Source organism: Cupriavidus sp. 05T41, from assembly GCF_056396525.1.
The window spans coordinates 1-57,671 of record NZ_JBFTLQ010000052.1 but is presented as its reverse complement, the minus strand read 5'-3'; the positions used below and the strand labels follow the sequence as shown (position 1 = coordinate 57,671).

General features: G+C 67.4%; 50 protein-coding genes and 1 tRNA gene (1 of these 51 running past the window's edge). 33 read left to right on the top strand and 18 right to left on the bottom strand.

The features are described 5' to 3' along the window. The 3 genes in view from AC1DKV_RS26500 to AC1DKV_RS26490 are tightly spaced (at most 51 nt apart) and all read right to left on the bottom strand, a layout consistent with a single transcriptional unit that may run on beyond the window. Positions 1-1,178, bottom strand: partial view of a branched-chain amino acid ABC transporter substrate-binding protein gene (locus AC1DKV_RS26500; RefSeq protein ID WP_441617909.1) — the 5' portion only. It extends 157 nt beyond the left edge of the window; the window shows 1,178 of its 1,335 coding nt (coding positions 1-1,178); it begins with the start codon at positions 1,176-1,178; its stop codon lies beyond the left edge, outside the window. A 44-nt stretch (positions 1,179-1,222) separates the two neighbouring features. Beyond that, positions 1,223-4,546 (bottom strand): acetyl-CoA carboxylase family protein, encoded by a 3,324-nt coding sequence (locus tag AC1DKV_RS26495; RefSeq protein WP_477138353.1) that lies wholly within the window; start codon positions 4,544-4,546, stop codon positions 1,223-1,225. Positions 4,547-4,597: 51 nt separating this feature from the next. Continuing rightward, positions 4,598-6,328: an AMP-binding protein gene (locus AC1DKV_RS26490; protein ID WP_477138352.1), complete on the bottom strand. Its 1,731-nt coding sequence runs from the start codon at positions 6,326-6,328 to the stop codon at positions 4,598-4,600. A gap of 215 nt (positions 6,329-6,543) precedes the next feature. Between AC1DKV_RS26490 and AC1DKV_RS26485 the strand changes: the two genes are divergently transcribed. Beyond that, the gene (locus tag AC1DKV_RS26485) at positions 6,544-7,206 is read left to right on the top strand and encodes a TetR/AcrR family transcriptional regulator (RefSeq protein ID WP_441617903.1); all 663 of its coding nucleotides are present in this window, start codon (positions 6,544-6,546) and stop codon (positions 7,204-7,206) included. Between the two features lie 160 nt (positions 7,207-7,366). Beyond that, a complete protein-coding gene (locus AC1DKV_RS26480; protein ID WP_441617901.1) occupies positions 7,367-9,049 on the top strand; it encodes a long-chain fatty acid--CoA ligase in 1,683 nt (560 codons plus the stop codon). Between the two features lie 89 nt (positions 9,050-9,138). Here AC1DKV_RS26480 and AC1DKV_RS26475 read toward each other — a convergent pair whose 3' ends face one another. The 4 genes from AC1DKV_RS26475 to AC1DKV_RS26460 form a co-directional block, all read right to left on the bottom strand. Beyond that, a complete protein-coding gene (locus tag AC1DKV_RS26475) occupies positions 9,139-9,612 on the bottom strand; it encodes a hypothetical protein (RefSeq protein WP_441617899.1) in 474 nt (157 codons plus the stop codon). Beyond that, positions 9,609-10,127 (bottom strand): MarR family winged helix-turn-helix transcriptional regulator, encoded by a 519-nt coding sequence (locus tag AC1DKV_RS26470; RefSeq protein WP_441617897.1) that lies wholly within the window; start codon positions 10,125-10,127, stop codon positions 9,609-9,611. The genes AC1DKV_RS26475 and AC1DKV_RS26470 overlap by 4 nt, the downstream gene beginning before the upstream one ends. A gap of 69 nt (positions 10,128-10,196) precedes the next feature. Beyond that, positions 10,197-11,213: a Bug family tripartite tricarboxylate transporter substrate binding protein gene (locus AC1DKV_RS26465; protein WP_477138351.1), complete on the bottom strand. Its 1,017-nt coding sequence runs from the start codon at positions 11,211-11,213 to the stop codon at positions 10,197-10,199. 158 nt (positions 11,214-11,371) lie between these two features. Further along, positions 11,372-12,487 carry a porin gene (locus AC1DKV_RS26460; protein ID WP_477138350.1) on the bottom strand — a complete coding sequence of 372 codons (1,116 nt, stop codon included), beginning with the start codon at positions 12,485-12,487 and terminating at the stop codon, positions 11,372-11,374. A 342-nt stretch (positions 12,488-12,829) separates the two neighbouring features. Here AC1DKV_RS26460 and coq7 point away from each other — a divergent pair, with 342 nt between their 5' ends. From coq7 to lpxC, 18 genes are all read left to right on the top strand, one after another. Then, a complete protein-coding gene (gene coq7 / locus AC1DKV_RS26455) occupies positions 12,830-13,453 on the top strand; it encodes a 2-polyprenyl-3-methyl-6-methoxy-1,4-benzoquinone monooxygenase (RefSeq protein WP_477138349.1) in 624 nt (207 codons plus the stop codon). 442 nt (positions 13,454-13,895) lie between these two features. Beyond that, entirely contained in the window at positions 13,896-14,324 is a 429-nt protein-coding gene (mraZ, locus tag AC1DKV_RS26450; protein WP_477138348.1) for a division/cell wall cluster transcriptional repressor MraZ, read from the top strand. 7 nt (positions 14,325-14,331) lie between these two features. Continuing rightward, positions 14,332-15,327 (top strand): 16S rRNA (cytosine(1402)-N(4))-methyltransferase RsmH, encoded by a 996-nt coding sequence (rsmH, locus tag AC1DKV_RS26445; RefSeq protein WP_477138347.1) that lies wholly within the window; start codon positions 14,332-14,334, stop codon positions 15,325-15,327. After that, positions 15,324-15,656: a cell division protein FtsL gene (ftsL, locus tag AC1DKV_RS26440; protein ID WP_441617885.1), complete on the top strand. Its 333-nt coding sequence runs from the start codon at positions 15,324-15,326 to the stop codon at positions 15,654-15,656. The genes rsmH and ftsL overlap by 4 nt, the downstream gene beginning before the upstream one ends. Next, positions 15,653-17,464, top strand: a complete 1,812-nt coding sequence (locus AC1DKV_RS26435; protein WP_477138346.1) for a peptidoglycan D,D-transpeptidase FtsI family protein — start codon at positions 15,653-15,655, stop codon at positions 17,462-17,464. Before ftsL ends, AC1DKV_RS26435 begins: the two co-directional genes overlap by 4 nt. Next, positions 17,461-18,999: a UDP-N-acetylmuramoyl-L-alanyl-D-glutamate--2,6-diaminopimelate ligase gene (locus tag AC1DKV_RS26430; protein WP_477138354.1), complete on the top strand. Its 1,539-nt coding sequence runs from the start codon at positions 17,461-17,463 to the stop codon at positions 18,997-18,999. The genes AC1DKV_RS26435 and AC1DKV_RS26430 overlap by 4 nt, the downstream gene beginning before the upstream one ends. Continuing rightward, complete coding sequence (locus AC1DKV_RS26425) at positions 18,996-20,429, top strand: UDP-N-acetylmuramoyl-tripeptide--D-alanyl-D-alanine ligase (RefSeq protein ID WP_477138345.1); 1,434 nt, start codon at positions 18,996-18,998, stop codon at positions 20,427-20,429. The genes AC1DKV_RS26430 and AC1DKV_RS26425 overlap by 4 nt, the downstream gene beginning before the upstream one ends. 109 nt (positions 20,430-20,538) lie before the next feature. Then, positions 20,539-21,708 carry a phospho-N-acetylmuramoyl-pentapeptide-transferase gene (gene mraY, locus AC1DKV_RS26420; RefSeq protein WP_441617879.1) on the top strand — a complete coding sequence of 390 codons (1,170 nt, stop codon included), beginning with the start codon at positions 20,539-20,541 and terminating at the stop codon, positions 21,706-21,708. Positions 21,709-21,764: 56 nt separating this feature from the next. Further along, positions 21,765-23,291, top strand: a complete 1,527-nt coding sequence (gene murD, locus AC1DKV_RS26415) for a UDP-N-acetylmuramoyl-L-alanine--D-glutamate ligase (protein WP_477138344.1) — start codon at positions 21,765-21,767, stop codon at positions 23,289-23,291. Further along, the gene (gene ftsW / locus AC1DKV_RS26410; protein WP_477138343.1) at positions 23,288-24,529 is read left to right on the top strand and encodes a putative lipid II flippase FtsW; all 1,242 of its coding nucleotides are present in this window, start codon (positions 23,288-23,290) and stop codon (positions 24,527-24,529) included. Before murD ends, ftsW begins: the two co-directional genes overlap by 4 nt. Before the next feature lie 109 nt (positions 24,530-24,638). Beyond that, positions 24,639-25,709, top strand: a complete 1,071-nt coding sequence (gene murG, locus AC1DKV_RS26405) for an undecaprenyldiphospho-muramoylpentapeptide beta-N-acetylglucosaminyltransferase (protein WP_477138342.1) — start codon at positions 24,639-24,641, stop codon at positions 25,707-25,709. Between the two features lie 13 nt (positions 25,710-25,722). After that, positions 25,723-27,171 carry a UDP-N-acetylmuramate--L-alanine ligase gene (gene murC, locus AC1DKV_RS26400; protein ID WP_477138341.1) on the top strand — a complete coding sequence of 483 codons (1,449 nt, stop codon included), beginning with the start codon at positions 25,723-25,725 and terminating at the stop codon, positions 27,169-27,171. Next, complete coding sequence (locus tag AC1DKV_RS26395; RefSeq protein WP_477138340.1) at positions 27,168-28,151, top strand: D-alanine--D-alanine ligase; 984 nt, start codon at positions 27,168-27,170, stop codon at positions 28,149-28,151. Before murC ends, AC1DKV_RS26395 begins: the two co-directional genes overlap by 4 nt. A 55-nt stretch (positions 28,152-28,206) precedes the next feature. Then, positions 28,207-29,079 (top strand): cell division protein FtsQ/DivIB, encoded by an 873-nt coding sequence (locus tag AC1DKV_RS26390; RefSeq protein ID WP_441617867.1) that lies wholly within the window; start codon positions 28,207-28,209, stop codon positions 29,077-29,079. Then, positions 29,076-30,308 carry a cell division protein FtsA gene (gene ftsA, locus AC1DKV_RS26385; RefSeq protein WP_477138339.1) on the top strand — a complete coding sequence of 411 codons (1,233 nt, stop codon included), beginning with the start codon at positions 29,076-29,078 and terminating at the stop codon, positions 30,306-30,308. Before AC1DKV_RS26390 ends, ftsA begins: the two co-directional genes overlap by 4 nt. Positions 30,309-30,472: 164 nt before the next feature. Further along, positions 30,473-31,672: a cell division protein FtsZ gene (gene ftsZ / locus AC1DKV_RS26380; protein WP_477138338.1), complete on the top strand. Its 1,200-nt coding sequence runs from the start codon at positions 30,473-30,475 to the stop codon at positions 31,670-31,672. Between the two features lie 554 nt (positions 31,673-32,226). Then, on the top strand, positions 32,227-32,733 hold the full coding sequence (locus AC1DKV_RS26375) for a redoxin family protein (RefSeq protein ID WP_477138337.1): 507 nt from the start codon (positions 32,227-32,229) through the stop codon (positions 32,731-32,733). Positions 32,734-32,907: 174 nt separating this feature from the next. Then, entirely contained in the window at positions 32,908-33,825 is a 918-nt protein-coding gene (gene lpxC / locus AC1DKV_RS26370) for a UDP-3-O-acyl-N-acetylglucosamine deacetylase (protein ID WP_477138336.1), read from the top strand. Positions 33,826-33,897: 72 nt separating this feature from the next. Here lpxC and AC1DKV_RS26365 read toward each other — a convergent pair whose 3' ends face one another. Continuing rightward, a complete protein-coding gene (locus tag AC1DKV_RS26365; protein WP_477138335.1) occupies positions 33,898-34,425 on the bottom strand; it encodes a hypothetical protein in 528 nt (175 codons plus the stop codon). Positions 34,426-34,490: 65 nt separating this feature from the next. Here AC1DKV_RS26365 and AC1DKV_RS26360 point away from each other — a divergent pair, with 65 nt between their 5' ends. From AC1DKV_RS26360 to AC1DKV_RS26340, 5 genes are all read left to right on the top strand, one after another. Next, positions 34,491-35,435, top strand: coding sequence for a M23 family metallopeptidase (locus AC1DKV_RS26360; RefSeq protein ID WP_441617857.1), 945 nt, complete (start codon positions 34,491-34,493; stop codon positions 35,433-35,435). A 359-nt stretch (positions 35,436-35,794) separates the two neighbouring features. Beyond that, positions 35,795-38,572, top strand: a complete 2,778-nt coding sequence (gene secA, locus AC1DKV_RS26355; RefSeq protein WP_477138334.1) for a preprotein translocase subunit SecA — start codon at positions 35,795-35,797, stop codon at positions 38,570-38,572. Positions 38,573-38,715: 143 nt separating this feature from the next. After that, positions 38,716-39,945: a bifunctional glutamate N-acetyltransferase/amino-acid acetyltransferase ArgJ gene (gene argJ / locus AC1DKV_RS26350; protein ID WP_477138333.1), complete on the top strand. Its 1,230-nt coding sequence runs from the start codon at positions 38,716-38,718 to the stop codon at positions 39,943-39,945. Between the two features lie 79 nt (positions 39,946-40,024). Further along, positions 40,025-40,924 (top strand): ATP-binding protein, encoded by a 900-nt coding sequence (locus AC1DKV_RS26345; protein ID WP_477138332.1) that lies wholly within the window; start codon positions 40,025-40,027, stop codon positions 40,922-40,924. Beyond that, entirely contained in the window at positions 40,921-41,358 is a 438-nt protein-coding gene (locus AC1DKV_RS26340; RefSeq protein ID WP_441617849.1) for an NUDIX domain-containing protein, read from the top strand. Before AC1DKV_RS26345 ends, AC1DKV_RS26340 begins: the two co-directional genes overlap by 4 nt. Positions 41,359-41,396: 38 nt before the next feature. Here the strand turns inward: AC1DKV_RS26340 and AC1DKV_RS26335 are convergent, their stop codons facing one another. The 8 genes from AC1DKV_RS26335 to ispB all read right to left on the bottom strand — a co-directional run bounded on the left by AC1DKV_RS26335 (position 41,397) and on the right by ispB (position 48,527). After that, on the bottom strand, positions 41,397-41,582 hold the full coding sequence (locus AC1DKV_RS26335) for a DNA gyrase inhibitor YacG (protein ID WP_477138331.1): 186 nt from the start codon (positions 41,580-41,582) through the stop codon (positions 41,397-41,399). Between the two features lie 4 nt (positions 41,583-41,586). Beyond that, positions 41,587-42,345, bottom strand: a complete 759-nt coding sequence (gene zapD / locus AC1DKV_RS26330) for a cell division protein ZapD (RefSeq protein WP_477138330.1) — start codon at positions 42,343-42,345, stop codon at positions 41,587-41,589. 187 nt (positions 42,346-42,532) lie between these two features. Next, positions 42,533-43,144 (bottom strand): dephospho-CoA kinase, encoded by a 612-nt coding sequence (coaE, locus tag AC1DKV_RS26325; RefSeq protein ID WP_441617843.1) that lies wholly within the window; start codon positions 43,142-43,144, stop codon positions 42,533-42,535. A gap of 38 nt (positions 43,145-43,182) precedes the next feature. Beyond that, positions 43,183-44,103: a prepilin peptidase gene (locus AC1DKV_RS26320; protein WP_477138329.1), complete on the bottom strand. Its 921-nt coding sequence runs from the start codon at positions 44,101-44,103 to the stop codon at positions 43,183-43,185. A gap of 3 nt (positions 44,104-44,106) precedes the next feature. Next, complete coding sequence (locus AC1DKV_RS26315) at positions 44,107-45,372, bottom strand: type II secretion system F family protein (protein WP_477138328.1); 1,266 nt, start codon at positions 45,370-45,372, stop codon at positions 44,107-44,109. Positions 45,373-45,402: 30 nt separating this feature from the next. Next, positions 45,403-47,148: a type IV-A pilus assembly ATPase PilB gene (pilB, locus tag AC1DKV_RS26310; protein ID WP_477138327.1), complete on the bottom strand. Its 1,746-nt coding sequence runs from the start codon at positions 47,146-47,148 to the stop codon at positions 45,403-45,405. A 261-nt stretch (positions 47,149-47,409) separates the two neighbouring features. Next, positions 47,410-47,486, bottom strand: a tRNA-Pro gene (locus AC1DKV_RS26305). Between the two features lie 111 nt (positions 47,487-47,597). Continuing rightward, positions 47,598-48,527 (bottom strand): octaprenyl diphosphate synthase, encoded by a 930-nt coding sequence (gene ispB / locus AC1DKV_RS26300; protein ID WP_441617925.1) that lies wholly within the window; start codon positions 48,525-48,527, stop codon positions 47,598-47,600. Positions 48,528-49,097: 570 nt separating this feature from the next. On the opposite strand from ispB, the gene rplU reads away from it, so the two are divergent. The 4 genes from rplU to proB all read left to right on the top strand — a co-directional run bounded on the left by rplU (position 49,098) and on the right by proB (position 52,172). Then, the gene (rplU, locus tag AC1DKV_RS26295; protein ID WP_006576525.1) at positions 49,098-49,409 is read left to right on the top strand and encodes a 50S ribosomal protein L21; all 312 of its coding nucleotides are present in this window, start codon (positions 49,098-49,100) and stop codon (positions 49,407-49,409) included. A gap of 64 nt (positions 49,410-49,473) precedes the next feature. After that, positions 49,474-49,734 (top strand): 50S ribosomal protein L27, encoded by a 261-nt coding sequence (gene rpmA / locus AC1DKV_RS26290; RefSeq protein WP_441617834.1) that lies wholly within the window; start codon positions 49,474-49,476, stop codon positions 49,732-49,734. 150 nt (positions 49,735-49,884) lie between these two features. Then, positions 49,885-50,985 carry a GTPase ObgE gene (obgE, locus tag AC1DKV_RS26285; protein WP_441617832.1) on the top strand — a complete coding sequence of 367 codons (1,101 nt, stop codon included), beginning with the start codon at positions 49,885-49,887 and terminating at the stop codon, positions 50,983-50,985. Positions 50,986-51,053: 68 nt separating this feature from the next. Next, entirely contained in the window at positions 51,054-52,172 is a 1,119-nt protein-coding gene (gene proB, locus AC1DKV_RS26280; protein ID WP_477138326.1) for a glutamate 5-kinase, read from the top strand. A 79-nt stretch (positions 52,173-52,251) separates the two neighbouring features. Here the strand turns inward: proB and AC1DKV_RS26275 are convergent, their stop codons facing one another. Both AC1DKV_RS26275 and AC1DKV_RS26270 read right to left on the bottom strand, forming a co-directional pair. After that, complete coding sequence (locus tag AC1DKV_RS26275; RefSeq protein ID WP_477138325.1) at positions 52,252-52,881, bottom strand: CNP1-like family protein; 630 nt, start codon at positions 52,879-52,881, stop codon at positions 52,252-52,254. Continuing rightward, positions 52,874-53,554, bottom strand: a complete 681-nt coding sequence (locus AC1DKV_RS26270; protein WP_477138324.1) for an RNA pyrophosphohydrolase — start codon at positions 53,552-53,554, stop codon at positions 52,874-52,876. Before AC1DKV_RS26270 ends, AC1DKV_RS26275 begins: the two co-directional genes overlap by 8 nt. Positions 53,555-53,740: 186 nt before the next feature. On the opposite strand from AC1DKV_RS26270, the gene AC1DKV_RS26265 reads away from it, so the two are divergent. The 4 genes from AC1DKV_RS26265 to AC1DKV_RS26250 form a co-directional block, all read left to right on the top strand. Further along, a complete protein-coding gene (locus AC1DKV_RS26265) occupies positions 53,741-55,462 on the top strand; it encodes a proline--tRNA ligase (protein WP_477138323.1) in 1,722 nt (573 codons plus the stop codon). A gap of 4 nt (positions 55,463-55,466) precedes the next feature. Beyond that, complete coding sequence (locus AC1DKV_RS26260; protein WP_477138322.1) at positions 55,467-56,225, top strand: lytic transglycosylase domain-containing protein; 759 nt, start codon at positions 55,467-55,469, stop codon at positions 56,223-56,225. Next, on the top strand, positions 56,222-57,169 hold the full coding sequence (locus AC1DKV_RS26255; protein WP_477138321.1) for a 2OG-Fe(II) oxygenase: 948 nt from the start codon (positions 56,222-56,224) through the stop codon (positions 57,167-57,169). The genes AC1DKV_RS26260 and AC1DKV_RS26255 overlap by 4 nt, the downstream gene beginning before the upstream one ends. Then, positions 57,169-57,671: AraC family ligand binding domain-containing protein (locus AC1DKV_RS26250; RefSeq protein WP_477138320.1), on the top strand; the 503-nt coding region annotated here is incomplete at its 3' end. The genes AC1DKV_RS26255 and AC1DKV_RS26250, both read left to right, overlap by 1 nt.

The following is a 57,671-nucleotide window of genomic DNA, read 5'->3' as shown; positions in this document are numbered from 1 at the left end:
AGCAGCAACTGGTGATCGCTCTTGCGCATCATCACTTCGCCGACCGCAGAGCGATACTGCATGCCTTCCAGCGCCAGCGCGATGCTGGCCGCTTCGTCGGACTGCGCGCGGCGCATCGCTTCGGTGAGCATCTGCACGGCGATCAGCACGCGCGGCGCGAAATACTCGCCGGCGGAGGTTTGCCGCACGCGCGCGGCAAGCGCGTTGAGCGCGGGGTCGTCGCCGTTGGGCAAGTATTCAGCCACCCAGGTCAGGTGTGCGTTCTTCGCCTGTGCCACCGCCGTGACCGTGCCCGGCGCGCCGCCGCCGCTGTGGTTGATGTAGTTCAGCTCATAGCCGGCGTCGCCGGCCGCCTTGACCAGCAGGCTCAGGTCCTGGCCCCAGTTGCCCGTGATCACGGTGTCGGCGCCGCTGGCCTTGATCATGCTGACATAGGGCGAGAAGTCCTTGACCCTGGCCATCGGGTGCAGCGCCTCGCCKACGAACTCCACGTCGGGCCGGACATTCGAGATCATCTGCCGGCCCAGTGCCGCCCACACGCGGCCCTGCGTGTAGTCCTGGTTCAGCAGGAAGACCTTGTGCATGGACTTGTCGCCGCGCGCGAAATTGGCMAGCGCGCGCATCTTCATGGCCGTGTTCGCCTCGGTGGAGAACAGCCAGAAACTGCAGCGCATGCCGGTCAGGTCGGGATCGAGCGAGGCGTAGTTGATGATCAGGACCCGCTGGCCGGGGTTGCGCTCGTTGTGGCGGTTGGCGGCTTCGGCCAGGGCGCTCACCACCGGCGAGCCCGAGGCGCCGGTGAAGATGATGCGTGCGCCGGCATCGATGGCGGCTTGCAGCGCGGTCAGGCTGGCTTGCGGAGACAGCTTGTTGTCAAAGGTGAGCAACTCGTAGTTGCGCCCCAGCGCGCCGCCCTGGGCATTGGCGTCGTCGAGCGCGAACTTCAGGTTGGCCAGGAAGATCTCGCCGACATTGGCCAGCGGGCCGGAGAGCTGGTCGATGAACGCGACCTTGATGGGTCCCGTGCCGGCCGCCGGCGCCTGCCGGACGTCCGGCTGCGCTGCCTGGGCATGTGCCTGCAGCGGCAGCGCGCCGGCCAGTGCGAATGCCGCCAACGCGGCCACGCGCCGCGCGATCCTGGCGGCTGCGCCGGCCAGGCGCATCAAATCATGAAGCATTGCCGATCCCCTCTCCCATTGCTTACCAGCGATATTACCGCTGCTCACCAGGTATCGATGAAACGGCGTGCCGGCGCCGCCTCCGCGCCGCGTACGGCCGGCACCGAAGCCAGGCCGCGCAGCAGCCACTGGCGCGTATCGGCGGGGTCKATCACCGCGTCGATTTCCAGGTGGCTCGCCATGTTGAGCGCGCGCCCGCGCTGGTACGCCGCATCCACCATGCGTGCGAACAGGGCTTCGCGCTCGGCCGGATCGGCCACCGCCTCCAGCTCCTTGCGAAAGCCCAGCCGGATCGACCCTTCGATTCCCATCGCGCCGAACTCGCCGCTGGGCCAGGCGGCGGTGAAGAACGGCGCGGCGAAGCTGCCGCCMGCCATGGCCTGCGCGCCCAGGCCGTAGCCCTTGCGCAGCACCACCGTGAAAAACGGCACGCGCAACGCGCCGGCCGTCACGAACAGGCGCGACACGTGGCGCACGGTGGCGGTCTTCTCGGCCTCCGGGCCCACCATGAAGCCGGGCGTATCGCACAGCGAGACGATGGGCAGGCCGTGCGCGTCGCACAGCTGCATGAAGCGGGCGGCCTTGTCGGCGGCCGCCGCATCGATGGCGCCGCCAAGGTGGCGCGGGTTGTTGGCGATGCAGCCGAAGGCCCGTCCTTCGATGCGGATCAGCGCGGTGATCATGCCGGTACCGAAGGCGGCGCGCAGCTCCAGCACCGAACCCTGGTCCGCAAGGGTTGCCAGCACGTGGCGCATGTCGTAGCTGCGCAGCCGGTTCTCGGGGATCGCGTGGCGCAGCGCGCGCGCGTCGCCCGCCTCCCACGCCGCCAGGTCGCCCTGGAAGTAGGACAGGTAGCGCTGCGCGGCTGCCACCGCGGCCGGCTCGTCGTCGACCAGGACATCGATCACGCCGTTGGGCGCCTGCACGCTGACCGGCCCGACCTCCTCCGGCGCGAACACGCCCAGGCCGCCGCCCTCGATCATGGCCGGGCCGCCCATGCCAATGGTGGCGTCGCGGGTGGCGATGATGACATCGGCGCAGCCGAGCAGCGCGGCGTTGCCGGCAAAGCAGCGGCCGGAGACGATGCCCACCAGCGGCACCTGGCCGGACAGCCGCGCGAACTGGATGAACGAGGTGCAGTCCAGCCCGGCCACCACCGGCATGTCGGTGTCGCCGGGGCGGCCGCCGCCGCCTTCGGCGAACAGCACCACCGGCAGCTGCCACTGGCGGGCCAGCCCCAGCATGCGGTCCAGCTTCTTGTGGCCGTAGAAGCCCTGCGTGCCGGCCAGCACCGTGTAGTCGTAGGCCAGCACCATGCAGCGGGCGTCCCCGGCTGGGACGTGCGCGGCATTGACGGTGCCGATGCCGGTGACGATGCCGTCGGCCGGCGTGGCGCGTTCCAGGTCTGCCACGCTGCGGCGCTGCCGCTGCGCGGCGATGGCCAGCGCGCCGTACTCGATGAAGGAGCCTTCGTCGCACAGCTGCGCGATATTCTCGCGCGCGGTGCGTGCGCCGCGGGCATGGCGCCTGGCCACTGCTTCGGGGCGCGCGGCATCGAGCGTCAGCGCCTGGCGCGCCAGCGCGTCGCGCAGGTCGGCGCGGATGTGGCCGGGGTCCAGCGCGGCGTCGGCTTCGTGCGCATGGTCTGCGCCCGCGTCGGCCGCCAGCACGATCACCGGCGCGCCGGCGCGCAGCACGTCGCCGGGCGCGGCCAGCACGCGCAGCACCTGGCCGGCCACCGGCGCCTCGAGCGGGTGCTCCATCTTCATCGCCTCGATGATGGCCAGCGTCTGGCCCCGCCGCACGATGTCGCCGGGCTGCACCTGCAGCGCGGCCAGGGCGCCGTCCATGGGTGCGCTGACGCGTTCGGCATCCTCGGGCAGGTCGTCGGGCAGGTCGTCGGGCGGTACGCTGTGCKCGGCCGGCGCGCCGCCGGCRTCGCCGAGCGCATGCAGCGCGGGATGGGTATCGCCGCCGGCCAGGGCCTGGACCGCCATGGCCGGGAGCGCGGCGTCGAGGTACTGGGTGTGGATGGCATTGCGGCGCACGTCGTCGCGCTGCAGCAGGTCCTGCAGCAGGCGGCGGTTGGTGTCGATGCCCTCGATGCGGAATTCGCACAAGGCACGGTAGGCCTGCGCCAGCGCGCGTTCGTAGTTGCMGCCGGGCTCGTGCACKATCAGCTTGGCCAGCAGCGAGTCGAAGCGCGGATTGACGCGCATGCCGGCGTGGCCGGCGCCATCCACCCGCACGCCCGGACCGCTGGGCGGCTCGTAGGCGCTGATGCGGCCGCTGGCGGGGCGCAGCTGGCCCCGCGCGTCGAGATGCTCGGCATTGATGCGCAGCTGCACGGCGATGCCGCGCGGCGCCGGGGGCCGGTCCAGCCCGAGCTGGGCCAGGCTCTGCCCGGCGGCGATGCCCAGCTGCACCTGGACCAGGTCCACGCCAGTGACCATTTCGGTGACGGTGTGCTCCACCTGCAGGCGCGGGTTGGCTTCCATGAACCAGAATTCGCCATGCTCGCCGAGCAGGAATTCGAAGGTGCCGATGCCGCGGTAGGCACTGGCGCGCGCGAGCGTGATCGCGGCCTGCGCCAGGCGCGCGCGCATGGCATCGTCCAGCGAGGGGCTGGGCGCCACCTCCAGCAGTTTCTGGTGGCGCMGCTGCAGGCTGCACTCGCGCTCGCCCAGCGCGATCACGCCGCCGGCCGCATCGGCCACCACCTGGATCTCGATATGGCGGGGCGCGTCCACGATGCGCTCCACATAGACCGCGCCATTGCCGAAGGCGGCCGTGGCTTCGGAGACGCAGCGGGCATAGGCTTGGCCGATMTCCTGCGCGGCGTGCACCGCGCGCATGCCGCGCCCGCCACCGCCCGCCAGCGCCTTGATCATCATGCCGGGCCGGGCGTCCTGCGCCTGCAGCGTGGCGAAGAACGCGTGCGCTGCCTCCTGCGTGGTCGGCCCCGTGGTGCCCGGCACGACCGGCACGCCGCATTCGCGGGCCAGCGCGCGTGCGCGTGCCTTGTCGCCAAACAGGCGCAGCACGTCCGGCGCCGGGCCCGTGAAGGCCAGGCCGGCATCCAGGCAGGCCTGGGCAAACTCCGCGTTCTCCGAGAGCAAGCCGTAGCCCGGATGGACCAGGTCGCAGTCGCTGCGGCGCGCGGCGGCCACCACCTGCCCGATATCGAGATAGGCGCGCGGGCCCGTGCCGGCCAGTGCGACTGCCTCGTCGGCCTTGCGCACATGGAGGGCGTCGCGGTCGTCCTCGCTGAACAGGGCCACGCTCTGCAGGCCGGCGCTGGCAGCCGCGCGCGCGATGCGGATGGCGATTTCGCCGCGATTGGCGATCAGTAGCTTGCGGAACGTCATGATGCGAAGGACCAGTTCGGGGGCGGGGAAGACGGGATGGGCATGGCAGTGTCAGCCGGGTTGCTCGAGCAACGGTGCCAGGTCCTGCTTGCGCACCTTGCCCGTGGCGGTGAGGGGCAGGGCGTCGACGATGCGTACCAGCGGCACCTTGTACACAGCCATATTGCTGCGGCACCACTGCACCAGCGCGGCTGCGTCGACGGTGCCGGCGGCTTCCGGCTTGAGCATGACGAAGGCGACCGGCAGCTGGCCACGGTCCTCGTCGGCGCGCCCCACCACGGCGGCGCCGAGGATGGCCGGGTGCTGGCCGAGCAGCGCCTCGATCTCGGCGGGGAACACGCTCATGCCATTGACCTTGAGCATCTCCTTGCGCCGGCCCAGGTAATGCAGGTAGCCGTGCGCGTCGATCAGGCCGATGTCGCCGGTGTGGAGCCAGCCGTTGCGCAGCGATTCGCGCGTGGCCCCGGGTTTGTTCCAGTATCCCTTGAGCAGGGTCGGCGTGCGCACGCACAGCTCGCCCTCGGCGCCGAGCGGCAGCAGCTCGCCGCTATCGAAGTCGCAGACCTTGAACTCGGTCCCGGGCACGGGCAGGCCGACGAAGATGGGCTGGGCGCGCAGGTCCAGGTCATCGTCCTGCATGCCATGGGTGAAGGTGTTGCAGGTCTGCGTCTCCGTCATGCCCCAGGCGCTTTCCGCAATGACCGAGCCGGTCAGCGCGTGCCAGGCGCGGCGGTAGGGCAGGTTGAGCTTCTTGACGAAGGAGGACACGCCCACATGGCGCAGCGAGCGCAGCTGGTATTGCGCCACGCGCGGGTGTTCCATCACCTCCACCGCGTTGTCGACCAGCATCGATGCGTTGGTGACGCGATAGCGCTGCACCGCCGCCATGAAGGTTTCGGGATCCCAGCGCGCCAGCAGCACCAGGGGGATGCCGAAGAAGGCGGGGAAGATCAGGCAGAGGTTTTCGCCGGCGATCCAGAATTCCGGGAAGAAGCCGAGCATCACAGTGTCGTCGGCGATCTCCAGCGAAACCGCGCCGAAGGCGGCCGCCATGTCCACCATATCGCCTTGCGTATGGATGCAGCCCTTGGGCAGGCCGGTGGTGCCGCCGGTGTAGTTGAGCGCGGCCGGCGCGTCGAGCGCGACCGGCGTGGTGGGCGCCGGATGCGTGCAGGCCGCCATCGCGGACAGCAAGGCGATGGCCCGGTCGCCGGGCTCGCACGGGCAGGGCGGCGCCTGCGCCATCGGCGGCAKCGGCAGCGTGGGCTCGGCCGGCAGCACTTCAGCGAAGCTGGTCGTGAACAGCAGCGAGAKCGGATCGTCCGCGCCCAGGGCCTCGCGCGTTTCGCGCACCAGCGGCACCAGCTGGTCGAGCGCKACCAGGGCGCTCGGCGTGCTGTCCGCGAGTGCGTGCCGCAGTTCGGCGTGCTGCGAGAGCGGGCTGACCGGCACGTAGACCGCGCCGAGCTTGAGGATGCCGAAGAAGACGACGTGGAACTGCGGGCAATTCGGCAGCAGCACCGCCACGCGGTMGCCGGCGCCGATGCCGTGCGAGGCCAGCAGCGCCGCGCAGCGGTCGCTTTGCGCGTCGAGTTCGGCGTAGCTGGTTTCGTGGCCGTAGAAGAGCACCGCCGGATGGCCGGGCCGCGTGCGGCCCCAGTGCCGCAGCATCTCCGTGAGCGGCCGCCGTCCCAGCGGGTACTGCGGGGCGCGCGGCAGGCGGGCGGGCCAGGCGCGCTGCCAGCGCGCGTGCAGGTCTGCCAGGTACGCGGTTTCGTCCATCGGCGGTGTCTCCTTATTGGGGCGCCAGGCCGGCCGGTCCTGGCGAAATCTACTCTTTGGTATATTTATGTACCCTTGGGTATGATGCTATTGGCATTGCCATCGTGCGTCAAGCGCGTACGCCAGCCGCGTACTCCCGTCGCGCGCGGCCGCGCCGGCCTTGTCCAAACCGATCGCGGGCCTTCCCGCCCGGCCCGCCATGCGAGAATCGCATCATGCCGACTGCACAGAAAACCGCTCCCGCCGAAGCCGTGCCGGACATCGCTCCGGACGCCATGCCCGCGCGCTCGCATATCGCCGAGCGCCAGGAGGCGCGCCGCCGCCAGATCCTCGATGCCGCCGCCCAGTTGTTCTATACCAAGGGCTACCCCGGCATGACCATGAACGACCTGTGCCGCGCGCTGGGCGTGACCAAGCCGGCGGTCTATTACTACTTCACAGACAAGTACGAAATCTTCGACATCCTGTGCCGCGAGTCGGCGCAGACCTGCCTGCCGGTCATCCGCGAGACCGCCGACCCCGCCCTGCCGGTGCGCGAGCGCCTGCGCGCATGCCTGCTGGAAATGGCGCGTCGCTGCATCGACTGCCATGTGCCCGCCACGCTGAGCTTTCGCGACAACCAGTACCTGCGCCCCGAAACGGTGGCGTGGCTGGGCAGCATGGCGCGCGCCTTCTACCGCGACCTCTATGCACTGCTGGAGGAGGGCAAGCGCGACGGCGTCTTCCACTACGGCGATGCGCGCGTGACCGCGCACGCGATCGGCAGCGTGGTCGGCTTCATGTACACCTGGCACGAGCCCGGGCGCATGAAGCCGCGGGCGCTGGCCGAGGAACTGGCCACCAATATGATGAAGATGGTCCTGCCGGTAAAAGCGTGACTAGGGAATTCCCGCGAGTGGCCCTGAACTGTGCGCTAGACTTCACGTCTTATGGTGTGCTACTTCCAGAGGACTTCATCTAACGTGTTGTCTTAACAGGGTCGCGCGTTTAGCATCTGTMGAAAATCGAACGACCATTCAGAAAACCAGGAGACGGTGCATGGAAAGAATTTGGCTGAAGAACTACCCGGCTGGCGTGCCTGCCGAGATCGATAGCAGCCAGTTCCGCTCGCTGGCCGCACTGCTGGAGGAGTCTTTCCGTACCTACGCCGGTCGCCGCGCCTTCGTCTGCATGGACAAGGCGATCACCTACGGCGACGTMGACCGTCTCTCGCGGCAGTTCGCCGCCTGGCTGCAGTCGCGCGGGCTCAAGCCCGGCGCGCGCGTGGCCATCATGATGCCGAACGTGCTGCAATACCCCGTGGTGCTGGCCGCGGTGCTGCGCGCCGGCTTCGTGGTGGTCAACGTCAATCCGCTCTACACGCCGCGCGAGCTCGAGCACCAGCTCAAGGACAGCGGCGCAGAGGCCATCGTCATCCTGGAGAACTTCGCCACCACGCTGGAGCAGGTGCTGCCCGCCACGCCKGTCAAGCATGTGGTGGTGGCCAGCATGGGCGACATGCTGGGAGGAGTGAAGGGCGCCATCGTCAATTTCGTGGTGCGCAACGTCAAGAAGATGGTGCCGGCCTGGGAGCTGCCCAACTGCGTGCGCTTCAACACCGTGCTGGAAGAGGGGAGCCGCATGCAGTTGCTGCCCGCCACCACCGGCCCCGACGACATCGCCTTCCTGCAGTACACCGGCGGCACCACCGGCATTTCCAAGGGCGCCGTGCTRCTGCACCGGAACATCGTTTCCAATGTGCTGCAGTCCGAGGCCTGGATGCAGCCGGCGCTGGCCAAGGGCGCGCCGATCGACCAGGTGGTGACCATCACCGCGCTGCCGCTGTATCACATCTTCGCGCTGACGGTCTGCTGCCTGCTGGGCATGCGCAGCGGCGGCCTGAGCGTGCTGATCCCCAATCCGCGCGACATCCCCGGCTTCATCAAGGAGCTGCAGAAGTACAAGTTCAATATGTTCCCGGCGGTCAACACGCTGTACAACGCCCTGATCAACAACCCGGAGATCGACAAGGTCGATTTCTCCGGCCTGCGGGTGGCCAACGGCGGCGGCATGGCGGTGCAGGAGGCGGTGGCCAAGAAATGGCTGGCCCGGACCGGCTGCCCGATCATCGAAGGCTACGGCCTGTCCGAGACGTCGCCCTCGGCGACCTGCAACCCGACCGACACCGACGCCTTCTCCGGCACCATCGGCCTGCCGCTGCCGTCGACCGACATTGCCATCCGCGACGACGACGGCCGCGACGTGCCGCTCGGCCAGGCCGGCGAGATCTGTCTGCGCGGCCCGCAGGTCATGGCAGGCTACTGGAACCGCCCCGACGAGACCGCCAAGGTCATGACGCCGGACGGCTTCTTCAAGACCGGCGACATCGGCGTGATGGACGCGCGCGGCTATACCAAGATCGTCGACCGCAAGAAGGACATGATCCTGGTGTCCGGTTTCAATGTGTACCCGAACGAGATCGAAGGCGTGGTCGCCGAGTGCCCGGGCGTGCTGGAAGTGGCCGCCGTGGGCGTGCCCGACGAGCACTCCGGCGAAGTGGTCAAGCTGTTCGTGGTCAGGAAGGATCCGGCGCTCACCGAAGCCGAGCTGATCTCTTTCTGCAAGGAGCGGCTGACCGGCTACAAGCGGCCCAAGTACGTGGAGTTCCGCGGCGAGCTGCCCAAGACCAATGTGGGCAAGATCCTGCGCCGCGAGCTGCGCGACAGCCGCCAGGCGGCGTAAGCCAGGCACAGCAACGCGCAACGGCCTCCCGCAAGGGAGGCCGTTGCGCGTTTGGGGGCGCAGGCCCGGGACGCGGGCTGCGCCCGCGCTCAGCATTCGGACGAAGGCACCATCCGCGGGACCGGCGTGCCGTCGGGATAGATCAGGCGCACGCACGCGCCAGGATCGAGCCCCGGTGCGGCCGGGCCGTTGACGGTGTCGACCGTGCCATCCTCGGTCGTTACCTTGTACTGGTAAAGGTCGACCTGCTGCCTCGGCTGCGGGTGGAAGAGCTGGTTCAGGTTGACCGCGACGCCGACGCTGGCGGCGCCACCGTTCCAGCCCCCGCCATTCGCCGCCGCCACGCTCACGGACGAATCGAAGGCGCCGGGGCCCGGGGCGTCCATGGTGCCCACCGCGGTCTTGGCGCTGATATGCCCCAGCTTGATGGTGTAGGCGAGCGCCTCGATCTTCGGCTGCGCGGGCGTGCCCTGGCAGGCGGCCACCAGCAGCAACGGCATCAGGCATGCCGCCAGCGGCACGCAAAGGCGGCGCGCTTGCGGCCCGCAGCGCGGCGTGCTCATGCGCTTGCCAGCCCGGTCTTGAGGCGGCCCAGCAGGCGGAACAGGGCGCGCCGGTCGGCCTGCGGCAGGCCGCCGAACAACTGCTCGATCCAGTCTTCGTGCGCACGCGCCATCTTGGAGAACGCCGCGCGCCCGGCCGGCGTGAGGCGGATCAGGTAGGCCCGGCGGTCGCTCGGCAACGCCTCGCGCGATACCAGGCCTTCTTGCTGGAGCTGGTCTGTGATGCCGGTGACATTGCCGCCGGTGACCATCATGCGGCGCGACAGCTCGCCCATCTTGAGGCCTTCGGGGTGGCGGTCCAGTTGCGCCATCAGGTCGAAGCGCGGCAGCGTGCAGGCGAAATCCTGCCGCAGCCGCGAACGGATATCGGCCTCCACCAGGTTGGTGCAGGTCAGCAGCCGCAGCCACAGGCGCAGGCCATCGTGGCTGGCATCGTCGGCTCGGGTTTCGAGATCGACCGGCGGCTCATCGGCGCCGGCCTTGACGGCGATCTCGGCGGCAGTAGTGGTGGGCATCGCGGCAGGCAGGTTGTTTGATGCCTCAAGTATATGCGCTCGCGCGCCGGGCGGGTCCGGACTGAGGGTTCAGTCCACCTTGGCGCCCGAGTCCTTGACGACCTTGGCCCACTTTGTGTGCTCGGCGCGGATGAATGCCGCGAACTGCTCCGGCGTATTGCCGACCGGGTCCGCACCCTGCGCCTGAAGTTTGTCGCGCACGGCCGGCGTGGCCAGCGAGCGCGCCACTTCCTGCTGGATGCGCGCGACGATCTCGTGCGGCGTGCCGGCCGGCGCCAGCAGGCCGAACCAGGAGCTGGCTTCGTAGCCCGGCAGCTTGGCCGCTTCGGCCACGGTGGGCACGCCGGGCAGCGCCGGCGACGGCCTGGCACTCGTCACCGCCAGCGCCTTGAGCTTGCCGGCCTTGATCAGCGACATCGACGACGGCAGGTTGTCGAACATGAGCTGCATGGTGCCGCCGGCCAGGTCGGTCAGCGCCGGGCCGCTGCCCTTGTACGGGAAATGCACCATGAAGGTTTTCGTCTGCGTCTTGAACAGCTCGCCGGCGAGGTGGATGGAGGTGCCATTGCCGCTCGATGCCATGTTGAGCTTGCCGGGATTGGCGCGCGCGTAAGCGATCAGGTCAGGGACGCTGTTGATGCGGTTCTGCTGCGCGAAGGCCGGGTTGACCACCAGCACATTGGGGACCGATGCCACCTCGGTGATCGGCGCGAAATCCTTGATCGGGTCGAACGGCAGCTTGCCGTACAGGGACTGGTTGATGCCGTGCGTGCCCACCGTGCCCATCAGCAGCGTGTAGCCGTCGGGCGCGGCCTTGGCGACGATGTCCGCGCCGATATTGCCGCCGGCGCCGGGGCGGTTGTCCACCACCACGTTCCAGCCTTGCAGCTTGGACAGTTCGGCCGCCACCGCGCGCGCCAGGATGTCCGTGGTGCCGCCGGCCGAGAACGGCACCACGAGGCGGATCGGCTTGTTGGGATAAGGGTCGGCGGCATGCGCGGGCGCGACGCCGGCAAGCAGCGCAAGGCATGCGCTGGCGGCGCTGGCAAGCAGCATATRGGTCGCGCGGCGGCGGGGGCGGTGCATGGTGTCTCCTGGTTGGTCGGGCTGCGGCCGCGCGGTGGCTGCCGAAGGCTTGTGCATTCTAGTGCCCGCCGGCGGAGGTGCCGATGAGGTGATGCCCTAGTCCGCCGCCATGAAAAAAGGCACCCGAAGGTGCCTTTGCAAAAGCCGCGTGGATGCGTTTAGAACTTGTGGCGGATGCCCAKGCCCACGCCCACCATGGTGGTCTTGCCGTTGCCCGGGAAGTAGCCGTTGGCAAAGCTGATGGCCGAGGTGTCGAAGTTCAGGCCGGCATTCTTCGAGAATGCGGTCGTCAGGTAGACGTCCGTGCGCTTGGACAGGTTGTAGTCGGCGATGAAGGAGACCTGCCACGGGTTCTTCACGTTGACGCCGGCGAGGTTCTTCACGTCGTCGTAGTTGTACTGCAGCGTCAGGCCCAGGGCCGGCAGGACCTGGTAGTTGGCGCCGATCCAGTAGTAGTCGTCGCGCAGGACCGTGGCGCCGGTCGGTGCCTTGGACTGACCCCAGCGATAACCGCCCATGATCTTGGCCGGGCCGAAGGCGTAGCTGCCGGCCACCGCGGCCTTCTTGAACGTGCCGGTGTTGCCAGTCGCGTCCAGGGTCGGGTTGTACTGGTCGTAGGCGATGGTCGCGCCGAACGGGCCGGCGGCATAGGCCACGCCGGCACCGTAGCCGGAGTCACGGCGGAATTGCCCCGGCACTTCGCCGCCACCGGCCACGCCGTTGCCGAAGGTCCAGTGCGCGATCGCGGTCACCGGGCCGAACACGCCCGTGTACTTGGCGGTGTTGTCCGAGCGGAAGTTCAGGCCGAGCTGGGCCACCACCGGTTCATACTGGGTTGCGTAGCCGCTGGGCGAGAAGTTGGCCAGCAGGTCGAACAGGGTGGTGTACTGGCGGCCGAAGGTGAAGCGGCCGACCTGGGCGCTTTCGATACCCACGTAAGCCTGGCGACCGAACAGGCGGCTGCCTTGCTGCKACTTGCCGTCATCGAGGCCGAAACCGCTTTCGAGCACGAACAGCGCCTTCAGGCCACCGCCCAGGTCTTCCACGCCGCGCAGACCCCAGCGCGAGCCGGACAGGCCGCCGGACGTCAGGCGGTATGCGTTGTCGCCCGGGCCGGCATTGAAGCCATTGGCAGCCGTAGGCACTTGCGTACCCAGGTGGCTGACGTATTCGAGGTTCATGTCGACAACGCCGTACAGTGTCACGCTCGACTGGGCCTGCGCCGCGCCAGCAAGAAGGCCAAGGGCCGMCAACGCKAAAAGCGATTTTTTCATGCTCGATGATCTCCACGTAAGAATTATTGGTGTGGTCAGCGGAGAAACCTCCTGAGTCTCCATTCGCCCGCTTACCCAACTTCGTCAGAAGTTGCCAAGTACTGTAACAAACCACCTCCGTTTCACAATCGGGTTCGCTGCCCTTGTCAGCTTTTCACAACTCAGGGTTTTGGAGTATCGGATCCGCGACAGGCGAGGCACCTGCAGGCCCAGGCGCGGCGCGGCCTGCAGGGCGGTCACGGTACAATGCGGGAAATCCCGAGGGTGAATCCACGCAGGTCCGKACCTTGTKCCGGCAGCGTCGAAGGACACGCCCGGAAGCCATCACGAGTGCATGCATCCATGGATAACTTGATTCGCGAATTCGATGTGGCCCTGCGCGCGATCGCGGGCGTGACCCGGGCCAGCCGGGACAATCCCGCGGCGGGCCTGGCGCCGGAAGGCGACCCGCTCGACKAGAAAGAGCGCCGCCACGTGGCCGGGCTCATGCGCATCAACCATGTCGGCGAGGTTTGCGCGCAGGCTCTCTACCAGGCGCAGAAGCTGACCGCCCGGACCCCGCAGGTGCGCGCGCAGATGGACGAGGCCGCGCGCGAGGAAGAAGACCACCTCGGCTGGTGCGCCGAGCGCCTGCGCGAACTGGGCTCGCGCACCAGCCTGCTCAACCCGCTCTGGTACGCCGGCGCGTTCGCCATCGGCTGGGCCGCCGGCCGCGCGGGCGACCGCGTCAGCCTCGGCTTTGTGTCCGAGACCGAGAACCAGGTCGAGCAGCACCTCAATGGCCATCTCGGGCAGATCCCTCCCGCCGACCTGCGCTCGCGCGCGATCCTGGAGCAGATGCGCGACGACGAAGCGCGCCACGGCGCCGCCGCCCGGGATGCCGGCGGCATGCCGCTGCCTGCGCCGGTGCGCGCGATGATGCGGGCCGCGTCCCGCGTCATGACCACGGCCGCCTACCGCATCTGACCGGCCGGCAGGGCGAGAGGCGCCCGGCGATGTCGCCCGCCCCCGGCGTCGGGCCCCCGCTTACGCAGGGTAGACGACAAAACGTTGTATCCTTCCATCGGTCCCGCGAGGCTGATTTTCGTGCTGCAGGCAGTTCCTTCCCCGGTTGTTCTCAGGTGGTTTCTCTGCTTTCCTCCATAAGATCTTCATTTCATTAGGGATTCACTTTTTCGGTGCGTGAAGAGTGCGTGCTAAGTCATTGTTMTGATTAAAAAAACCCGGTTTGTTGCCTTGCGGCGAGCCTTGACCCGCCAAATCGCTTCCTCTAAAGTGGGAAATAGTGTGAGGAAGTGTATTTTTGTGTGAAAAAGCGGGCTGGCCGTGGGATCATCCCCCAAACGTCGGCTTTACGGGGTTTACACGCCAGCCGGCGTAGATCGGTTGGCGCGGATCGGGAGCAAGCTTGTTTCAGGGCGCATCGGCGCTGTCACTGGATGCCAAGGGCCGGATGTCCATCCCGGCGCGGCACCGTGAAGCGCTGCAACAGCAGGMCGAGGGCCGGGTAACGCTGACAAAGCACCCGGACGGCTGCCTGCTGCTGTTTCCACGCCCTGAATGGGAAAACTTCCGTGCCCGCATCGCTGCCTTGCCGATGGACGCGCACTGGTGGAAGCGCATCTTCCTGGGCAACGCGGCGGATGTCGACATGGACGGCGCGGGCCGGGTGCTGATCGCGCCCGAGCTGCGTGGCGCCGCCCTGCTCGACAAGGAAGTCATGCTGCTTGGAATGGGCAGCCATTTCGAAGTCTGGGATGCCGCAACCTACGCCGCCAAGGAACAGCAGGCGATGGCGCAGGGCATGCCGGATGCATTGAAGAACTTCTCTTTCTGACGAGGTCATGAGCTCAACCCAATCGCCGGGGACCACCGCCCTGCGCCATCGCACCGTGTTGCTGGACGAGGCTGTCGAAGCCCTGGTCTGGCGGCCGGATGGCGTCTATGTGGACGGCACCTTCGGCAGAGGGGGGCACAGCCGGGCAATACTGGCCCGGCTGGGGCCGGCCGGGGCACTGGTGGCCTTCGACAAGGATCCGGCAGCAATCGCAGAGGCGGGCACCATCGAGGATGCCCGCTTCTCCATTGAGCACACCAGCTTCGCCGACATGGCCGAGCGGCTGGCGGGCCGCGGCAAGGTGACCGGGATATTGCTCGACCTGGGGATCAGCTCGCCCCAGATCGACGACGCGCAGCGGGGGTTCTCCTTCCKCTTCGAGGGACCGCTGGACATGCGCATGGACACCACGCGCGGCATCACCGCCGCGCAGTGGCTGGCGCAGGCGGAAGAGCACGACATCGCGAGGGTGATACGGGACTATGGGGAAGAACGGTTTGCTGTACAGATTGCAAAGGCGGTTGTTGCTCGCAGGAGCGAACCMGGCCATGGCGGACCGCTCACCACTACTGCCGAGCTTGCCGCGCTCGTGGCGAAAGCCGTCAAAACACGCGAGAAGGGTCAGGACCCTGCGACCCGCACCTTTCAGGCTCTACGGATTCACGTCAATCAAGAGCTTGCGGACCTCGAAAGCKGGCTGAGCGCGGCGTACGACTTGCTGCAGACCGGGGGGCGGCTGGTGGTGATCAGCTTTCATTCGCTCGAGGACCGCATCGTCAAGCGGTTCATGCAGGCACACGCCCGTCCGCAGCAGGATGCCGATCCGGCCCTGCGCCGCGCGCCGCTGCGCGCTGACYAGTTGCCGCAGCCCACGCTGAAGCTGCTTGGCCGGGTCAAGCCGGGCGCCGAGGAAATCGCCGCCAACCCGCGCGCGCGCTCCGCCGTGATGCGCGTGGCCGAGAAGCTGCCGGCGAGCGCGCCCGCACAGGCTGGCCGCGCATGAACCGCCTGACCTTCTTCCTGCTCGCCGCGTTGATGCTGTGCGCGCTCTCGCTGGTGAGCGCGCAGCACCAGGCGCGCACGCTGTTCGTCGCCTTCGAGCGCGCCCAGGCGGAAGAAAAGCAGCTCGACATCGACTGGTCGCGCCTGCAGTACCAGCAAAGCGCGCTCGGCAAGAGCGCGCGCATTGCCGATGCGGCCCGCGCCCAGCTCAAGATGACGCCGGTCCTTCCCGGCAGGACCCAATACCTGGCCGGCGTGGTGCTCGAGCCTCAGCCGGCCGCAACCGCGGCCGCGACGGCGGCCTCGGCGCCCGAGGGGAGCAAGCCATGACCATCGCCCGGCCTTCGCAGCACGCCCAGCGCGGCCAGCCCCGCGGCAATGCCTCGCGTCCGCGCAGCGGCCAGTTCGCGGCCAGCCCCGTGCTCGGCCTGCGCTTGCCGATGTGGCGCTCGAAGATGGTGGTGTTCATGATGTTCGCCGCCTTCGTCGCGCTGGCTGCGCGCGCGCTGTGGATCCAGGGGCCGGGCAACCAGTTCTACGAAGCCGAAGGCAAGAAGCGCTTCCAGCGCACGCTGGAGCTGCCCGCCACGCGCGGCAAGGTCCTCGACCGCAACGGCCTGGTGCTGGCMACCAGCCTGCCGGTCAAGGCCATCTGGGCGGTCCCCGAAGACGTGCCCGACGAGATCGACGCGGACAAGATCCGCCAGCTGGGCAAGCTGCTCGACATGAGCGACAAGGAACTGCGCCGCAAGTTTACGGAAGACAAGAGCTTCGTCTACCTGAAGCGCCAGGTGCTGCCCGATGCCGCGGACAAGATCGCCKAACTCAAGATCGACGGCATCCACCAGACCCGCGAGTACAAGCGCTTCTACCCAGAAGGCGAGGCGATGGCGCACATCGTCGGCTTCACCAACGTGGAGGACCGCGGCCAGGAAGGCGTGGAGCTCGCGCGCGAGCCCGTGCTGGCCGGCAGGTCCGGCGCGCGCCAGGTGATCAAGGACCGCCTTGGACGCGTGGTGGAGGACGTCGGCATCCTCAAGACGCCGCGCGATGGCGAGGACCAGCAGCTCTCCATCGACGCCAAGATCCAGTACCTGGCCTTCAACGAGGTCAAGGCCATCGTCGAGCGCAGCAAGGCCAAGGCGGCCAGCGCGGTGGTGCTCGACGCGCAGACCGGCGAGGTGCTGGCGCTGGCCAACTGGCCGACCTACAACCCCAACGACCGCACCCGCCTGTCCGGCGAGCAGCTGCGCAACCGCGTGCTGACCGATACCTTCGAGCCGGGGTCGATGATGAAGCCGATCACGATCGGGCTGGCCCTGCAGCTCAAGCGGGTGACGCCGTCGACGGTATTCGCCACCACCGGCAAGTTCAACTATGAAGGCGCCACCATCAGCGACACCCACAACTACGGGGCGCTGACCGTGGCCGGCATCATCCAGAAATCCAGCAACATCGGCACGACCAAGATCTCGATGCTGCTCAAGCCGCAGGAGATGTGGGACATGTTTACCAGCGTGGGCCTGGGCCAGGCGCCCAAGCTCGGCTTTCCCGGCGCGGTCGCCGGCCGGGTGCGTCCGTTCAAGAGCTGGAGGCCGATCGAACAGGCCACCATGTCCTACGGCTACGGCCTGTCGGTGTCGCTGTTCCAGATGGCGCACGCCTATACGGTGTTCGCCCATGACGGCGAGCTGATCCCGGTCACCATGTTCCGCAACAACGGCCCGGTCACCGGCGAACGCGTGCTGTCTCCCGAAGTGGCCCGCCAGGTGCGTGGCATGCTCGAGACCGTGACCGCGCCCGGCGGCACCGCGCCCGAGGCCCAGGTGATGGGCTACCGGGTCGGCGGCAAGACCGGCACCGCCTACAAGCACGTCGGCCGCGGCTACGACCGCAGCAAGTACCGCGCCTCGTTCATCGGCCTGGCGCCGATGTCCAACCCGCGCATCATCGTGGCCGTGAGCGTGGACGAGCCCACCTCGGGCAGCCACTATGGCGGCGCCGTCGCGGGTCCGGCATTCGCCGCCATCACCGGCGGCACGCTGCGGGCGCTCAATGTGCAGCCCGATTCGCCGATCCGCCAGCTGGTGGTGAGCGACAAGGTCCAGGAAAGCGAGCCGTGGAGCGCGACACAATGAGCCGGCAACTGCTTCCCCTCGAAATCGCCGCCCAGGCTGCCGATGCGCTGGCCTGGCTGCGCCGGCACGCGCCGGCCGGCGCCAGGCTCACGGGTGACACGCGCCGGCTGACCCAGGGCGATGTCTTCTTCGCCTACGTGCTGGGCAACCAGCGCCTGTCGACCKACGCGCGCCCGCATATCGCCCAGGCCATCGCGCGCGGCGCCAGCGCCGTGATCTGCGAGGCCGACGGCTTCGACTGGCCGCATGGCGAGGCGGTGCCGCACCTGGCCGTGTCCGGCCTGCACCAGCTTGCGGGCCCGATCGCGGCCGGCTGGTACGGCAATGACACGCGCGACCTKGCCGTGACCGGCATCACCGGCACCAATGGCAAGACCTCGTGCGCGCAATGGCTGGCGCGGCTGCTGCAGGCAACGGGCAAGCCCTGCGCCACCATCGGCACGCTCGGCACCGGCTTTCCGGACGCGCTGGTCGCCACCGGCTTCACCACGCCCGACGCGGTGCAGCTGCAGGACAGCCTGGCCGGACTGCACGGCGCCGGCGCGCGCGCGGTGGCGATGGAAGTGTCGTCGCACGGCCTCGAGCAGGGCCGCGTGGCCGGCACGCACTTCGCCGTGGCGGTGCTGACCAACCTGACGCAAGACCACCTGGACTACCACGGCACCATGGCCGAGTACGAGGCAGCCAAGGCGCTGCTGTTCCAGTGGCCGGGCCTGCGCGCCGCCGTGATCAATCGCGACGATGCCATGGGCGCCCGCCTGCTGGCCGGCCAGCAGGCCGCCACGCAGGTGATCGAGTACGGCGTCGACGGCCCCGCGGCGGCAACACGCAAGGGCGGCCAGTGGCTGCGCGCCAGCGGCGTGCGCGCCACCGCCGCCGGCACCGCCTTCCATGTGGACGGCAGCTTCGGCAGCGCCGACATCGCCACGGCGATGATCGGCGGCTTCAACGTCAGCAACCTGCTMGCCGTGCTCGGCGCGGCCCTCGCCAACGGCATCGCATGGCAAGCCGCCGTCGATGCGCTGCGCGGGCTCAGGCCGGTCGACGGCCGCATGGAATTGTTCGGCGGTGGCCAGGACGGCCCGCTGGCCGTGGTCGACTACGCCCATACGCCCGACGCGCTGGAAAAGACCCTGGCGGCGCTGCGCCCGGTGGCGCAGGCCCGCGGCGGCCGGCTGTGGTGCGTGTTCGGCTGCGGCGGCGACCGCGATCCGATCAAGCGCCCGCTGATGGGCGCGGTGGCCGAGCGCCTGGCCGACGATGTCGTGCTGACCAGCKACAACCCGCGCAGCGAGGACCCGCTGGATATCCTGGACGCCATCGCCGACGGCATGGATGACCGCGGCCGCGCCCACCTGATCGAAGACCGCGCCGCCGCCATCCTCTACGCCATCAGGCACGCCGCCGCGGCGGACGTGGTGCTGGTGGCCGGCAAGGGACACGAGGCCACCCAGGAAGTGCACGGCCGCAAGCGGCCGTTCTCCGATCGCGAGCATGTCCGGCTGACGCTGGGTACGCGCGGGGTGTCGGCATGAACCAGAACATGATGACCAATCTGCAGCAAGCCGCCGGCTGGATCGCCGGCGCGCGCGTTTGCGGCCCCGCCGATGCGGGCGCGCGCAGCTTTTCGCGCGTGYTGACCGACAGCCGCACGGTCCAGCCCGGCGACCTGTTCGTCGCGCTCAGGGGCGAGCGYTTCGAYGCCCAYGATTTCCTGGCCGATGTGGCCGCGCGCGGTGCCGCCGCGGTGCTGGTGGAGCGCGAGCCCGACGCGGCCCTTGGCCTGCCGGCCATCGTGGTGCCCGACACGCGCMTGGCGCTGGGCGAGCTGGCCGCGGGCTGGCGCCGCCGCTTCGGCCTGCCCGCCGTGGCCGTGACCGGCAGCAACGGCAAGACCACGGTCAAGGAAATGATCGCCGCGATCTTCGCGGCGGCGGTAGGGGAGGGCGCCCGCTTGGCCACCGGCGGCAACCTGAACAACGACATCGGCCTGCCGCTGACGGTGCTGCGCCTGTGCGCGGCGCACCGGCTGGCCGTGCTCGAGCTGGGCATGAATCATCCCGGCGAGACTGTCTACCTGGCCAGCATCGCCCAGCCCACCGTGTCCGTGGTGACCAATGCCCAGCGCGAGCACCAGGAATTCATGGTGAGCGTTGAGGCCGTGGCGCACGAACATGCGGCGGCCATCGCGGCGCTGCCCGCCGACGGCGCGGCGGTATTCCCGCTCGACGCCGAGGGCGGCGGCGCGCATGCCGGCGTCTGGCGCCAGGCGGCCGGCACGCGGCGCGTGCTGTCGTTCGGCCTCGACGCGAACGCCGATGTCCGCGCCGACGTGCGCCTGGACGACGGCGTGCAGGTGATGCAGGTCAGCGCGCCGGGCGGTGCCTTCGAGGTCCGCCTGTCGGTGCTGGGCACGCATAACGTACGCAACGCGCTGGCGGCGATCGCCTGCGCGCTGGCGGCCGGTGTCAGCCATGAGGCKATCCAGGCCGGCCTGGGCGGGTTTGCGGCGGTCAAGGGCCGCCTGCAGGTCAAGCACAGCACCGGCGGCACGCTGGTGATCGACGATACCTACAACGCCAATCCGGATTCCGTGCGCGCCGCCATCGACGTGCTGGCCGGGTTTGCCGCGCCGCGCCTGCTGGTGCTGGGCGACATGGGCGAAGTGGGCGACCAGGGCCCGGCCTTCCACGCGGAGATCGGCGCCTACGCCGCCACGCGCGGCATCGAGGCCTTGTGGGGTACCGGCGCCGCCATGACCGACGCAGTGCGTGCCTTCGGCGCGCAGGGCGGCGGCCAGGCACGGTATTTCGACAGCGCCGAAGCGCTGGCGGACACGCTGGCGCAAGACAAGGATGGCACCGTGGCCAGGGCGGGCGCGGTATTGGTGAAGGGGTCGCGTTTCATGCGCATGGAACGGATGGTGGATGCGCTGGTCGCAGACACGTCCGCGCGTAAAGCGTGACCGATGGTTAGCAAGGCTTGACCAGGCGGTTTCAAGCTGTCTCAGACAATCTCAAGCAATMGTAAGTCCCGGCGCCGCCGGGCGGTTGTCGAAAGGAATACGGAACACGATGTTATTGGCTCTGGCCCAGTGGCTGCAAAACGACTACAGCTTCCTGCGGGTCTTCAACTACCTGACCTTCCGCGCGGTGATGGCCAACCTCACCGCGCTGTTGATCGGCCTCGGCCTCGGCCCGTGGGTGATCCGCAAGCTGACCGAGCTGAAGATCGGCCAGGCGGTGCGCACCATCGGTCCGCAGTCGCACCTGGTCAAGGCCGGCACGCCCACCATGGGCGGCGTGCTGGTACTGGTGTCGATCGCCATTTCGACGCTGCTGTGGTGCGACTGGGGCAACCGCTTTATCTGGGTGGTGATGCTGGTGACCTTCGGCTACGGCGCGATCGGCTGGGTGGACGACTACCGCAAGGTGGTCTATCGCGACCCGCGCGGCATGTCGAGCCGCGAAAAGTTTTTCTGGCAGACCCTGATCGGCCTGGTGGCCGCGGTCTACCTGGCGTTCTCGGTGTCKGAAAGCAGCAATGTGCGGGTGTGGGACCTGTTCCTGGGCTGGGTCGAAGGCGGCCTGTCGCTGGACATGCCCTACAAGTCCAACCTGATTGTGCCGTTCTTCAAGGAAGTGAGCTATCCGCTGGGCGTGGCCGGCTTCATCGTGCTGACCTACCTGGTGATCGTGGGTTCGAGCAATGCCGTGAACCTGACCGACGGCCTGGACGGGCTGGTGATCATGCCGGTGGTGCTGGTCGGCAGCGGGCTGGGTATCTTCGCCTACGTCATGGGCAGTTCGGTCTACAGCAAGTACCTGCTGTTCCCGCATATTCCCGGGGCGGGCGAGTTGCTGATCTTCTGTTCGGCGCTGGCGGGGGCGGGCCTGGCCTTCCTCTGGTTCAACGCCCACCCTGCCCAGGTCTTCATGGGCGACGTGGGCGCGCTGGCTCTGGGCGGCGCGCTCGGCACGGTGGCCGTGATCGTGCGTCAGGAGATCGTGCTGTTCGTGATGGGCGGCATCTTCGTGGTGGAAACGCTCTCGGTGATGCTGCAGGTCACGTGGTTCAAGATCACCAAGCGGCGCTACGGCGAGGGCCGGCGGCTGTTCAAGATGGCGCCGCTGCATCACCACTTTGAATTGTCGGGCTGGAAAGAGACGCAGGTGACGGTGCGCTTCTGGATCATCACCATGCTGCTCGTGCTGATCGGGCTGTCGTCGCTGAAGCTGCGCTGACGCGGCGGCTTTATCCAGACGGAATCAACGTAATTACACAAAGGGCGGAATACGAAGTGTTTGGCGAGTTGCAGAAACCTCATGTGCTGGTGCTGGGCCTCGGCGAATCGGGGCTGGCGATGGCGCGCTGGTGCGGCCAGTACGGCGCCCCCGTGCGCGTCGCGGACACGCGCGAGGCTCCCGCCAACCTGGTCTTCCTACAGGCCGAGCTGCCTTCGGCGCAATTCATCGGCGGCGCGTTCGGCATGGCGCTGCTCGACGGCATCGGCCTGGTGGCGATCAGCCCCGGCCTGTCGCCGGCCGAGCCCGCCACTGCCGCGCTGCTGGCGGCGGCGCGCGAGCGCGGCATCCCGGTGTGGGGCGAGATCGAGCTGTTCGCCCGGGCGCTGGCCCACCTGCGGGCCGAGTCCGGCTACGCCCCCAAGGTGCTGGCGATCACCGGCACCAATGGCAAGACCACCACGACGGCGCTGACCGGCCGCCTGGTCGAGCGCGCCGGCAAGACGGTGGCGGTGGCCGGCAATATCAGCCCGTCCGCGCTGGACAAGCTGGCCGCGTGCATCGCCTCGGCCACGCTGCCCGAAGTCTGGGTGCTGGAGCTGTCCAGCTTCCAGCTGGAAACCACGCACACGCTGGCGCCGCATGCGGCCACGGTGCTCAATATCACGCAGGACCATCTCGACTGGCACGGCAGCATGGAAGCCTATGCCGCGGCCAAGGCGCGCATCTTCGGCGCGGCTCCCGCGCCCGGCGAGCCCGGCTGCCTGCAGGTGCTCAACCGCAACGACCGCCTGAGCATGGAGATGGCCCGCCGCGGCACCGCGCCCGTCACGTTCGGCACCGACCTGCCCGAGACACCAGGCAGTTTCGGCGTGCTGCGCGAGGGTGGCATGCCCTGGCTGGTGATCGCCGAAGCCGACAGCGAGGCCGAGGGCGAGAACAAGCCGCGCCGCCGCAAGGCCGCCGCCACCGAGGCCGAGTCCGCGGTGYCGGTGCGCCACAAGCGCCTGATGCCGGCCGACGCGCTGCATATCCGCGGCATGCATAACGCCACCAACGCCATGGCCGCGCTGGCGCTGTGCCGCGCCCTCGACCTGCCGCTCAATGCGCTGCTGCACGGCCTGCGCGAATATCGCGGCGAGCCGCACCGCGTGGAGTGGGTCGCCACGGTGGACGACGTCGAGTATTTCGATGACAGCAAGGGCACCAACGTGGGCGCGACCGTGGCCGCGCTGTCGGGCCTGGACAAGCGCGTGGTGCTGATCGCGGGCGGCGAAGGCAAGGGGCAGGATTTCTCGCCGCTGGCGGCTCCCGTGGCGCAGTACGCGCGCGCCGTGGTGCTGATCGGCAAGGACGCCGGCGAGCTGCGCCGGGCGCTGGAAGGCACCGGCGTGACGCTGGCCGACGCGGCCACGCTGGAGCAGGCCGTCACGCTGGCCGCAAGCGCGGCGCAGGGTKGCGACGCGGTGCTGCTGTCGCCGGCCTGCGCCAGCCTCGACATGTTCCGTAACTACGTGCACCGCGCCGAAGTGTTCCGCGCCGCGGTGGAAGAACTGGCGATGTCCCGGGGGATCCTGCCATGAGCGACGCTCAGGTCAAGCGCAGCGGGTTTATCGGCGCCACCATCGGCAATGCCTGGGGTGGCCTGCGCKACGCGGTGTCCGGCGTCAAGCCCACSCGCTCGCGCATGATGGAGTACGACCAGCCCCTGCTGTGGGTGTCGATCGTGCTGCTCGCGCTCGGCCTGGTGATGGTGTATTCGGCCTCGATCGCGCTGCCCGACTCGCCGCGCTACGCCAACTACCGCGAGAGCCATTTCCTCACGCGGCACGCGTTCGCGCTGTTCGTCGGCCTGGGCGGCGGCCTGCTGGCCTTCCAGATCCCGGTCAAGTTCTGGGACCGCTATGCGCCCAAGCTGTTCCTGATCGCGCTGCTGCTGCTGGTGATCGTGCTGGTGCCCTTCGTGGGCAAGGGCGTCAACGGCGCGCGGCGCTGGATCCCGCTCGGCATCATGAACTTCCAGCCCTCCGAGCTGATGAAGCTGGCGGTGGTGCTCTACGCGGCCAACTACACCGTGCGCAAGCAGGAGTGGATGCAGAACGTGGGCAAGGGATTCCTGCCGATGGGCGTGGCGGTGGTGGTGGTGGGCATGCTGCTGCTGCTGGAACCCGACATGGGTGCCTTCCTGGTGGTGGCCACGGTGGCCATGGGCATCCTGTTCCTCGGCGGCATCAACGGCAAGCTGTTCGCCGGCCTGGTCGGCGTGGCGGTGGGCGCGTTCGCGCTGCTGATCACGGCCTCGCCCTGGCGGCGCKAGCGGATCTTCGCCTACCTCAACCCGTGGGAAGAAGCCAACGCGCTCGGCAAGGCCTACCAGCTCACCCATTCGCTCATCGCCTTCGGCCGCGGCGAATGGACCGGGGTGGGGCTGGGCGGCAGCATCGAGAAGCTGCACTACCTGCCCGAAGCGCATACCGACTTCATCCTCGCCGTGATCGGCGAGGAATTCGGCTTCGTGGGCGTGCTGGTGGTGATCGTGYTGTTCTACTGGCTGGTGCGCCGCGCCTTCGAGATCGGCCGCACCGCGCTGCAGCTCGACCGCACCTTTGCCGGCCTGGTGGCCAAGGGCATCGGCGTGTGGGTCGGCTGGCAGACCTTCATCAACATGGGCGTGAACCTGGGCCTGCTGCCGACCAAGGGGCTGACCCTGCCGCTGGTGAGCTACGGCGGCTCGGGCATCCTGATGAACTGCATTGCGCTGGCCATTCTCTTGCGCATCGATTACGAAAATCGCGTGATGATGCGTGGAGGGAAGGTATGACCGGCGCGCAGCAGCACGTGATTTCGGCGAAGGCTAACTTCCTGCGCAAGCAGGAAGTTAAGCGCAGCGGCCGCAGCCAGAATTCATCCATGATGCGTGGAGGGAAGGTATGAGCGGCACGCGTACCCTGCTCGTGATGGCCGGCGGCACCGGGGGGCATGTCTTCCCCGGGCTGGCGGTCGCGCGCGCGTTGCGCGAGCAGGGCTGGCGCGTGGTGTGGCTGGGCAACCGCAGCGGCATGGAAGCCACGCTGGTGCCCAAGTACGACATCCCGATGGAGTTTATCCAGTTCGGCGGCCTGCGCGGCAAGGGGCCGCTGACCAAGCTGCTGCTGCCGTTKAACCTGCTGCGCGCGTTCTGGCAGAGCCTGCGCGCGCTGCGCCGGGTGCGGCCCGACGTGGTGCTGGGCATGGGCGGCTACATCACCTTCCCGGCCGGCATGATGGCTTCGMTGCTGGGGCGCCCGCTGGTGCTGCACGAGCAGAATTCCATCGCCGGGCTGGCCAACAAGGTGCTGGCCAGGGTGGCGGATCGCGTGTTGTGCGCCTTCCCCAACGCGCTGCCCGACAGCGAGTGGACCGGCAACCCGGTGCGCGAGGAACTGGCCCGCATGACCGCGCCCGACCAGCGCTACGACAACCGCAGCGGCCCGCTGCGGTTGCTGGTGGTGGGCGGCAGCCTGGGCGCGGCCGCCCTCAACGAGGTCGTGCCCAAGGCGCTGGCGCTGCTGCCGGAAGGCGAGCGGCCGCTGGTGAAGYACCAGGCCGGCGCCAAGCAGATCGATACGCTGCGCGCCAACTACCAGGCTGCCGGCGTGCAGGCGGAAGCCTTGCCCTTTATCGACGACATGGCCGGCGCCTATGCCGAGGCGGATCTGGTGATCTGCCGCGCGGGCGCCATGACCGTGTCCGAGGTGGCGGCGGCGGGGGTGGCGGCACTGTTCGTGCCGTTTCCCCATGCCGTGGACGACCACCAGACCACCAATGCGCAATTCCTGTCGCGACAGGACGCCGCCTTGCTGGTCCAGCAGAACGAACTGACCGCGAGCGGGCTGGCACAGATGCTGGCCTCGTTGTCGCGGACCCGACTCAAAGAGATGGCGCACCAGGCGCGCGGTCTAGCCAAGCCGGAAGCGACCCGGCGCGTGGCCGAGATCTGCAGCCAGATGGCCAGGGACTGAAACAAACGGATTCATGAAGCACATTGTCAAGAATATCCACTTCGTAGGCATCGGCGGCGCCGGCATGAGCGGCATCGCGGAAGTCCTATTGAACCTGGGCTACAAGGTCTCGGGCTCCGACGTGGGCAGCAACGCTGCCACGCGGCGGCTGGCCTCGCTCGGCGCGACCGTGATGCACGGCCACGATGCCGGCAACGTCAACGGCGCCAATGCCGTGGTGGTGTCCACGGCCGTCACCGGCGACAACCCCGAGGTGCTGGCCGCGCGCGCCAAGCGCATCCCGGTGGTGCCGCGCGCGGTCATGCTGGCCGAGTTGATGCGCCTCAAGCAGGGCGTGGCCATCGCCGGCACCCACKGCAAGACCACCACCACTAGCCTGGTGGCCTCGGTGCTGGCCGAAGGCGGGCTCGATCCCACCTTCGTGATCGGCGGCCGGCTCAACTCGGMGGGCGCCAACGCACGCCTGGGCACGGGCGACTTCATCGTGGCCGAGGCCGACGAATCGGACGCGTCGTTCCTCAACCTGTTCCCGGTGATCGAGGTCATCACCAATATCGACGCCKACCACATGGACACCTACGGGCACGATTTCGCMCGGCTCAAGCAGGCGTTCGTGGAGTTCACCCAGCGCCTGCCGTTCTACGGCATCGCCGTGCTGTGCGTGGACGACCCCAATGTGCGCGAGATCATGCMCTTCGTGTCCAAGCCGATCGTGCGCTATGGCTTCGCCGAAGACGCCCAGATCCGTGCGGTCAACGCGCGCGCGGTCGACGGCCAGATGCATTTCACGGTGCTGCGCCAGCTCAACGGCCACGCCGAGCCGCCGCTGGACGTGGTGCTGAACCTGCCCGGCATGCACAACGTGCAGAACGCGCTGGCCGCCATCGCCATCGCCACCGAGCTGGAGGTGGCCGACGCCGCCATCGTCAAGGCGCTGCGCGAATTCCACGGCGTGGGCCGGCGCTTCCAGCGCTACGGCGAGGTTGCCTGCCTCAATGTGCAAGGCGGGCAAGCCAAGGCCGAGGGCACCTTCACGCTGGTCGACGACTACGGTCACCATCCGGTCGAGATGGCCGCGACGCTGGCCGCCGCGCGYGGCGCGTTTMCCGGACGCCGGCTGGTGCTGGCGTTCCAGCCGCATCRTTTCACCCGCACGCGCGATTGCTTCGAGKACTTCGTCAAGGTGCTCGGCACCGTGGACGCGTTGCTGCTGGCCGAGGTCTATGCCGCCGGCGAGACGCCCATCGTGGCCGCCGACGGCCGCGCGCTGACACGCGCCTTGCGCGTGGCGGGCAAGGTTGAACCCGTATTCGTGGAGCAGATCGACGAAATGCCGCAAGCCATCCTGAACGCCGTCCGGCCCGGCGATGTAGTCGTGACGATGGGCGCCGGCACCATCGGCGGCGTGCCGGGGCAACTGGTTTCGCAACAAGTCTCGCAACAAGCGGGAGGCCAGGCATGAGCTTCGTCGCCCATCCCAATATCGATCCGAAATCGCTCGGCAAGGTCGGCGTGCTGCTGGGTGGCCGCTCGGCCGAGCGCGAGATCTCGCTGATGTCCGGCAACGGCGTGCTGGCTGCCCTGCAATCGCGCGGCGTGGATGCGCACGGCTTCGATCCGGGGCTGCAGTCGGTGGCCGAGCTGGCCACGGCGGGCTTCGACCGCGTCTTTATCGCGCTGCACGGCCGCTATGGCGAGGACGGCACCGTCCAGGGCCTGCTGGAGCAACTGGGCGTGCCCTACACCGGCAGCGGCGTGCTGGCTTCCGCAATGGCCATGGACAAGCAGGCCACCAAGCGCCTGTGGATGACGCACGGCCTGCCGACGCCGCGCTTCGCCATGCTGCACGCCGATACCGACTTTGCCGCCGTGGCGGCCGACCTGGGCCTGCCGCTGATCGTCAAGCCGGCGCGCGAAGGCTCGTCCATCGGCCTGACCAAGGTCACCGAGGCAGGCCAGATGCAGGCCGCCTTCGAGAAGGCGGCGGCGCTGGACAACGAYGTGATCGCCGAGGAATTCATCGACGGCGCCGAGCTGACCTGCCCCATCGTGGGGGAGGGCGCCACCGCCGAAGCGCTGCCGGTGATCCGCATCGTCGCGCCCGGCGCGAATTATGACTATCAAAATAAGTACTTTACTGACGATACCCAATATCTGTGCCCGTCGGGCCTGCCGGACGACGTCGAAGCCGAAGTCCGGCGCCTGGCGGTGCAATCCTTCCGCGTGCTGGGGTGCCGCGGCTGGGCGCGCGCCGACGTGATGTTGCGCGCCGATGGCAAGCCTTACCTGCTGGAGATGAATACCTCGCCCGGCATGACCGGCCACTCGCTGGTGCCGATGGCGGCGCGCGCGGTGGGCATCAGCTACGAGGATTTCGTGATGCAGGTGACAGCCGCCGCCACGCTGGACCTGCATCCGAGCKACGCCTGGAAACCTGATTGAGCATGAACGCCGATTGAATTGAACCTGACCTGACGGACCGGAACCGCGCCAAGCCATGTGGCACAACACACGCCTGCTCAACCTGATCGCCTCCACGCTCTACGCGCTGGTGGCGCTGATGGCGTTCGCCGCCGGCCTGCTGTGGCTGGCACAGCGGCCGGTGTTCGCCATCACGCATGTGGAGCTGTCGCCGATGGACGGCGGCACGCTGCGCCACGTCAACGCGCCGGGCGTGCGCGCCAACGCGCTGGGCAAGCTCACGGGCAATTTCTTCACGCTCGACCTCAACGAGGCGCGCCAGAGCTTCGAGTCCGTGCCCTGGGTGCGGCGCGCGAGCGTTCGGCGCGAATGGCCCAACGGCCTGGCGGTCGAAGTCGAGGAGCACGAGGCGCTCGGCACCTGGGGCAACGCCGACAGCGGCCGCCTGATCAATACCTACGGCGAGATCTTCGTCGCCAACCCGGCCGAGGCCGAGGAAGACGCGCAGTTGCTCGCGCTGGACGGCCCCACCGACAGCGAGTCCGATGTCGTGGACAAGCTCGAAACCGTGCGCGAATGGTTCAAGCCGCTCAAGGCCGAACCGCTGGCACTCACGCTGTCGGCGCGMTATGCCTGGCGCGCACGGCTGTCCAACGGCATGGTGGTGGAATTCGGGCGCGAACAGAACGATGAAGAGCGCGACGCCATGGCGCAGCGCGTGAAGCGTTTCGTGGTGGCCTGGCCCCAGGTCACKGAGCAGTGGGGCAAGCAGATCGAATACGCGGACCTGCGTTATCCGAACGGATTTGCCATCCGCGCGGCCAACGTGCGGTTCCTGACAGATGCACAGGCCGCGGCGGCCGCCAAGGGCAAGGCTGCCGCGACCAGCGCCAATCCGACAAACAATCCGACGCGACTGAAGAGCAAGAACGCGGAGAAAAACCGATGAGCAAGGAATACAAGGACCTGTTGGTCGGTCTCGATATCGGCACTTCCAAGGTGGCCGCGGTGGTGGCGGAATTGCGCCCCGACGGCAGCTACGAAGTGATCGGGATGGGCCAGTCGGAGTCCAAGGGCCTGAAGAAGGGGGTCGTGGTCAATATCGAGGCCACCGTGCAGTCCATCCAGCGCGCGCTGGAAGAGGCTGAGCTGATGGCCGACTGCAAGATTTCCGAGGTCTTCACCGGCATCGCCGGCAGCCATATCCGCAGCTTCAATTCCAGCGGCATGGTGGCAATCAAGGACAAGGAGGTCACGCAGACCGACGTGGCGCGCGTGATCGAGACCGCCAAGGCGGTCAATATCCCGACCGACCAGCAGATCCTGCACATCCTGACGCAGGAATTCATCATTGACGGCCAGGAAGACGTGCGCGAGCCGATCGGCATGAGCGGCATCCGGCTGGAAGTGAAGGTGCATATCGTCACCGGCGCGGTCAGCGCGGCGCAGAACATCGTCAAGTGCGTGCGCCGCTGCGGGCTGGAAGTGCACGACCTGATCCTGCAGCCGCTGGCCTCGAGCCTGGCGGTRCTGACCGAGGACGAAAAGGAACTGGGCGTGGTGCTGGTCRACATCGGCGGCGGCACCACCGACATTGCCATCTTCAGCGAAGGCGCGATCCGGMATACCGCGGTGATCCCCATCGCCGGMGACCAGATCACAAACGACATCGCMATGGCGCTGCGCACGCCSACGCCSGAYGCCGAGGACATCAAGATCCAGTACGGCATCGCCAAGCAGGCCATCGCCGATCCGGAAGACATGATCGAAGTCCCGGGCGTGGGCGACCGCGGCACCCGCACGCTCTCGCGCCAGGCCCTGGCCGCGGTGATCGAGCCGCGCATCGAGGAACTGTACTCGCTGGTGCACCAGGTGGTGCGCGAGTCGGGCTACGAGGAACTGCTGTCGTCGGGGGTGGTGATCACCGGCGGCACCGCGATGATGCCCGGCATGGTGGAACTGGGAGAGGACATCTTCCTCAAACCAGTTCGCGTCGGCGTGCCTGAATATCGCGGAAATTTGCACGAAGTAGTCAAGAGTCCGCGCTATTCGACCGTAATGGGACTACTGCTCGAAGGTCGCGTCCAGCGCATGCGCGGGCGCCGGGTGGCGGTACAGAGCGGCTCGGTCAAGCATGTGTGGGGCCGCATGAAGGAATGGTTCGTCGGCAACTTCTGACGTTGCCGGCGCGCAGGCGCTTTGAAAGATTGGCGGCGCTGTCCACCGGATCGGGGGCAGGCCGTTGAAACAGGCAGTTCTTTTTGATGGTTTCTTGTTCAGTAACCAGGCGTTGCGGCGGGGAGGCTGCAGCGTTTRGCGGCTGATTCTTCTTGGAGGCAGTGATGGACTTTGACATGATCGAAACGGAATTGCAGGACGGCACCATCATCAAGGTGATTGGCGTGGGCGGCGCGGGCGGCAACGCTGTGCAGCACATGATCAGCCGTGGCGTGCAAGGCGTCGAATTCATCTGCATGAACACCGATGCACAGGCGCTCAAGCGCTCCAGTGCCTCGCGCGTGCTGCAGCTCGGCAACACCGGCCTGGGCGCCGGCGCCAAGCCGGAGGTGGGCCGCAACTGCGCCGAGCAGGCGCGCGAGCAGATCGCCGATTCGCTGCGCGGCGCGCACATGGTCTTCATCACTGCCGGGATGGGCGGCGKCACCGGTACCGGCGCTGCCCCGATCGTGGCGCAGGTTGCCAAGGAAATGGGCATCCTGACCGTGGGCGTGGTCAGCAAGCCGTTCGAGTTCGAAGGCGCGCGTCGTGCCAAGGTGGCGGAAGCCGGTTCGAGCGAACTGGAGTCCTGCGTCGACTCGCTGATCGTCGTGCTCAACGAAAAGCTGTTCGAAGTGATGGGCGACGACGCCGAGATGGACAAGTGCTTCCAGTGCGCGGATGACGTGCTGCACAACGCTGTCGCCGGCATCGCCGAGATCATCAATGTGGATGGCCTGGTGAACGTCGACTTCGAAGACGTGAAGACGGTCATGGGCGAGCAGGGCAAGGCCATGATGGGCACGGCGACCGTGTCGGGTGTGGATCGCGCCCGCCTGGCTGCCGAGCAGGCCGTGGCCAGCCCGCTGCTCGAAGGCGTGGACCTGTCCGGCGCGCGCGGCGTGCTGGTCAACATCACTGCCAGCCGCTCGCTCAAGCTGTCGGAAACCAAGGAAGTCATGAACACCATCCGCAGCTATGCCGCGGAAGATGCCACGGTGATCTTCGGTACGGTGTACGACGACTCCATGGGCGATGCGCTGCGCGTGACGGTGGTGGCCACGGGCCTGGGCCGTTCGGCCAAGAAGCAGCAGCCGATGACCCTGCTCAAGACCGGTACCGACAACATGCCGGTGCAGATGATGGGCAATATGACCAACACCGTGAACGCAGGCCACAGCAGCGCGCCGGACTACAGCAACCTGGACACGCCGGCGGTGTGGCGCAGCTCGCGCGAATCGGCGTCCGCCCACGTCGCGGCGCTGCAGGAAAAGGGTGTGGATACCTACGATATCCCCGCCTTCCTGCGCAAGCAGGCGGACTGAGTCGGCACGGCAAGGTGCAGGCCTCCAGGCCGGCTGCCTGCCAGGCCGGGGCCCCGGAACAGCGAAACACGCAAGCGCTCCCTATCCGCCCGTGTTGCGCCCCGTGGTCCCGAACTGAGCGGCAGCCAGCTGGGCCGCACTCGCGCTGAAGCCCTCAGCTCGCATCCCGTCGCCGGGACAGGCGTGCCTCCGGCCGCCTCCCCGGACTGGTCTCCCGCCCCTCCCGGCCGGGATGTGCCGCCGTCCGCGCGGCGATCGCAAGATCGCCGCGCGCATTCCATTTTTCATGCGCAGTGCGGCGCAACGCGCCTGGCGCAGGTTTCATGCGTGCGCCAGGTTTAAGGTTTAAGGTTTAGAGTCGCACTGGAAATTCGCATCGGGCCCGCGCCGCGCTGGCCGCCGCGCGATACGCCTCGCTCCATGCGCCAATGTGCAGCCGCCCGGGCACTGTCGGAAAACACCGACGCTGCAACGGGGGGTACGCTGCCTTGGGTGCGGCAGGCGTGCGCGCTATGATGCTAAACAGGGTTTTTACCGAGACAGGAAGAGACAGCATGATCGAGACTGGAGCGCGTGTGCCCGACGCCACSCTGWACGAATTCTWMGAARCMGAGACCGGCGGTTGCGCGCTYGGMCCCAATGCCTTCTCCGTGGCGGAACTGGCACGCGGGCGCAAGATCGTGGTGTTCGGCCTGCCGGGCGCCTTTACCCCCACCTGCTCTGCCAAGCACGTGCCGGGCTACGTGGCCGAGGCCGAGGCGCTGCGCGCCGCCGGCGTGGACGAGGTTTGGTGCGTCTCCGTCAATGACGCCTTCGTGATGGGCGCCTGGGGCCGCGAGCAGAACACCGGCGATAAGGTACGCATGATGGCTGACGGCAGCGCCGAATGGACGCGCAAGCTGGGCCTGGAGATGGACCTTACCGCGCGCGGCATGGGTGTGCGCTCCAAGCGCTATGCCATGGTGATGGAAGACGGCGTGGTGACCGGCCTGTGGATCGAAGCCCCGGGCGAGTTCAAGGTCAGCAGCGCAGAAGCCGTGCTGGCAGCGTTGCGCGCCTAATACGCGATTGTGTCAAATTGACCCTCGAGAGTGACTTATAGGATGCTTTCGAGGGTGAATTCTTACGCTACTAACAGACCGAAACAAACTGGCGCAGCGCAGCAAACGAAGCAGTGGTAAAATCGCTATATTAGAAAGTGCAATCGATAGATTTTAATAATAGCTGAGAACGTCATGCTCAAACAGCGCACCATCAAATCCCTGGTCAAGACCGTAGGCATTGGCTTGCACTCGGGCCGTAAAGTGACGCTGACGCTGCGCCCCGCCCCGGTAGACGCCKGCATCGTTTTCACCCGCGTGKACCTGCCCGAAGCGGTCGAGATCCCCGCGAGCGCCAGCGCCATCGGCGACACCCGCCTCGCTTCGGTCCTGCAGAAGGACGGCGCGCGGGTCTCCACCGTGGAACACCTGATGTCCGCTTGCGCGGGTCTCGGTATCGACAACCTGTACGTGGACGTCGATGCCGAGGAAATCCCCATCATGGATGGCAGCGCCGCGTCCTTCGTGTTCCTGCTGCAGTCCGCCGAGATCGAGCAGCAGTCCGCGCCCAAGCGCTTCATCCGCGTGAAGAAGGCCGTGGAAGTGCGCGAAGGCGACAAGCTGGCGCGCCTGGAGCCCTTCTTCGGCTTCAAGCTGGCCTTCACCATCGACTTCCGCCACCCGGCGGTGGACAAGACCGGCCAGACCTTCGCCATCGATTTCGCCGATACCAGCTACGTGCGCGAGATCGCCCGTGCCCGCACCTTCGGCTTCRCCCACGAAGTGGAAGCGCTGCGCGAGATGGGCCTGGCGCGTGGCGGCAGCCTGGACAACGCCATCGTGCTCGACGAGCACCGCATGCTGAACAACGAGGAACTGCGCTACGGCGACGAGTTCGTGCGCCACAAGATCCTGGACGCGATCGGCGACCTGTACGTGGTCGGTCATCCGCTGATCGGCGCGTATATCGCCAACAAGTCCGGCCACGGGCTCAACAACCAGTTGCTGCGTGCCCTGCTGGCCGACCAGGAAGCGTACGAAGTGGTGACGTTCGAGCGGGTCGAGGATGCGCCGCCGGCGTTCCTGCCCCAGCTGCAACCGGCCTTCGCATAGGTCGCGAACGCCAAATGGTGCAGCAGTAAAGTAAAGAAAAGCCGGTCGACAGACCGGCTTTTTGTTTTGCMTTCAGGGCTTCGATGTCGGGCCGTGATGCGACAGCAAGGTCTTCAGGGCCTCGCGCAACGGCGAATCGGGCAGCTCGCGGGTGAGCTGGTCCAGGCTGGCCAGCCCGGTTGCCGACATCCTGCCGTTGCGTGGCCGTTCCACCGGCCCGGTGTCCCAGTCGCCMTGGCGGCCCACGTCCGGTTGAACGCGCACACGGATTGCGGTAATCTGCGATCCCCGCTGTTGCAGTCTTCCAAGTAGCGTAGGCACCACCTGCCGCACCCGTGCCGCGGCGGCCCCATGGGCTGCCAGCAACAGCAGTGTTCGCTCCCCCTGGCCTTGTCCGATGCCGCGGGCGTCCTGTTTGACGCCTGCCACGGCAATCCCGTCCTGCAGTCCGCGTGGCAGGAGCKACAGTACCTCGGCTTCCAGCACGGCCAGTTCCCGCGCCGTCTGCATCAAGGCCGAGACCGGGCCGGCCTTGTCCAGCCAGTCGTTCAACGGCTTGGCGGCGGGCGTCTGGAGGGCGTAATGGGTAAACATGCGCATGCGCGCATTCTAGCGTGCCGCCGCCTTCGTGCGGCGCCKGGCCTTGCATGGGAAGGAGCTGCATCATGCAGATCATCGTGCTTCATCCGCGCCTGCCGCGTGTGCGCCACATCAATTTATCGCGCGGTCGCCTGTTCGCCGCCGTGCTGGTGCTGTGCGTGGCGGTCGCGCTGCTGTCCTCCGTGCTGACCTGGTTTGTCGCGCGCGCGGGCCTGGCAGCGTTCGGCACCCCCCAGCGCGCCGCAGGCGACGATGCCTACCTGCGCGCCAACCTCAATGTGCTGGCCGCGCGCGTGGGAGAGATCCAGGCCCGCATGGTGCGCCTCGACGCGCTGGGCGAACGGGTCTCCGGCCTGGCCGGCATAGCCCCCAGGGAATTCAATTTCCAGCAGCCGCCGGGGCGCGGCGGCCCCGCGCCGGCGACCCAGTCGCGTGCGCCGAGCCTGCCGGAGCTGCAGACCGTGCTGGCGCGCCTGTCCGACCAGGCCGAGCAGCACGCCGACTATCTCGATGTGGTGGCGACCACGCTGCTCGATCGCCAGAGCGAGGACCGGCGCGTKCCGCGCGTGATGCCGGTGGCCGCCGGCTATGACGCCTCGGGCTTCGGCTGGCGCTTCGATCCCTTCTCGGGGCGCCGCACCCCGCATGACGGCGTCGACTTCTCGGCGCCTGTCGGCACCCCGGTCGTGGCCGCCGCCGGCGGTGTCGTGGTGGCTGCGGAATGGCACCCGGAGTACGGCAACCTGATCGATATCGATCATGGCAACGGCCTCAAGACCCGTTACGCGCATGCCTCAAGGATGCTGGTGAAGCCCGGCGACCTGGTCAAGCCTGGCCAGCAGATCGCGCTGGTGGGCTCGACCGGGCGCTCCACCGGCGCGCACCTGCACTTCGAGGTGCATGTCGATGGCGTGCCGCAGAACCCCAATCGCTTCCTCTCGGTGGCGAAAGCGGCATCCGCGCAGCTTGCCCTGGCGCCCGCCCCGACCGACCGCACCGCGATTCGCTGAGGCTTTGCGTCGGCCGGCCAGGTCGCCATTGAAGAACTGCCGCCCCGTCCCGATGTCCGAAGGAACTGGATGCGCGGCGCGCATCCGGAGCAGGTGACGCCAGAGGCTGGCATKKGGCTGTCGAATCGGCGATCCTTCGCCATCGAGGCGTCAATTCCCGGCTGCCGCGGGGTGTGGTTTGCACATCGCGCGCGCCGTCCCCTGCTTCCGGCCGCGCCCCGCGCGCGTGATAAACTCGGCGTTTTGCGCCAATCTTCCCATTTCCTCGCGCGGTGCGCCCTGGGCTACCGGCCAAGCCGGCCTTCAGGCCGTCCGGTGCATGGCACGGCGGCGTACCACTGCGTAGGTGAAAGCAATCGATGATCACGGGCCTTCTCAAGAAAGTCTTCGGCAGCCGCAATGAGCGGCTGATCAAACAATATGGCGGGACCGTCGCGCGGATCAATGCGCTGGAACCGAAGTTCGCGCCGCTGTCGGATGACGACCTGCGTGCCATGACCGAGACCTTCCGGCAGCGCCACCTCGCGGGAGAATCGCTCGAGGCGCTGTTGCCCGAGGCGTTCGCGGTGTGCCGCGAGGCCAGCAAGCGGGTCATGAAGATGCGCCACTTCGACGTTCAGCTGATCGGTGCAATGGTCCTGAACGACAACAAGATCGCCGAAATGCGCACCGGCGAAGGCAAGACCCTGACCGCCACGCTGGCGGTGTACCTGAACGCCCTCAGCGGCAAGGGCGTCCACGTGGTCACGGTCAACGACTACCTGGCCCAGCGCGACGCCGAGTGGATGGCGCGCCTGTACAACTTCCTGGGCCTGTCGGTCGGCGTGAACCTGTCGCAGATGCCGCATGACCAGAAGGCGGCTGCCTATGCCGCCGACATCACCTATGGCACCAACAACGAGTTCGGCTTCGACTACCTGCGCGACAACATGGTCTACGATCCGGGCCAGCGGGTGCAGCGTCCGCTGAACTACGCGATCGTCGACGAAGTTGACTCGATCCTGATCGATGAGGCGCGCACCCCGCTGATCATCTCGGGCCAGGCGGAGAACCACACCGACCTGTACCAGCGCATGAATGGCGTGCCCAAGCTGCTCGAGCGCCAGATCGGCGAGGAAAAGGCCGACGGCACCGGCGTCGAGAAGCCCGGCGACTACTTCGTCGACGAGAAGGGCCACCAGGTCTACCTGACCGAGGCCGGCCATGAGAAGGCCGAGGAAATCCTGGCGCAACAGGGCCTGATCGGCGAGGGCGAATCGCTCTACGCGCCGCAGAACATCACCCTGATGCACCACCTCTATGCCGCCCTGCGCGCACAGAGCCTGTTCCACCGCGACCAGCACTACGTGGTGCAGAACGACGAAGTCGTGATCGTCGACGAATTCACCGGCCGCCTGATGACGGGCCGCCGCTGGTCCGACGGCCTGCACCAGGCCGTGGAAGCCAAGGAAGGCGTGACCATCCAGCAGGAAAACCAGACGCTGGCCACGATCACCTTCCAGAACTACTTCCGCATGTACGAGAAGCTGTCCGGCATGACCGGCACGGCCGATACCGAAGCCTACGAGTTCCAGGAAATCTACGGCCTCGAAGTGGTGGTGATCCCGACCAACCGGGCCGCCCAGCGCAAGGACTTCCAGGACCAGATCTACAAGACCTCGAACGAGCGCTACGACGCCGTGGTGCGCGATATCCGCGACTGCTTCGACCGTGGCCAGCCGGTGCTGGTGGGCACGACCTCGATCGAGACTTCGGAATACCTCTCGGGCCTGCTGAACAAGGCGCAGCTGCCGCACCAGGTGCTCAACGCCAAGCAGCACGAGCGCGAAGCCGAGATCGTGGCCCAGGCCGGCCGGCCCAAGATGATCACCATCGCCACCAATATGGCGGGTCGCGGCACCGACATCGTGCTGGGCGGCAACGTGGAAAAGCAGGCCGGCTTCATCGAAGCCGACGACAGCCTGTCCGAGGCCGACAAGGCCGCGCGCGTCGCCCATCTCAAGGACGAATGGCAGTCGCTGCACGACCAGGTCAAGGCCGCGGGCGGCCTGCATATCGTCGGCACCGAGCGCCATGAGTCGCGCCGTATCGACAACCAGCTGCGCGGCCGTGCCGGCCGCCAGGGCGACCCGGGCTCGTCGCGCTTCTACCTGTCGCTGGACGACCAGCTGCTGCGCATCTTCGCCGGCGATCGCGTGCGCGCGATCATGGAGCGCCTGAAGATGCCCGAAGGCGAGCCGATCGAAGCCGGTATCGTCACGCGCTCGATCGAATCCGCCCAGCGCAAGGTCGAAGGCCGCAACTTCGACATCCGCAAGCAGCTGCTGSAGTACGACGACGTCGCCAACGACCAGCGCAAGGAAATCTACAAGCTGCGCAACGAGGTGCTCGAGTCGCAGGACGTCGGCGAGATGATCAAGAACCTGCGCGAGAGCGTGCTGGTCGAGATGTTCCGCGACCACGTGCCGGCGGATTCGATGGAAGAGCAGTGGGACATCGCCGGCCTGGAGGCCAAGCTGCGCGACGAATGGTCGCTCGACGTGCCGCTGGCCGCCACCATCGAGGCGGCGCAGAGCATCGAGGACGAGGAACTGCTGAACCAGATCGTGCGTGCCGCCGACGAACGCTATGAAGGCAAGGTCGGCCAGGTCGGCCGCGAATCCTTCGCGGGCTTCGAGCGCTCGGTCATGCTGCAGAGCATCGACACGCACTGGCGCGAGCACCTGGCCGCGCTGGATCACCTGCGCCAGGGCATCCATCTGCGCGGCTACGCGCAGAAGGATCCCAAGCAGGAATACAAGCGCGAGTCGTTCGAACTGTTCGCGCGCCTGCTGGACGTGATCAAGGTCGAAGTCACGCGCGTGATCTTCAACGTGCAGATCCAGTCGCCGGAAGAACTCGAGCAGGCCTCCGAGCAGATCGAGGAAGGCCTCCAGCACCTTGGCAACGTGCAGTACAAGCACGAGGAGTTCGACGAGGTCAGCCAGGCCGCGGAGCCCACCAGCGCGCCAGAGCGTGCCGGCATTGCCTACGCGGCCGCCGCCGAGGCGGCCGGCATGGCCAAGGTGGGGCGCAACGATCCGTGCCCCTGTGGCTCAGGCAAGAAGTTCAAGCAGTGCCACGGCAAGCTCAGCTGAGCCGCGCACGGTGAAGTCAGCAAACATGCCCGCGCAAGCGGGCATGTTCGTCAGGGGAGGGGCAAACGGCATGCCATGCGGCATGCACCGCGCCGCCGCCTGACACCAGAAACCAGCAACGACGAACGCATCGAGGAACGCAAATGGCCGTMAACCTGCCCCTGCCGCTGGCAGAGAACCTGAAACCTGTCGCCGGCGTCGAGCTCGGCTGKGCCGAAGCGGGCGTCCGCAAGGCCAACCGCAAGGACGTGCTGGTGGTGMGCGTGGCCGAGGGCAGCACCGTGGCCGGCGTGTTCACCCGCAACCGTTTCTGCGCCGCGCCGGTTCAGGTCTGCCGCGAGCACCTGGCCGCGGGCAAGGGCATCCGCGCGCTGGTGGTCAACACCGGCAACGCCAATGCCGGCACCGGCGAGCCCGGCCTGGCCGCGGCCCGCGCGACCTGCGATGCACTCGCCGCGCAACTCGGCATCGCCGCCGACCAGGTCCTGCCGTTCTCGACCGGCGTGATCCTGGAACCGCTGCCGGTKGACCGTATCGTCGCCGCGCTGCCCGCCGCCATCGCCGGCGCGAAGCCGGACAACTGGCTGGCCGCGGCCGAGTCGATCATGACCACCGACACCCAGCCCAAGGCTGCCTCGCGCACMGTGCAGATCGGCGGCAAGACCGTCACGCTGTCGGGCATCAGCAAGGGCGCCGGCATGATCCGCCCGAACATGGCGACCATGCTCGGCTTCGTCGCCACCGATGCCACGGTCGCGCAGCCCGTGGTGCAGGCGCTCGTGTCCTACGCGGCTGACCACTCGTTCAACAGCATCACCATCGACGGCGACACTTCGACCAACGACTCCTTCTTGCTGATCGCCAGCGGCAAGGCCGGCGCGCCGGCCATCGAGCGTGCCGAGGGCGCCGATTTCGAGGCGCTGCGCGCCGCGCTGACCGAGCTGGCGCAGGAACTGGCGCAGATGATCGTGCGCGATGGCGAAGGCGCCACCAAGCTGATGACCATCCGCGTGGAAGGCGGCAAGGACGTGGCCGAATGCCGGCAGATCGCCTATGCGGTGGCGCATTCGCCGCTGGTCAAGACCGCCTTCTACGCCTCGGACCCCAATCTCGGCCGCATCCTGGCCGCGGTGGGCTATGCTGGCGTGGACGATCTCGAAGTCGAGCGTGTCAACCTGTGGCTGGACGATGTCCTGGTGGCGCGCGACGGCGGGCGCAATCCCGACTATCGTGAAGAAGACGGCCAGCGCGTGATGAAGCAGGCCGAGATCACCGTGCGCATCGCGCTCGGCCGCGGCGCTGCCGCCGCCACGGTGTGGACCTGCGACCTGTCGCACGACTACGTTTCGATCAACGCGGACTATCGTTCGTAAGCCATGCCGCGCGGCGGCTCCCGCGCAGGGAGCCGCCTGGTCCTGCATCCCCGTATTTCCGCCTTCCTGCCCAGCTGCCATGTCCGACCTCGCCTCCCGCCTCGACAGTTTTCTCGCACGCCTTGAACAATGGTTGCMGCCCCAGCTGACCGATTCGGACTGGGAGCAGGCCGTCGCGTTTCGCTGGCGCAAGCGGCAAAGCCTGTTCGGCAACATCGGCTACCTGCAGGCGATCCGCCAGCTGCCGCCGATCCATCTCGACGACCTCAAGAACATCGAGCGCCAGAAGGACGCCATCGTCGCCAACACGCGCCAGTTCGTGCAGTGCCTGCCGGCCAACAATGTGTTGCTGACCGGTGCGCGCGGCACCGGCAAGTCGTCGCTGATCAAGGCCTGCCTCAACGCCTTCGTCAAGGACGGGCTGCGCCTGGTGGAAGTGGACAAGGATGACCTGGGCGACCTCGGCGATATCGTCGAGCAGCTGTCCGGCCGGCCCGAGCGCTTCGCCATCTTCTGCGACGACCTTTCCTTCGAGGAGGGCGAGTCGGGCTACAAGTCGCTGAAGTCGGCGCTCGACGGCTCGGTGGCGGCGCAGTCGGACAATGTGCTGATCTACGCCACCTCCAACCGCCGCCACCTGCTGCCCGAGTACATGAAGGACAACGAGACCTACCGCCACACCGACGACGGCGAGATCCATCCCGGCGAAGTGGTGGAAGAAAAGATCTCGCTGTCCGAGCGCTTCGGCCTGTGGCTGTCGTTCTACCCGCCCAAGCAGGACGAATACCTGGCCATCGTGGGCCATTGGCTCGGCCACTTCGGCTGCAGCGCCGAGGACGTTGCCGCGGCGCGCGGCGATGCGCTGGTATGGGCGCTGGAACGCGGCTCGCGCTCCGGCCGCGTGGCCTGGCAGTTCGCGCGCGACTGGGGCGGCAAGCATGGCAAGCCGTTCGTCGCCTCGCCGGAAGGCCAGGCATGAGCGAGACCGCGCAGGATGGCGCCGCGGCAGGCGCGGCACGGAAGGTGACCGAGGTAGCTGTCGGCGTGATGGTGCAGCCTGGCGGCCGCTTCCTGCTGGCGCAGCGCCCGGCCGGCAAGCCCTACGAAGGCTACTGGGAGTTTCCTGGTGGCAAGCTCGAGCCGGGCGAATCGGTGGAAGAAGCGCTGGCGCGCGAGTTGCACGAGGAACTCGGCATCGAGGTCTCGCAATGCGTGCGCTGGCATGTGCTCGAGCACGACTACCCGCACGCCTATGTGCGCCTGCATTTCTGCAAGGTCACGGCGTGGTCGGGCGAACTGGTAGGACGGGAGGGGCAGGCTTTTTCGTGGCAGTCGGCGCCGGTGGCCGTCGGGCCCTTGCTGCCGGCCACGGTGCCGGTGGTGGACTGGCTGGCCGAGGAAGGCAAGCGCTAGACATCAGGGCGGAGCCGCGGCTTGCGGCCCTCTTTGCCCTAGTCTTCGTCTTCTTCCTGTCCCGGGGCGGGATTCTCGCCGGGCTTGCCGCCGATCACGTACTTCTCCGAAGCCCACGCGCCCAGGTCGATCTGCTTGCAGCGCTCAGAGCAGAACGGACGGAATTTGTTCTCGGGTACCMAGGCCACGTCCTTGGCGCAGGTGGGGCATTTGACTGTTGCCATTGCTTCAGAAATTGCAGAGTTTGAGCAGGAAGGGAATGTCGGCATCGACCGAGCGCGGGCGCAGGTCGCCGTCCTGCTGCGTGAAACGGACCCACAGCATGTACTTGTTGGCGCTCATCTCCGGGATGAAGGCCAGCAGTGAGTCGTCCAGCAGCACCTGCATCAGCTGGTAGCTGCGGCCGGACAGCATCTGCTGGTAGCTGCCGCCGGTGGCGATCACCTTGCCGCTCTGGCCAGACTCGCGCAGCAGCCGCAGCACGGTGTTGGTGCCCATGCGCAGCGGCACCAGCGGACGCGCCCACTTGAGGATGTCCGAGCGGCGGTCGTCGGCGGGGCGGTGCTGCCAGGCGTAGTAGGCCGGCAGGTCGAATTCGCAGGTGCCGCCGGGGATGATGGCGCGGCTGCGGATGCTGGTCAGCCACTCGTTGTCGGTCAGCAGCTGGCCGGCCTTGCCCACCAGCTGGTTGAGCTGCGACATGGCCTGCTCAATCTCGCCGATGATCGCGTCCAGCGCGCCCTGGTCGATCTGCGGGTTGGCGCGCAACGCGGCCAGTGCCTGGCGCTGGCGCTCCAGTTCCTTGAGCAGGTCGGTCTTCAGGTCCGCGCGGCCGGCCACGTCGATGATCTCGAACAGTGTCGTCAGCGCCACGTGATGCTGCAGGGCGTGATCCTGGCCGAGGAAATAATCCAGGMGATCGAACAGGTCTTCCAGGCGCAGGAGGGTCCTGATGCGTTCGTTGAAAGGATATTCGTACAGAATCAAGTGATATGTCCGGGCAGCAGGGGCAGATTGGCAGGGAGTCGAAAGGACCGATCGGGGCGGACCCGCGATCCGGCCAGTATGCGGCCATTTCCCGCGTGTATCCAGCGCATTCTATGCGAGTCCGTGTATGGCGACAACGAAACGGCCGACTAAAGGTGCATCGCGCGCCACCGGGTATGGCCGGTGCTCAGCCGGGGGCGAGGCTGCGGTAGAGCCGGTCGAGCCGTTCCACTTGCGGGGCGAGGGCGTCGGCCGGGCCATCGTTGTCGACCACGTCGTCGGCACGGGCCAGGCGCTCGCCGCGTCGGGCCTGCCTGGCCATGATCGCCTCGACCTGTTCGCGCGTGAAGCCGTTGCGCGCCATCACGCGGGCCACCTGCGTGGCTTCGCTGCAGTCGACCACCAGCACACGGTCCACGCGCGCCGCCCATGAGCCAGACTCGACCAGCAACGGCACCACGTAGATGAGATAGGGATGCAGTGCCGCCGCACGGATGCTGGCGGCGCGGCTTTCGGTCAGCTGGCGGATCAGCGGATGGGTGATGCCTTCGAGCCGCGCCTTGGCGGCCGGGTCGGCAAACACCAGTTCGCGCATGGCGTTGCGGTCCATTGCGCCGTCCGCGCGCAGGCAGCCGGGGCCGAAGGCTTCGCGCAGCGCGGGAATGGCCAGGCCGCCCGGCGCGGTGATCTCGTGCGCGAGCAGGTCGGTGTCGATCAGGGCGGCGCCGCGCGCGGCGAACAGGTCCGCCACGCGGGTCTTGCCGGAGCCGATGCCTCCGGTCAGTCCGATTTGCAGCATGTCTATCTCGAGGCTTGCGTGGGTTGGCGGCGTGCCGGTCAGCCTGCGATGCCCAGCGGCAGCACATTGGCGCCGAAGAACAGCACCAGCATGCCGGCGCCGGCGATATAGGGGCCGAAGGCGAAATGCGTATCGCGATCCTGCCGGCGCAGCGCGATATTGGCAAGGGCGAATACCAGTCCCACCACTKACGACAGTAGTACCAGCGCCGGCAGCGCCTGCCAGCCGAACCAGCCGCCCAGCGCCGCCATCAGCTTGAAGTCGCCGTATCCCATGCCTTCCTTGCCGCGCAGCAGCTTGAACACCCAGTAGACCGTCCATAGCAGCAGGTAGCCCGCGGCCGCACCGATCACGGCATCGGCCAGCGGCGCGAACAGGCCACCCAGGTTCAGCAGCAGGCCCAGCCACAGCAGCGGCAGGGTGATCTGGTCCGGCAGCAACTGGGTGTCGGCGTCGATCAGGGTGAGGGCGATCAGGGCCCAGATCAGGGCGATGGCCGCCAGCGCCTGCCAGGTCGGCCCGAAGTGGGCGGCGGCCAGCGCGGTGAGCAGCGCGGTGCCGGCCTCGACCAGCGGATAGCGCTTGCCGATGGGCGCGCCGCAGGCCGAGCAGCGCCCGCGCAGCACCAGGTAGCTCAGCACCGGGATGTTCTCCAGCGCGCCGATCGCGTGGCCGCARTGCGGGCAGGCCGAGCGCGGCACCATCAGGTTATAGGTGTCGGGGTGGGGCAGCGGATCATCGCGCAGCGAGGCGATGTAGTTGGCCTCGTCGTACTCCATCATGCGCGGCAGGCGGTGCACCACCACATTGAGGAAGCTGCCGACCATCAGGCCGAGCAGCGCGGCGCCGGCAAGCAGGAACCCGGGCGGCAGCACCGCCAGCGTTTCGATGGCGTGCGCGGGCGCCGCCAGCGAGGAGATMGCGCCAGCGGCGCCGTCCGTCGAAAACAGCCACTGCATGCCTTAGACCACCTGTCCCAGTTTGAAGATCGGAAGATACATCGCCACCACCATGCCGCCGATCAGCACGCCCAGCACCACGATGATGAGCGGCTCGATCAGGCTGGAGATGGCGGCCACGGCGTCGTCCACCTCGCGCTCGTAGAACTCGGCCACCTTCAGCAGCATATTGTCCAGCGCGCCGGATTCCTCGCCGATCTGCGTCATCTGCAGGACCATGTTGTCGAACACATGGGTGGCCTGCATGGCGTTGGTCAGGCTGGTGCCGATGCGCACCGACTGCTCGATCTCCTTGGTGGCGTCGTAGTAGACCCAGTTGCCGGCGGCACCGGCCACGGATTCCATCGACTCCACCAGCGGCGTGCCGGCGGCGAACATGGTGGCCAGCGTGCGCGTCCAGCGCGCGATCACGGCCTTGCGGAACAGCGAGCCGAAGATCGGCAGCCTGAGCAGCATGCGGTCGCTGGCGCGCTGCACCTTCTCCKAGCGTTTCAGGCTGCGCACATAGAGCCCGATGCCGAAGATCGGCACGCCGATCACGATGTACCAGTTGTCGACGAAGAAGTCCGACATGGCGATCACGGCCAGGGTCGGCGCGGGCAGGTTGGCGCCGAAGCTCGAGAACACGCCCTTGAACGCCGGGATCACGAAGATCATCAGGATCACCGTCACGGCGAAGGCCACCGTCAGCACCGCGATCGGGTAGATCATGGCCGACTTGATCTGGCTTTTCAGCGCGATGGTCTTTTCCATATAGAGCGACAGGCGCTCCAGCAGGGCGTCGAGGATACCGCCCTGTTCGCCGGCATCGATCAGGTTGCAGTAGAGCGTGTCGAAATAGCGCGGGTGGCGGCGGAAGGCCTGCGCCATGCTGCTGCCGGATTCGATGTCGAAGCGGATCTCGGACAGCAGCTGGGTGAAGTTGGGGTTGGCGTGGCCGCGCGCGATGATGTCGATCGACTGCAGCAGCGGGATGCCGGCCTTGAGCATGGTCGAGAGCTGGCGCGTGAAGTACGCGATGTCCTTCTCGGTGATCTTGCGCCCGCGCGCGGCGCGCCGCTTCTTGAGCTTGACGACGGTGAGGCCCTGCTTGCGCAGCGTGGCGTTGACCTCGGCCTGGCTCTCGGCACGCAGCTCGCCCGAGAAGGCCTTGCCCTTGCGGTCCTTGCCTTCCCACTCGAAGATGTACTGCGTGGGCGCTTTACGCCCCGATTTCCCCTTGGGCGCAGCCGCCTTGCGAGCGGCGGCGGCTGGTGCGCGTGTCGCCATGATTGACCCCTAATGACATTCTTTGTTGTTTTACATATTGGTTGTGGCCAGCACTTCTTCCAGCGAGGTGACACCCAGTTTCACCTTCGCCAGGCCGGCTTCGCGCAACGATAGCACGCCATCGCGACGCGCCTGTTCGGCGATCTGCAACGCCGAGCCGTGCGCCAGGATGATCTGTTGCATGGCCTCGGTGATGGGCATTACCTGGTAGATGCCGCAGCGGCCCTTGTAGCCGCTGCCGTTGCAACGCTCGCACCCGACCGGGTGGTAAGGCTGCCAGCTACCGTCGAGATCCTGTTCCCGGAAGCCTGCATCGATCAGCACCTCGGGCGCCAGATCGCCGGGCCGCTTGCAGGTGCACAGGCGGCGCGCCAGCCGCTGCGCCGTGATCATGAGCACGCTCGAGGCGATGTTGAATGGCGCCACGCCCATGTTCATCAGGCGCGTGAGCRTGGTCGGCGCATCGTTGGTGTGCAAGGTGGAGAACACCAGGTGACCGGTCTGCGCGGCCTTGATCGAAATGTCGGCGGTTTCCAGGTCGCGGATTTCGCCGACCATGATGATGTCGGGATCCTGCCGCAGGAACGAGCGCAGCGCGGCGGCGAAGGTCAGGCCCGCCTTGTMGTTCACGTTGACCTGGTTGATGCCGGGCAACTGGATTTCCGCCGGATCCTCCGCCGTGGAAATATTGATGTCGTCCTGGTTGAGGCGGTTCAGGAAGGTGTACAGCGACACCGTCTTGCCGCTGCCGGTGGGGCCGGTTACCAGCACCATGCCGTAGGGACGCTTGATGACTTCCAGCAGCATCGCCTTCTGCGCCGGCTCGTAGCCGAGCTGGTCGATGTCCAGCTTGTCGGAGGACGACTCCAGGATCCGGATCACGATCTTCTCGCCGAACAGGGTCGGCAGCGTGGAGACGCGGAAGTCGATCGCCTTCTCCACGACTTCCTTCGCTTCCTTGCTGTCCTTGTCGGCGTTCTTGTCCTTGGGCAGCGCGATCAGCAGCTTCATGCGGCCGTCCTGCGGCACGCGCTTCTCGGAGATGTCCAGGCGCGACAGCACCTTGATGCGGGTGGCGATCTTGTCGCGGATGTCGAGCGGCGGGCGTGCCACTTCCTGCAGCACCCCGTCGACGCGAAAGCGGATCCGGTAGAAGGTCTCGAATGGCTCGAAGTGCAGGTCGGAGGCGCCGCGGTGGAAGGCTTCGGTCAGCAGCTTATGGAGGAAGCGCACCACCGGCGCGTCGTCGATATCGCCTGCGGTCTTGTTGCGCAGCGCGGCGGCGGAAGCGACCGGGTCGTACTCGATCCTCTTCTGCTCAGCCTGCACCGGCGTGAGCGACTTGAGCGTGCCGCCGCTGTCGTCGCTGGCCGAGCGCACATATTGCATGAGCTTGTCGTGCTCGACCACGACCGCATCCACCGGCAGGTTGTACTTCTGCTTGATGGCGTCGAGTCCGGCCTGGTTGCCCGGGTCGGACAGCGCCAGCAACAGCCGGTTCTCGCGCCGGCCCAGCGGCAGCAGCCGGTGCGCGTGGAACTCGCGGTTGCCCGCCAGCGTCGGCGGCACCTTGTTGAGGTTGTACTGATTCAGATCGATCAGCGGCAGCTKATATTTATCAGCCGCGAAGATCGCCACATCATGTGCAGTCATGGTGCCGCTGGCGATGATCTCGTCGATCAGCTGCGACTTTTTTTCTCGTGCCGACTGTTCAAGCTGGGCGAGCAGGGCCGGCGCGATGCGCCGGCTCTGTGCAAGAGCTAGACCAAGTGTCATGGCAAAAAACTAACGGCCGGCAAGCGACCGAAGGACCCCGAATCGGGGCAGTTTGCCGGCGGGGTCACTTTTTGTAAAGGCGAGGCKGGACCGGCGTTGGCGTTTGCGCGACACGGGCGCAACCCTACTTGCGCGGGGGGAGGGCAGGCTGGCCGGGAAATCGATGGCGCCGAATAAAGGCGCGCCAGACGGGGGCCAGACGAAAAAAAGCCGCACATTGCTGTGCGGCTTTTTCTCTTACGGTCTTGTCGACCGTGAAACTGGTCGGGGTGAGAGGATTCGAACCTCCGGCCTCTACGTCCCGAACGTAGCGCTCTACCAGGCTAAGCTACACCCCGTTTTGTTTTTATCGCCGCGCCAGAAATATTGTTGCTGCGAGAAAGAACAAAAGTTTAGCAGCCTTTTTTCCGCTTGGGAAGGGGTAGCTGCGCATTCCGTGTGTTCCGCGTTCAGGACTGGCGTTGCAGCGAGAACGCGCACAGGTCGATGAGCGTCTGCTTCAGCGGCGATTCGGGGAACAGCCGGGCGGCTTTCTCCGCCGCCTCGGCCTCGCGCTGCGCGGCCTGGAAGGTGACTTCCAGCGCGCCGCAGTCGTGGATCGCCGCGAATACGGCATCGAAGTGCTCGGTGCCGCCCTGCAGGATGGCTTCGCGGGCGAGCGTGCGCTGCTGGGCGGTGCCATGCTCCATCAGATGCAGCAGCGGCAGGGTGGGCTTGCCCTCGCGCAGGTCGTCGCCGGCGTTCTTGCCCATCTGCTCGGCGCTGGCGGTGTAGTCCAGCATGTCGTCGATCAGCTGGAAGGCGGTGCCGATGCGGCGGCCGTATTCGGCGGCGGCTTCCTCGGTGGCGGCGTCGGCGCCGGCCAGCACGGCGCCGAGCTGGGCCGAGGCCTCGAACAACTTGGCCGTCTTGTAGCGGATCACCTGCAGGTAGCGCTCCACGGTGACGTCGGGGTCATGCATGTTCAGCAACTGCAGGACCTCGCCTTCGGCGATCACGTTGGTGGCGTTGGAGAGAATCTCCATGATGCGCATGCTGCCGGCGTCCACCATCATCTGGAAGGCGCGCGAGTAGAGGAAGTCGCCGACCAGCACGCTGGCGGCGTTGCCGAACACCGCATTGGCGGTCTCGCGGCCGCGGCGCAGCTCGGACTCGTCGACGACATCGTCGTGCAGCAGGGTGGCGGTGTGGATGAACTCCACCACCGCGGCCAGGTCGTGGTGACGATGGCCGTCGTAGCCGAAGGCCCGCGCGGACAGCAGCAGGATCACGGGGCGCAGGCGTTTGCCGCCCGCGCTGATGATGTACTCGCCGATCTGTTCGATCAGCGGCACTTCCGAAGCGAGGCGCTGGCGGATAACCGAATCAACGGCGCGCATGTCGGCAGCGACCGGGGCAAGCAAGGCAGTGGCGGAAGACTGGGACAAGATGTTCACCGTTACGCAAAACCCGCCGATTATAAGCGATGCGGGTGTATGTATGTCCCCTGAACGGGGGGTGCCGCCACGTCGCAGGMGGCTTGCTGCCCGCGGGCCAGCGGGTCCGGCGAGCCGCCCCGCGGCCTATAATGCGGGCATGACCGATCGAGATGCCGCTTCGCGCCGCCGGCTGCGGCGCACCGCCTGGTGGGCCGCCTTCGCCGCATTGGCGGGGTTCCTGCTGGCCGACCTGATCTGAGCCGCCACCTCCCGCTCGCCGGCACAATGTGCGCCCGGCGGCGCCGGGCTAGCTATGTGCCTGTTTTCTTTGTACTTTTCCCGGATCTCATATAGAATCACGGGTTTCCTCCGGCCGCTTTGCGTTGTTTGCGGTTGCGCCGGCGGGAGATAACCGGCGCCAATTGGGCTGTCCGGGCTGCCGGCTTCATMCCGCACCACGCGGGGCGAACGGGCGCCAGGGCAAGCTGGCATTGGCTTTCGGCGTTTTATTTCACATCGAGAGGTTCGACAATGTACGCGGTCGTAAAAACCGGCGGCAAGCAATATAAGGTTGCTGCTGGCGAAAAACTTAAAGTAGAACAGATACCGGCAGACATTGGCGCAGAAATCACGCTCGACCAGGTGCTCGCAGTGGGCGCAGGCGACCAAATCAAATTTGGCACGCCGCTGGTTAGCGGGGCTTCCGTCAAGGCTACCGTTATCTCCCAAGGTCGTCACGATAAAGTGAAGATCTTCAAGATGCGCCGTCGCAAGCACTATCAAAAGCGTCAGGGCCATCGTCAAAATTACACCGAGCTGCGCATCGAAGCGATCGTTGCCTGAGCCTTGCTCAGCGATCATCGAAATCAAGCGTAACTAGGTAAAGTAAAAGCGACAGGAGTTAGTCATGGCACAGAAAAAGGGCGGCGGTTCCACACGGAACGGCCGCGATTCCGAATCGAAGCGTCTGGGCGTCAAGGTGTTTGGTGGCCAGGCCATCAACGCCGGCAGCATCATCGTGCGTCAGCGCGGTACCCGCGTGCACCCGGGCGAGAACGTTGGCATTGGCAAGGACCACACCCTCTTTGCCCTGGTCGACGGTCACGTGCAGTTCGCCGTCAAGGGCGCTGCCAAGAAGCAGCAGGTCAGCGTCGTTCCGGCAGCCTGATCACCGCCTTTGCAGCACGAAGGCCCCGCAGTACTTGCGGGGCTTTTTCATTTCTGGCGACAATGACATCGTCGCCATTCGCCGCGCCCGTGTCTCCTGCCATCCCGGCCGGACGCACGTCTTGCGGCCGCTCCACCACGGAAGGTCATCATGAAGTTCATCGACGAAGCCAGAATTGAAGTCATTGCCGGCAATGGCGGCAACGGCAGCGCATCGATGCGGCGCGAGAAGTTCGTGCCTTTCGGCGGCCCGGACGGTGGCGATGGCGGCCGTGGCGGCAGCGTGTTCGCAGTGGCGGACCGCAACATCAACACCCTGATCGATTTCCGCTACGCCAAGAAGCATGTGGCGCGCAACGGCGAGAACGGCCGCGGCGCGGACTGCTACGGCGCGGGCGGCGAGGACGTGACGCTGCGCATGCCGGTCGGCACGCAGATCCTGGACATGGATACCGGCGACCTGATCGCCGACCTGACCGAGCACGGCCAGACCGTCTGCCTGGCCGAGGGCGGCATGGGCGGCTGGGGCAACCTGCACTTCAAGTCCAGCACCAACCGCGCGCCACGCCAGCAGGTGGACGGCAAGCCGGGCGAGCGCCGCATGATCAAGCTCGAACTGAAAGTGCTGGCCGACGTTGGCCTGCTGGGCATGCCCAACGCCGGCAARTCGACGCTGATCTCGCATATTTCCAACGCGCGCCCGAAGGTGGCCGACTACCCCTTCACCACGCTGCATCCCAACCTGGGCGTGGTGCGGGTCGACCACGAGCAGTCCTTCGTGGTGGCCGACATCCCCGGCCTKATCGAAGGCGCGGCCGAGGGCGCCGGACTGGGCCACCAGTTCCTGCGTCACTTGCAGCGCACCGGGCTGCTGCTGCATATCGTCGACCTGGCGCCGTTCGACGAGAACGTGGATCCGGTGGCGGAAGCGCGCGCCATTGTCAACGAGCTGAAGAAATACGACGAGAGCCTCTACGACAAGCCGCGCTGGCTGGTGCTCAACAAGCTCGACGTGGTGCCCGAGGAAGAGCGCGAAAAGCGCGCGAAGGACTTCGTCAAGCGCTACAAATGGAAGGGCCCGGTGTTCCGCATCTCCGCCCTGACCGGCGAAGGCTGCCGCGAGCTGATCTACGCGATCAAGGACCACCTCGCCGCGATCAAGGCCGAGGAAGCGGCTGCACTCGAGGAACCGGACATCCGTTTCGACGAGCGCCTGCACAATATCGACCAGGGCGGCAACGCGCAGGACTGAGCCAGGCGCGGCCCGCCACTGACAATAACGGCATCACCCAGGAAGTACCCAGGAGACAGGATCCCGCCATGCAATCGGTCATCGCCCAGGCAAAACGTATCGTCGTGAAGGTCGGGTCCAGCCTGGTGACCAACGACGGCAAGGGGCTCGATCACGACGCCATCGCGCGCTGGGCGGCCCAGATCGCCAAGCTGCGCATGGCCGGCAAGGAAGTCGTGCTGGTCAGCTCCGGCGCCATTGCCGAGGKCATGCAGCGCCTGGGCTGGGTGCGGCGCCCCAAGGAAATCCACGAATTGCAGGCCGCCGCCGCGGTGGGCCAGATGGGGCTCGCGCAGGTCTACGAAAGCCAGTTCGGCCGCTACGGCATCCGCACCGCGCAGGTGCTGCTGACCCACGCCGACCTGGCCGACCGCGAGCGCTACCTCAATGCGCGCTCGACCCTGCTGACCCTGCTGTCGCTCGGCGTAGTGCCCATCATCAACGAGAACGACACCGTGGTCACCGACGAAATCAAGTTCGGCGACAACGACACCCTCGGCGCGCTGGTCACCAACCTGATCGAGGGCGATGCGCTGGTGATCCTGACCGACCAGCGCGGCCTGTACACCGCCGACCCGCGCCGCGACCCGCAGGCCGCCTTCGTGGACGAGGCGCTGGCCGGCGCGCCGGAACTCGAGGCCATGGCCGGCGGCGCCGGCACCTCGATCGGGCGCGGCGGCATGCTGACCAAGATCCTGGCCGCCAAGCGCGCCGCCAAGTCGGGCGCGCATACCGTGATCGCCTCGGGGCGCGAAGCCAATGTGCTGGAGCGGCTGGCCGGCGGCGAAGGCATCGGCACCCAGCTGCTGGCGCCGACGGGCCGCCTGAACGCGCGCAAGCAATGGATGGCCGATCACCTGCAGATGCGCGGGCGCGTGGTAATCGACGCCGGCGCKGTCGAAAAGCTCACCAGCGGCGGCAAATCGCTGCTGCCGATCGGCGTGGTGGAGGTGGAAGGTGAATTCGCGCGCGGCGAGGTCATCGCCTGCGTCGACGCGGGCGGGCGCGAAGTGGCGCGCGGCATCACCAACTACTCCAGCGCCGAGGCCCGCCTGATCGCCCGCAAGCCGTCCTCGGAGATCGAGCGCGTGCTGGGCCACCAGAACGAGCACGAACTGATCCATCGGGACAACCTCGTGCTGGTCTGAGGGGGCGGGCGGGGCAAGCAAAAAGGGCTGCACATCGTGCAGCCCTTTTTGCTTCGCACCGGCGCGTGGCCGGCGCGTGTCAGCGCACGTTCAGGCTCTTGCGCGGCGCTTCGCCACGCAGTTGCTTGACGATGTCCTGTGCCTTGCCGGACGCGGAGCGTCCTTCGCAGAAGAAATMGGTGGCCAGCGCGCCGGCGTAGTTGTTGCGCACGCCGTTGACGATGCGGATCCAGCCGTCGCGGTCGTCGCTGCCGTTGCGCACCCATTCCTTGGCACCCTTGGGCAGCGTGGCGAACAGCTTGCGCTCGTACGAATCGCAGCGCAGGCCCTCGAAGCTGGTGGTGCGCACGCCGCTCGGGCCGGTGATGACCACGGTGTAGCGCACGGCGCCGTCCACGCCGACCGAAATCGACTTGGCATCCACCCAGAAGTTGAAGTTGCCGGTCGGGCTGACTTCGAACGGGATCAGGTCGGCGTCCTGCGGCGGCGCCGGCAGCTGGGTCGCGACCTCGTTGAACTGGCGCGGGCCGAACGGATCGAGCAGGCTGAATTCCTTCTTGGGCRTGTAGTCCTCTTGGTCGGCGTCCGGATCCACCTTGGTGTAGGTGGGGGCGCTGCCGCAGCCGGCCAGGCCCAGGGACAACATTGCCGCCAGCAGGCAGGCGGCGGGCAGCCGGGCGCGCAAGCCCCGGCCGGCAGATTCAATCATCGGTACTCCGTTCTGTGGACGCCGGGTCGGCCGGCGATGTTGCGCCCTGTTCGTGGGCGTGGTGGTCCTGGTTGCCGTGCGCCAGGTGGGCGATGCCGTCGGCATGTGCGTCRGGTGTCGCGTAGGCAGATCCCGGGCGCGCCGGCAAATGCCTGCCGTGCGCGCCATGCGTGCCGTAAGGGCTCAGTGGCGCGCGGGTATTGCGCTGCAGGAAGCGGGACAACTCGTTCAGCGCGAGCTGGTACACCTCGCGCTTGAACTCGATGACCGCATCGAGCGGCACCCAGTAGTGGCTCCAGCGCCAGGCATCGAACTCCGGGTGGTCGGTGGCACGCAGGCGGATGTMGCAATCGCGGCCCGCCATGCGCAACAGAAACCAGATTTGCTTCTGTCCCCTGTAATGGCCGCGGATTTCGCGGCGGATGAACTTGTCCGGCACCTCATAACGCARCCAGTCGCGCGTGCGACCGACAATCCTGACATGCTCGGGCAGCAGACCGACTTCTTCATGTAGCTCGCGGTACATCGCCTGTTCCGGCGTTTCGCCGTATTTGATGCCGCCTTGAGGAAACTGCCACGAATGTTCGCCGATACGCTTGCCCCAGAACACCTCGTTCCGTGCGTTGATGAGGATGATGCCGACGTTCGGGCGAAAGCCTTCACGATCGAGCATGACTGCACCTCGAATCCTTTAGAATTACGTCGATTATAAAKGAAGCGCGTAATGCGGCTTTATGCAACGGGGTGCTGGTTTTCCCCGAGCAAAAAGCGCTGTTTCAGGCGCACGCGCGCAACGGATTCGCGCCATCCTCCGCCCGCGGCTTGCKGCAGCGGACATGGCCTCACGAGAAAGCAACGGATGAAAGCCTCGCAATTCTTCATTTCCAYCCTCAAGGAAGCCCCTTCCGACGCGGAAATCGTCTCGCACAAGCTGATGATGCGCGCCGGCATGATCAAGAAGCTCGGCGCCGGCATCTATAACTACATGCCGGTGGGCCTGCGGGTGATCCGCAAGGTGGAAAACATYGTGCGCGAGGAAATGAACCGCGCCGGCGCGGTCGAGCTGTCGATGCCGGTGATCCAGCCGGCCGAGCTGTGGCAGGAAACCGGCCGCTGGGACAAGATGGGGCCCGAGCTGCTGCGCCTGAAGGACCGCAACGAACGCGATTTCGCCGTGCAGCCCACCTCCGAGGAGGTGGTCACCGACATCGCCCGCAGCGAAATCCGCAGCTACAAGCAGCTGCCGGTCAATTTCTACCAGATCCAGACCAAGTTCCGCGACGAGCGCCGGCCGCGCTTCGGCATCATGCGCGGGCGCGAGTTCACCATGAAGGATGCCTATTCCTTCKACCGCGACACGGCCGGGCTCAAGGTGTCCTACGACAAGATGTTCGACGCCTATGTGCGCATCTTCCAGCGCTTCGGCCTGGAGTTCCGCGCCGTGGCGGCGGACAACGGCGCCATCGGCGGCTCCGGCTCGCATGAGTTCCACGTCATCGCCGACACCGGCGAGGATGCCATCGTCTATTGCCCCACCTCGGACTACGCCGCCAACATGGAAGCGGCCGAGGCCCTGCCGCTGCTGGCCCAGCGCGCCGCGCCGGCGCAAGACATGGTGAATACGCCCACCCCGGGCAAGGCCAAGTGCGAGCACGTGGCAGAACTGCTGGGCATCCCGCTGGCGCGCACGATCAAGTCGCTCGTGCTGGCCACCGACGGCGAGGCCGGCGCGCAGATCTGGCTGCTGCTGCTGCGCGGCGACCACGAGCTCAACGAGGTCAAGGCTTCCAAGGTACAAGGCCTGGCCGAGTTCCGCTTCGCCACSGAGGCCGAGATCGTCGAGACCTTCGGCACGCCGCCGGGCTACCTGGGCCCGATCGGCGCCAAGAAGCCCATCAAGGTGGTGGCGGACCGCACCGTTGCCAATATGAGCGACTTCGTCTGCGGCGCCAATGAAAAGGACTATCACCTGACCGGCGTGAACTGGGGCCGCGACCTGCCGGAACCGCTCGTCGCCGACCTGCGCAACGTGGTGGCCGGCGACGCCTCGCCGGACGGCAAGGGCACGCTGGAAATCTGCCGCGGCATCGAGGTGGGCCATGTGTTCATGCTCGGCACGCGCTATTCCGAGTCGATGGGCGCCACCTTCCTGGACGAGAACGGCAAGACCCAGCCGATGCAGATGGGCTGCTATGGCATCGGCGTGACCCGCATCCTGGGTGCGGCCATCGAGCAGAACTTCGACGAGCGCGGCATCATCTGGCCGGCCGCCATCGCCCCGTTCGCGGTKGTGATCTGCCCGGTTGGCTATGACCGTTCCGAGGCCGTGAAGGCCGAAGCCGACCGCATCCACGCCGAACTGCTGGCAGCCGGCGTCGATGTGATCCTGGACGACCGCGGCGAACGCCCCGGCGCCATGTTCGCCGACTGGGAGCTGATCGGCGTGCCGCACCGCGTGGTGGTGGGCGACCGTGGCCTGAAGGAAGGCCGCGTCGAATACCAGGGGCGGCGCGACGCCGAGGCCACGCAACTGCCGCTGGCGGACGTGGTCGGGCACGTGCGCGGCCTGCTGTCCGCCTGAGCCCATGCGCGCCCCGGGCCGCAGCCTTGGCGCTCGCTGCCGTCATCTGCGCCTGKCGCAGGCCGGCGCGGCTTTGCTGCTTGTGCTCAGCGCGGCTGCGCATGCGGGCGCCCAGAAGGAAGAAGACCTGGCCGACTCCGTGCGCGGCGCGCTGGCCGCGGCCATCGCCGACAGCCGCCCGCTGCGCCCGGCTTTCGCCACCGGCGGCGAGCAGCTGGCCTACGTGAAATGGCTGGAGGAGATGTCGCACCGGCTCGCCGCGCGCATCCCCGAGCCGCAGGTGCGCATCGAGCTGATCGAGACCGCCTACTACGAGGCCAAGCGTGCCGGCCTGGAACCTTCGCTGGTGCTCGGGCTGGTGCAGGTCGAGAGCAATTTCCGCAAGTACGCGATCAGCGGGGCAGGCGCGCGCGGGCTGATGCAGGTCATGCCGTTCTGGTCGCGCAGCATCGGCGACGGCGATGCGCGCAAGCTGTTCCACCTGCAGAGCAACCTGCGCTACGGCTGCACCATCCTGCGCCATTACCTGGACCGCGAGCAGGGCGACCTGTTCCTGGCGCTGGGGCGCTATAACGGCAGCCGCGGCCGGCCCGARTATCCCCATGCGGTGCTGGCGGCGTGGAAGCGCTGGCAGTATTCCGAGGCCACCGTGACCGTGGCCGGCGAAGCCGATCCCGGCACGGCGGCGCGCGCGCGCGCGCTGCCGCCGGAGGCGCCATCGCGTAATCMGTTCTCGCCGCAGCGGCTGGCCAATCCCTCATGAGCACGCCTGGCACGACCGGTGGCGGCAGCGGCGCCGGCAAGCCCGGCTACGCCAGTTCCTCGCCGGACCTMGAGCGCTGGCTGCAGCGCCATATCGCGCAAGGCTTCGGTGCCGAAGCGCTGGTGCAGTCGATGTGCCAGTCGGGCTACGATCCCGCCTTCGCGCGGACCACGGTGGGTGTCGCGCTGGCGGCGACGCGCGGCGTGGCCCGGGGCGAGAGCGCCGGGGGCGAAACGGACACCGGCCAGTCCGCCGGCAAGMCGCAACCTCCTGCCGAGGCCCGCGATCGCGCCGCCAATTTCCCCGCCCGCAACGCCGCGCACCATGCCGGGCGCGACATCCCGATCCTGTTCGCGCTGTCCGCGCCGCGCGTGGTGCTGTTCCAGCAATTGCTGACCGATGCCGATTGCGACGCCCTGGTGGCGCTGGCGCGCGGCCGCCTGGCGCGCTCGCCGGTGATCAACCCCGACACCGGCGACGAGAACCTGATCGATGCGCGCACCAGCATGGGGGCGATGTTCCAGGTGGGCGAGCATCCGCTGATCGAGCGCATCGAGGACTGCATCGCCACCGTGACCGGCATTGCCGCGGAGCGCGGCGAGGGCCTGCAGATCCTCAACTACAAGCCCGGCGGCGAGTACCAGCCACACTACGATTTCTTCAATCCGCAGCGCCCCGGCGAGGCGCGCCAGCTCAGGGTGGGCGGGCAGCGCATCGCCACGCTCGTGATCTATCTCAACAGCCCGCCCGCGGGCGGCGCCACCGGTTTCCCCAAGCTCGGCCTCGAGGTGGCGCCGGTGAAGGGCAACGCGGTCTATTTCAGCTACCGCAAGTCCGACGGCACGCTGGACGAGCGCACCCTGCACGCCGGCCTGCCGGTCGAGGAAGGCGAGAAATGGATCGCCACCAAATGGCTGCGCGAGCGGCCCTACCGGACCGGGTGATGCCCCGGGCGATCTACCGGACGGCGCAAGGGCCGGCGGGCATGCAGCCCGGTCGCTACTGGTCCGACCCGGCCATGCCCTTCGTCGAAAGCCGCTGCGCCAGCGACAGCGGCGCGGCCTACCTGCCGCATACCCATCCCACCCTGTCGATCKGCGCCGTCGACGGCGGCCACAGCATGTTCAGCACACAGGCGGGAGCGGTGCGCCTGTCGCCGGGTGACGTGGTKGTCATCCCGGCCGGGCAGGTACACGCGTGCAACCCGGCGCCGGATGGGTGCTKGAGCTACCAGATGCTGCACATCGACCCGGCATGGGCGGCCGCGGCGCTGGCCGCAGGCGGCGTGGCGCCTKCTTTGCCGGCGGCGCTGGCGCGCGTGCGCGTCACCAGCGCCGCCGACACCTACGCGGGCCTGTGCGCGCTMAACCGCCTGCTGTTCTCGGCGGCGCCGGGCGCCCGCAAGGAAGCCGCGCTGGCCGGGTTTGTCGCGGCGCTGTTCGGCGG

What these genes read in the sequence shown, in the direction of transcription:
- ftsL (WP_441617885.1), top strand. Translation starts at nt 15,324, where the DNA reads ATGAACCGCCTGACCTTCTTCCTGCTCGCCGCGTTGATGCTGTGCGCG.
- AC1DKV_RS26485 (WP_441617903.1), top strand. Translation starts at nt 6,544, where the DNA reads ATGCCGACTGCACAGAAAACCGCTCCCGCCGAAGCCGTGCCGGACATC.
- AC1DKV_RS26340 (WP_441617849.1), top strand. Translation starts at nt 40,921, where the DNA reads ATGAGCGAGACCGCGCAGGATGGCGCCGCGGCAGGCGCGGCACGGAAG.
- ispB (WP_441617925.1), bottom strand. Translation starts at nt 48,527, where the DNA reads ATGCGCGCCGTTGATTCGGTTATCCGCCAGCGCCTCGCTTCGGAAGTG.
- AC1DKV_RS26475 (WP_441617899.1), bottom strand. Translation starts at nt 9,612, where the DNA reads ATGAGCACGCCGCGCTGCGGGCCGCAAGCGCGCCGCCTTTGCGTGCCG.
- rplU (WP_006576525.1), top strand. Translation starts at nt 49,098, where the DNA reads ATGTACGCGGTCGTAAAAACCGGCGGCAAGCAATATAAGGTTGCTGCT.
- AC1DKV_RS26470 (WP_441617897.1), bottom strand. Translation starts at nt 10,127, where the DNA reads ATGCCCACCACTACTGCCGCCGAGATCGCCGTCAAGGCCGGCGCCGAT.
- rpmA (WP_441617834.1), top strand. Translation starts at nt 49,474, where the DNA reads ATGGCACAGAAAAAGGGCGGCGGTTCCACACGGAACGGCCGCGATTCC.
- coaE (WP_441617843.1), bottom strand. Translation starts at nt 43,144, where the DNA reads ATGCTGCAAATCGGACTGACCGGAGGCATCGGCTCCGGCAAGACCCGC.